Source organism: Pseudomonas petroselini (genome assembly GCF_045037875.1).
Lineage (GTDB): Bacteria > Pseudomonadota > Gammaproteobacteria > Pseudomonadales > Pseudomonadaceae > Aquipseudomonas > Aquipseudomonas petroselini.
Map to the genome: position 1 here is coordinate 6,432,465 of NZ_CP173614.1, position 54,539 is coordinate 6,487,003.

Here is a 54,539-nt window from a genome sequence, read left to right on the forward strand (position 1 = left end):
ACTTCTTGCACCTCACGGCGAGTCACAAGATCAGCCAAGCTGATACCACTCAAAAACTCATGGATCTGCAGGCTCAGGTCACACCACAAGTGGTGCGTCAGGCAGGTGTCGCCGGCGTGGCAGTCACCCAGGCCCTGGCATTTGGTCGCGTCGACGGATTCGTTGACTGCGTCGATCACCTGGGCTACCTGGATGCCCTGCATGTCGCGGGACAGTTGATAGCCGCCGCCTGGCCCACGAACGCTGGAAACCAGATTGCTGCGGCGCAACTTGGCGAACAGCTGCTCAAGGTAGGACAGGGAAATGCCTTGGCGCTCGGAGATATCGGCCAGGGACACCGGCCCAGTTTGCGCGTGCAAAGCCAGGTCAAGCATGGCGGTCACCGCGTATCGGCCTTTTGTAGTCAGTCTCATGGACAAGTACCAAGGTGTTTCAGAATGGGAGCGAGTATGCGATTCCCGAGTATTTAAGTCAACTATAAGACCTAGTGCTTTAGTCGGGATTACCCGTAAAAAGGGCGCGCGAATCATAGCAGGATGGGGTGGGGACGAACAGCGGGGATAAGGCCAAGCAGGAATCTCAACCCCTATGGAGATCGTCATGTGGGAGGGAGCTTGCCCCCGATGACAGTGCAGCAGCCAATAAATCTGCGGCTGACACACCGCTATCGGGGGCAAGCCCCCTCCCACAGGTTTCCTGTGGTGGTGACGAGACCTCAGCCTGCCTTGGTAGCCGCGTCGTCCTTGATTTCGGCGAAGTCTTCTTCGCGCAACTCAGGCAGATCTTTCGCACAGTACGAACTGCCCAGGTCCTTCAGCGCGCCGCACATGCCGTCCAGCTTGCCGTCCACCGCCTGCAGATGGTCGAGCAACTGGCCGATGGCGCGGGCCACCGGGTCGGGCATGTCTTCGCTGACACCATAGGCATCGAAGCCGATTTTCTCGGCCATGGCCTTGCGCTTGGCTTCTTGCTCGTCGCCGACTTCCGGCTTGACGATGATGCGACCCGGAATACCCACCACGGTTGCGCCAGGCGGCACAGCCTTGGTCACCACCGCATTCGAGCCCACCTTGGCACCGGCGCCGACGGTGAATGGGCCGAGCACCTTGGCGCCCGCCCCTACCACTACGCCATTTTCCAGCGTTGGGTGACGCTTGCCTTTATTCCAGCTGGTGCCGCCCAGGGTCACACCCTGATAAAGCGTCACGTCATCGCCAATCTCGGCAGTCTCGCCGATCACGATGCCCATGCCATGGTCGATAAAAAAGCGACGACCGACCTTGGCCCCTGGATGAATCTCGATCCCGGTCAACCAGCGACCAAAGTTCGACACCACGCGCGCCAGCCACTTCCAACCCATGCCCCACAGGGCGCCGGACAGGCGATGGATCCAAATCGCATGCATGCCCGGGTAGCAGGTCAGCACTTCAAAGGCATTGCGCGCCGCCGGGTCACGGTGGAAAACACTTTGGATATCTTCTCGCAAACGCTCGAACATTTTTAATCCTTCCGCTTAAGAAGCTCGCCACGGGCCGCTTTCTGGGTTTCCGTGAGGATGCCACGCAATATATTCATTTCTGCCCGGCTGACCGAGCTGCGCCCGTACAGGCGGCGCAGGCGCGCCATCAAGTGCCGTGGTTTTTCCGGGTCGAGGAATTCGATGGCCACCAGGGTTTGTTCCAGGTGCTCATAAAACCGCTCCAGCTCGTCCATCGTGGCCAACTCGCCACTTTTGATCGACGCCACTTCATCCTTCTCGACCTTGCTCGGCTGCCCTTCAGCGGCCAGCCAGGCCATGCGCACTTCGTAACTCAACACCTGCACCGCTGCCCCGAGGTTCAGCGAACTGAAGTCAGGGTCTGATGGAATGTGCACGTGGTAATGACATCGCTGGAGCTCTTCATTGGTGAGGCCGGAATCTTCACGGCCAAACACCAGAGCGATTTCAGCGCCGCTGGCCGCCTCTTCCACCACTTTGGTGCCGCATTCGCGCGGATCCAGCAGCGGCCAGGGGATACGCCGGTCGCGCGCACTGGTGCCGAGTACCAGGTTGCAGCCGACCAGGGCGTCTTCCAGGGTGGCGACAACCTGGGCTTTTTCCAGGATGTCATTGGCGCCGGACGCACGGGCATCAGCCTCGTGGTGCGGGAACAGACGCGGTTCGACCAGCACCAGGCGCGTCAGCCCCATGTTCTTCATGGCTCGCGCCACCCCGCCGATGTTGCCGGGATGACTGGTATTGACCAAGACGACACGAATGTTTTGCAGCAAGGGAGGCGCTCTCGGACACGGGAAAGGGGAGCAAATCTTACAGAACAGCCTAAGGTTATGCCATGAAAGCTAACGTCGTCCTTCACCTGAAGAAAGTTTCTGCTAGAATGCTCGGCTTTCTTTAACAACCTTAGGTGACACATCCATGCAGCCCATGCTGAATATCGCGCTGCGCGCCGCCCGCAGCGCCAGTGAATTGATCTTCCGCTCCATCGAGCGCCTGGATACCATCAAGGTCGACGAAAAAGACGCCAAGGATTACGTATCCGAGGTGGATCGCGCCGCCGAACAGAAAATCATCGACGCTCTGCGCAAGGCCTACCCTACCCACGGCATCCTCGGTGAAGAAACCGGTATGCACAAAGGCAGCGGCGAAGGCGAAGACTACCTGTGGATCATCGACCCACTGGATGGCACCACCAACTTCCTGCGCGGCATCCCGCACTTTGCCGTGAGCATCGCGTGCAAATACCGTGGCCGCCTGGAACACGCCGTTGTGCTGGACCCGGTCCGCCAGGAAGAATTCACCGCCAGCCGTGGCCGTGGCGCCCAACTCAATGGTCGCCGCCTGCGCGTCAGCGGCCGTACCAGCCTGGACGGCGCCCTGCTGGGTACCGGCTTCCCGTTCCGTGACGACCAGATGGACAACCTGGAAAACTACCTGGGCATGTTCCGCGCCCTGGTTGGCCAGACCGCCGGCATCCGTCGCGCTGGCGCGGCAAGCCTGGACCTGGCGTACGTGGCCGCCGGTCGTTTTGATGCGTTCTGGGAGTCAGGCCTGTCCGAGTGGGACATGGCTGCAGGCGCGCTGCTGATCCAGGAAGCAGGCGGTTTGGTGAGCGACTTCACCGGCGGTCACGACTTCCTTGAAAAAGGCCACGTCGTTGCCGGTAACACCAAATGCTTCAAGGCAGTACTGACGGCGATCCAGTCGCACCTGCCGGCTTCGCTGAAGCGCTAAGCGAGCAGGCACAAAAAAGCACCCCGAGGGGTGCTTTTTTTATGCCTGGGATTTGAGGTTTGCCGCGACTCCAGCAACAACACAAATCAACTGTGGGAGGAGGCAAGCCCCCTCCCACATTTTGAACTCACACAATTTTTTGCATCTGTACCAGACTTGGAATTACTGCTGGTTCTGGCCCAGCACCAAGCGGCCTTCCTTGTCGACCGGAATCTGGCCGCCTGGATCACGGTCCATACGCACCGAACCTTCCTTGCCATCCAAGGTGTAACGCACGTCATAACCGACAACCTTGTCGCTGATGTCGTTGACGGTGTTACAACGGGTTTGCGTGGTGGTGTAGGTATCGCGGTTCTGCATACCTTCCTGAACCTTGTTACCGGCATAACCGCCACCGACCGCACCAGCTACGGTAGCCAGCTTCTTACCATTACCGCCACCGACCTGGTTACCCAATAGGCCACCGGCCAGTGCACCGACCACCGTACCGACGATCTGGTGCTGATCCTGCACGGGCTTCTGCCGAGTCACAGCGACGTCCTTGCAGACCTCACGCGGCGTTTTAATCTGGGTTTTCACCGGCTGCACCGCCAGCACTTGCGCATACTCAGGGCCGCTTTTTACCAGGCTGTAGGTGGCAACAGCACCCCCGGCAGTCACACCGACAGCACCCAATACCGCACCAACCAGTAACGACTTGTTCACGTTGAACCTCCTGACCATCACAAACGGACCGAACGATCCGCGCTATACCCAGCCTTGGAGCAAAAAAAAAGGCACGAGTTCAATCCTCGTGCCTTCTTTGTAACAGCAAGTCAACGACACCCCATCAAGGGCGGTCGTCGACCTCCTTGCCGGTAGCGGCAGGAGGGATCAAGTCTTCGCTGCTGAGGTTCAGCCAGATCAGCACCACGTTGGCGATGTAGATCGACGAGTAGGTACCCGCCAGCACGCCGATAAACAGCGCCAGGGAGAAGCCCCACAGGTTGTCGCCACCGAAGATCATCAGTGCCGCAATCGCCAGCAAGGTGGAGATTGACGTCGCCATGGTCCGCAGCAGGGTCTGGGTGGTGGAGATGTTGATGTTCTCGACCAACGTTGCCTTGCGCAGTACCCGGAAGTTCTCACGAACCCGGTCGAATACCACGATGGTGTCGTTGAGGGAGTAACCAATGATCGCCAGCACCGCCGCCAGTACGGTCAGGTCGAAGGTAATCTGGAAATACGCCAGGATACCCACGGTCACGATCACGTCGTGGATCAGCGACACAATGGCGCCGACACCGAACTTCCACTGAAAGCGGAACGCCAGGTAGATCATGATGCCGACCAGCGCCATCAGCATGCCGAGGCCGCCCTGGTCGCGCAGCTCTTCACCGACTTGCGGGCCCACGAACTCGACGCGCTTGACCGACGCCGGGTTGTCGCCGCCGACCTTCTGCAAGGCCTCGGCAACCTGGTGACCCAGTTGCGGGTCTTCGCCAGGCATACGCACCAGCAGGTCGGTGGTGGCACCGAAGCTCTGCACCACGGCCTCGTGGTAGCCGGCCTTGACCAGCTCGCTGCGCACCAGGGTAACGTCGGCCGGTTTCTCGTAGGTCAGCTCGATGAGCGTACCGCCGGTGAAGTCCAGCCCGTAGTTCAGGCCCTTATGGAACCAGCTGAACAACGCCAGAACGGTAAGGAGCACGGTGACGCCGAACGCAATGTTGCGAACGCCCATGAAGTTGATTGTACGTAACATGGCAGCCCCTTAAATCCACAACTTCTTGAAGTCACGCCCGCCAAAGATCAGGTTGACCATTGCGCGGGTCACCATGATGGCCGTGAACATCGAGGTAAAGATACCGAGGGACATGGTTACCGCAAAACCTTTGACCGGGCCGGTGCCCATGGCAAAGAGAATCCCGCCGACCAGCAATGTGGTCAGGTTGGAGTCGAGAATCGCGGTAAATGCCCGGCCGAAGCCTTCGTTGATTGCGCGCTGTACGGTCATGCCCGCGGCGATCTCTTCACGGATCCGCGAGAAGATCAGTACGTTGGCGTCCACCGCCATACCCATGGTGAGTACGATACCGGCGATGCCTGGCAGGGTCAGCGTAGCGCCCAGCAGCGACATCAAGGCCAGCAGCATCACCATGTTGCCCGCCAGGGCCACGGTGGCGATGATGCCGAAGAAGCGGTAGATGGCGATGATGAACAGCGACACAAACAGCATGCCCCACAAGGCGGCATCGACACCCTTGGTGATGTTGTCCGCACCCAGGCTCGGGCCGATGGTACGTTCTTCAGCGAAGTACATCGGCGCAGCCAGGCCGCCAGCACGCAGCAGCAAGGCCAGTTCCGAGGACTCGCCCTGGCCGTTCAGGCCAGTGATACGGAATTGAGCACCCAGCGGCGACTGGATGGTCGCCAGGCTGATGATCTTCTTCTCTTCCTTGAAGGTCTGTACCGGCACGTCTTTCTCTACGCCGTTGACCATTTGCTTGGTGTAGGTGGTCACCGGGCGTTGCTCGATGAAGATCACCGCCATGCTGCGACCGACGTTGCTGCGCGTGGCGCGGCTCATCAGTTCGCCGCCATGGCCATCCAGGCGGATGTTCACTTCAGGTGTACCGTGCTCGCCGAAACCGGCCTTGGCGTCAGTTACCTGGTCACCGGTGATGATCAAGCCACGCTCGATCAACGCGGGAGGACGGTTGCCTTCACGGAACTCAAACTCTTCGGAAGTGGCGCGGGTAGCACCCGGCTCAGCCGCCAAGCGGAATTCCAGGTTGGCGGTTTTACCGAGGATACGCTTGGCTTCAGCGGTGTCCTGTACGCCCGGCAGCTCAACCACGATGCGGTTGGCGCCCTGGCGCTGAACGATCGGCTCGGCCACACCCAGCTCGTTGACGCGGTTACGGACCGTGGTCAAGTTCTGCTTGATCGAGTATTCACGGATTTCCGCGATCTTCGCCGGGCTCATCGCCAGACGCAGTACAGCCTGGCCATTGAGGTCAGCCGGTACGATGTCGAAATCGTTGAAGTTCTTGCGGATCAGCGCACGGGCCTGTTCGCGGGAACCTTCGTCAGCGAAGCCCAACTGGATGGCACCGTTGAGCTGCGGCAGGCTGCGATAACGCAGCTTTTCTTTACGCAGCAGGCTCTTCACGTCGCCTTCGTAGACTTTCAGGCGCGCGTCGAGGGCTTTGTCCATGTCGACTTCCAGCAGGAAGTGCACACCACCGGACAAGTCCAGACCCAGCTTCATCGGGTGCGCGCCAATGCTGCGCAGCCAGGCGGGTGTGGTCTGTGCCAGGTTGAGCGCGACCACATAGTCGTCGCCCATGGCCTTGCGCACGACATCTTTGGCCGGCAATTGGTCTTCTTGCTTGGTCAGGCGCAACAAGCCGCCCTTCGCATCAGCTGCCAATGTTGCCGCTTTAACCTGGATACCGGCATCGGTCAGCGCTTTGCTCGCGCGTTCCAGGTCAGCCTGATTGACTTGCAGCGAAGTGCTGGCGCCCGTGATCTGGATCGCAGGGTCATCAGGATAGAGATTGGGAGCGGAATAAATAAAACCGATCGCCAGCACCGCCAGGATCAGTACGTATTTCCACAGAGGGTATTTGTTCAGCATCACGCCGCCCGCTTATAACGCGGGGCGCCTTGCGCGCCCCGTCGATTGGTAAAGGTTGTTACTTAGATCGCTTTCAGCGTGCCTTTAGGCAGCGTGGCGGCGATGGCGCCTTTCTGGAACTTCATTTCGACGGTGTCAGAGACTTCCAGCACCACGAAAGCATCGGAAACCTTGGTGATCTTGCCGGCGATGCCGCCGGTGGTCACAACTTCGTCACCTTTCTGCAGGCTGCCCAGCAGGTTTTTCTGCTCTTTGGCGCGCTTGGCCTGTGGACGCCAGATCATCAGGTAGAAGATGACCAGGAAACCGACCAGGAAAATCCACTCGAAACCACCGCCCATAGGGCCGGCAGCAGCAGGCGCAGCGGCATCAGCCATGGCGTTAGAGATAAAAAAGCTCATTTAGCACTCCAGTTGCAAATAGTGAATCTTAGGGTCGGAAAACTCAGTCCAAGGGCGGCACAGGGAGCCCGCGCTTGGCATAGAAGGCATCGACGAAGGCGGCCAATGTACCCTGTTGAATAGCCTCGCGCAAACCAGCCATCAGGACTTGGTAGTGACGCAAATTGTGGATGGTATTCAACATGCTACCCAGCATTTCCCCGCACTTGTCCAGATGGTGCAGATAAGCACGGGAGAAGTTCTGGCAGGTGTAGCAGTCACAGGTGGGATCCAGCGGCGAATCATCATGGCGATGGAACGCGTTACGGATCTTCAGCACGCCTGTATCGATGAACAGATGCCCATTGCGGGCATTACGGGTTGGCATCACGCAATCGAACATGTCCACACCGCGGCGCACACCCTCTACGAGATCTTCCGGTTTGCCAACGCCCATAAGGTAACGAGGTTTGTCAGCAGGCATCAGGCCCGGCAGGTAATCCAGCACCTTGATCATCTCGTGCTTGGGCTCGCCCACCGACAGACCGCCGATGGCCAGGCCGTCAAAACCGATTTTGTCGAGGCCTTCCAACGAGCGTTTACGCAAGCTTTCGTGCATGCCGCCCTGGACGATGCCGAACAGCGCCGCCGTGTTGTCGCCATGGGCATTCTTCGAACGCTGGGCCCAACGCAGGGACAACTCCATGGAAATCCGCGCGACGTCTTCGTCAGCCGGGTACGGCGTGCATTCGTCGAAAATCATCACGATGTCGGAGCCCAGGTCGCGCTGCACCTGCATCGACTCTTCCGGGCCCATGAACACCTTGGAACCGTCCACCGGCGAGGCGAAGGTCACGCCCTCCTCCTTGATCTTGCGCATGGCACCCAGGCTGAACACCTGAAAACCACCCGAGTCGGTCAGGATCGGGCCTTGCCACTTCATGAAGTCATGCAGGTCGCCATGCTTCTTGATCACTTCCGTGCCCGGGCGCAGCCACAGGTGGAAGGTGTTGCCGAGGATGATCTCGGCGCCGGTGGCGACGATGTCACGTGGCAGCATGCCTTTGACAGTGCCGTAAGTGCCCACGGGCATGAACGCCGGGGTCTCGACGGTGCCGCGCGGGAACGTCAGGCGACCACGACGGGCTTTGCCGTCAGTGGCGAGCAATTCAAACGACATACGACTCATAGTTGTTCCTCTGGGCCGCGTGGCGCCGGATTACGGGTGATAAACATCGCATCACCGTAGCTGAAAAAACGGTACCCATTGTCGATGGCGGCTTGATAAGCGGCCATGGTCTCGGGATAACCGGCAAATGCCGACACCAGCATCAACAGCGTGGATTCCGGCAAATGGAAGTTGGTGACCAGGCAATCGACCACATGGAACGGCCGGCCTGGGTAGATAAAGATATCGGTGTCGCCACTGAACGGCTTGAGCACGCCATCACGCGCCGCACTTTCCAGCGAGCGCACGCTGGTGGTACCCACCGCAACCACCCGCCCGCCGCGCGCCTTGCACGCCTCAACCGCGTCCACGACGTCCTGGCTGACTTCCAGCCACTCGCTGTGCATATGGTGGTCTTCGATGTTATCCACACGCACCGGCTGAAACGTGCCGGCCCCCACGTGCAGGGTCACATAGGCGGTCTCGACGCCCTTGGCTGCAATCGCATCCAGCAGCGGCTGGTCGAAATGCAGCCCGGCAGTCGGTGCGGCGACGGCACCCAGACGCTGGGAGTACACCGTCTGATAGCGCTCGCGGTCCGAGTCTTCGTCGGGGCGGTCTATATAAGGAGGCAACGGCATATGGCCGACGCGCTCCAGCAACGGCAACACCTCTTCGGCGAACTTGAGCTCGAACAGCGCATCATGCCGCGCCACCATCTCGGCTTCGCCACCGCCATCGATCAAGATCGAAGAGCCCGGTTTCGGCGACTTGCTGGAGCGCACATGGGCCAGCACACGATGGCTGTCCAGCACCCGCTCCACCAGAATTTCCAGCTTGCCGCCGGAAGCTTTCTGGCCAAACAGCCGCGCCGGAATCACCCGGGTATTGTTGAACACCATCAAGTCGCCTGGGCGCAAATGCTCAAGCAAATCAGTGAATTGACGGTGTGCGAGGGCACCGCTTACCCCGTCCAGGGTCAGCAGTCGACTGGCGCGACGCTCGGCCAAAGGGTGGCGAGCGATCAGCGAATCAGGGAGCTCAAAAGTAAAGTCAGCAACGCGCATGATGGGGTTCGTCTAGCAGGGCCGGGAAGTCTAGCGGAAATAGTCAAAATTGACCATGAAACGTGATTGACCAACGGTAATCTCATCTCTATACTTCGCCGCCATTGAGCCCTGATGGCGGAATTGGTAGACGCGGCGGATTCAAAATCCGTTTTCGAAAGGAGTGGGAGTTCGAGTCTCCCTCGGGGCACCATCTTAAAAAAAGACCTTGAAATTCAAGGTCTTTTTTTTCGCCTGTCAAAAAGTGGGTGGTCAGAGGACTCACTGCTTAGCGCGCACTATCAAGCTCAAACATAATCCCCTGTGGGAGCTGGCTTGCCTGCGAAGACGCCAGCCCAAACACCCTCAAACTACCTGCCTACTCCCCCCCAGCGTCAACCTCTGCCACCACCCCATTCGGCAACATCCCATTCGCCCAATCATCCACCACCGCCTTCGCCATCTCCCCCAAATAATGCGCCGCCTCGGCATAGCGATCCGCGCTTGTGCCCATTGCTGCATGCAATGCATACATTTTTGAGCAGTGGAGACGTTCGGAGGCCGCCGCATCGGTGCGTCTGCATGCGTGGCTGGCTGAACGCGGCGGCGCCGGTAACTTCGAGGGCGATGCGATTTTGGCGCGGTTGCGCCAGGTCATCGAGCGTTTTGGGGAAAGCCGCTTTACCCGCAGGGAATCTGCCGCCGCCAAGATTGATGAACACGGTCCACGCACGATTGATCGGTTGGGCTTTCAAGACGATGGAGCACGGCATGGGCGATGCCCTGCACACCACCAACACCTACTACGTGCTGCCGGAAGCCTGAGGGCCGAGATCTTCAAGGGCATGAATATCAGCGCGGTGAAGACGGTTCTAGGAACGGATGAAGGCGAGGCCAAGGCCGCCTGACGGCATGCCTGCTGATAGAGGTAGTGCCGGCTCATTACCGGCCTCGCCAGCCGTTCGACAACCATTCCTCTCAACCGCAATCCCCAGAGACAAGACAGATGAACACTATCTAGGAACTGAAAGACCGCCGCGACACACTGCCCCTCGAAATGGAGAGCAGTCAGCGGGACCTGGCGCCCTTCGAAGAAGCGCCGGAAAGCCCGGAGGTTATCCAGCAAGGCCGTCAACGGGCAAGAGCGGACTGTCCGGACAAGGTATCGTTCATGGATGTGATTTGCTAGAAGGGATCATCGACAGGTTTCAATCAAAAAACTCAACAAACCACTCTCGGGAACGGTAGAAACTGTGGAAAAAATTAAGTTGATCAAAGCGATGATGAAAGCGGGCCGGGCTAAAGATCTACTGACATTCGTCGAAGATGAGTCCCCCTACCTGACTGATGCGTCGGAGGGCGTACCAAATGCGCTAGAGCTGAGGCGCAATTGGATTCTGGTCGTTCATCACCTGCGATTCGTATCTATATTTGGGCATGAAAAATCTCCTCAGCAATGGAGCGGAAAAATTTTGGCGTCATATCCTTCTGACTTTGAGTTTTGGCTTGACGCCGGAGCCCCAGGCATTGCGGAAGTGGATCTGCAGGCTTATCTGGCAGATTACCCTTTGTGAAGTCATCCAGAGGGCTGACGGTCTAGAGGCGGTGTCACGCTTTATATTGAGTATAGTCCGGGTGTTCGCTGAGGGTGAGAGGCTGTCCGTCGTGGAGTCAGCGCTGCGACTCTTCGGCAACTGGTGGTACAAAACTGAGCCTATGACGACATGGATAGAGGCGAAATGAATCAGCTGAGTGCCGATCTGCGTGAAGACCTCCTCGAAGTGCTGGATGAGGTCTCTACACTGATGTCCGCAGCATATGCGCAGCTTGGCCCCTTGCCTCATGATCATCCACTGGCGCAGTCGGGTCTTGAGAATGGGGCAGAGATCGTTCTGGACTACATCGCGCACGGCGAGGCATGTGTCGCACTCGATCATCTGTTCTACATGATCAAAGAGCCTCCTCTCGCTATCTCTGCCAGATCTGCCGAGAAGCTGGCTCGGCTTGCAAAAGTGTTCGAAATGCCTTTGAACTGGAGGGCATGAGGTCTGATCGGACAGGAGAACAGGACGCGCTATTGTCGGAGCGGAAGACGGCTATTGGCCGATTGAGACGCTGCTTTCGACCTGAAGAGGTTTCAACGAAGTTTCGCCGACGTATTACGGTGTTCTTTTAGGTGGCAATTCAGGTGTAATCGGCAAGCCCGCTCTGAGGATTTAAGCCCTATGACTGACCGCTTGGTGTCAAGCTATCCTGACGTACACCGTGCTTTCGATGCTCTAGAACCCGCCGAGAAAACGCGGGTGGCTACTCGTATCGTTCTCTGGGCGGTTGATGAGGTAGGGGGTGACTGTAATGAGGTCGCTGAACTGTTGTCGTGTGGAGGTCGAGCCCGACTTGAGACTATATGCGCTCAAATGGAGGAACAATGCTTCTATCTGCTGGAGCGCGATGACGACGGATCTTTTGCTTGGTTTTGCAAGGCCCGCGCATATGGTGCTAGCGTGTTCCTTGCCGGTGACGAATTTGACGACGCGGTCTATGAATCGATTTTCGCGACTGATAAACCGTTCCAGATCAGTGATTTCTTGTGAATGCGTTGTGCAGTGTGAGCAACGAAAAGCTGTCGATGACCACTTTCGGCCCGAAGCGGACAATCTTGCACAAGTGAAAAATGGTCCAAAACGAGCAATAGAACCGTCTAGCAAATGAAGTTGTCATGCATCGTGCATCATCTGTTCGAACTGGCGAGTGAGCTTTTCAAATCGCGGTGCATCACACGCTGGACAAAGGAAAGGCATTCGTCGTCCCGTAAACATAGACGTCAGACTACTGCACTTCATACAACGCAGATGTGTTTTTATGTATGCAGTTAGAGGCTCGGCGAGCTGCTTGTTCAATCGGCTTGCGAGAAAAGCGACCTGAGATCGATCGAACTGGTTCGTCAAGCTTAAGTGGCGTAGATGCGTACAGCGAACGAGGCTAGTGATGTCATCGACCTCGAACTTCGCATTGGCCAGTGAAAGTCTGGTGAGCTTGGAGATACGAGTAACAGGCTCAATGGATTCAAGGCGGAGAGGCGAGCCTCCACCCTGGCTACCGGACAGACGCAGCTCTGTCAGCTCGCTTAGCTTCTCAAGCCCGTCGAGTTGCCGCAGCCTTGGAAAGTCTCCAATTGCCAGATACGTCAAACCACTCAGTCCGAAAACGGGTTCCAGTGTTTCAATTTTTTTCGCCCATTCCAGCGTCAAACGCCGTGTATTAGTTAACCTATCAATTCCCTCAAGTGAAGTAAGCTTAAGATTGTAAAGGCGTAGTTCATTTGCTTTACACCGAGAGAGCACCGTCGGCCATATATTTGCTGAAACGTTCCTTAGATCGAGTTCGTCCCTTTCGGAAAGTTCTTGTTCACAAAACTGGCCATCCAAACATAGCATCATGTCTCACATCCTTATAAGTTGGTCCGTGAGGCGAAACGGGAAGGCTCCCCCAGGCTTAGGGCGCCGAAGCTATCGAGTGGCAGCAAGGCTGTCCAGCGGCTCCTATTGGCCCAGAGTGTGTAAAAACGCTCATAACCTGATCGTCTTGGGTCATTGACGTTCGTTGGTTGAGCTATCGCACGGTCAATGCTTCGAGTCGCATCGGTCGCGACCTGGAACATGTCAATCCGTTTTACAGCCTCTGGGATGGGCCAAAACCAGCCTTTTTTAGGCCGACAGCGCCTTCATTAAACCGTTAGCGCCAAAGAGAATTGGGGTCAGACCACGCTTTCAATAATGGTGGTCTGACCCCTATTTCGCCTTCGCCCAATCATCCACCACCGCCTTCGCCATCTCCCCCAAATAACGCGCCGCCCAGGCATAGCGATCTGCGTTTGTGTCCATTGCTGCATGCAATTCCAGCATTTTTGAGCAGTGGAGAAGTTCGGAGGCCGCCGCATCGGTGCGTCTGCATGCGTGGCTGGCTGAACGCGGCGGCGCCGGTAACTTCGAGGGCGATGCGATTTTGGCGCGGTTGCGCCAGGTCATCGAGCGTTTTTGGGAAAGCCGCGTTACCCGTAGGCAATCTGCCGCCGCCAAGATTGATGAACACGGTCCACGCACGATTGATCGGTTGGGCTTTCAAGACGATGGAGCACGGCATGGGCAATGCCCTGCACACCACCAACACCCAATACGTGCTGCCTGAAGTCTGGAGGGTCGAGATCTTCAGGGGGCATGAACATCAGTGCGGTGAACAAGGGGTTGCTGCAACGGGGCGTGCTTGAACCGGGAAGCGATGGCAAGGCGTACAGCTTGATTCGCCCGCCCGGATTAGGACCTCAACGCTGTTATGTGTGGTGAAGAACGTTTCAGGAACGGATGGAGGCGAGGCCAAGGCCGCCTGACGGCATGCCTGCTGTACGTCCTAGACGGCTTTTACATACACTCATCACCCTCACTATCGCAGCCGCATTGAATAGCTACTATTGGCCTACAACAAAACCCAAAGCCGGATCTAGTTCTACTTTTTTTACACCTTTCGCCTTGGGACCTTTCGGAGCTTTTTCAATAATGAACGTGACTCGATCTCCTACATTGATGTCGCGCCCTTCATCCTCAATATCATCATAGAAAAAAAATACATCTTTACCTTCCGCTCTACGGATAAAACCATATCCTTTAAACGCATCAAATGTCGTAACGACCCCCGAATTTATCGCCTGATCATCTTTCGACATATTATCCCCACATTTCAGATTTGGTAGGAGCGTTAATAAACCTAAGCCTGAGCATTTTCTTATAGTGCCTAGCCAAAGGCTTATCCGTCCGAGTCAGAATACCGAGAGAATACAAAGTCTTATTCAAAGAGTTTATGACACCAGGCCTAACATGATGAGCAACAGGTTTTTTTAGTAACTTATCAGCCTCAAATATGATGCTCGCCTTCATCTGACTATCATATTCGGGAAAAATCCCTGACATCCGCAATCTTAGATCTTCCGCTTGCGTGTGCTCTAAGCGTGTTAGCTTAGCAACTTGCCCGGAAACCCTATTCCACAGAGCGTGGTACTCTTCAGAAAATCGACACTTCAAATATTCTTTTTCACAAATATAAACTAGATGCCTAATGTGCCGTCGCTCAGCTTTTCTGAGCTTCGGTATCCCATGGCCAACCCATACTCCAGTGACCTTATACTCGGCTTTGACGTCGCTTGACGACTCTTGCTTAGTTTTTTTATTATTAAGTCTAAGATTATGTTTTTTGAAGATCGCCGCCACCTCCTTAATTAACTCTGTGCTTTCCTCTTTAGCAATGGGCCGCGTCGAACTCAAAGTGACATCATCTAGCAGACGCGTATAAGAAAAACCTCGCGCCCTTACTCTACTAACAAGTGAATATTCTGAATTAAAAAAAACCAAATTGGCGACATAGCTCGAAGTGCATGCGCCCTGCGGCACCCTGCCATCTCTCGTCACCAACTTTGTTAAAATACTAGCCACGTCATCTGGAAAGTTAAAAAGCCGAGTAAAAATAGGCTTTACACTTTCCTCTTTGATATTGTTGTAAAAATCCTTTATATCAATACCGATCAAATTTTTTGATCCGGCATGTATGGTACCATTTACAATATAATCTCTTGGATTCTTCTCATCTCTTATCCCACCCTGCAAGTAAGACGGGTAGAAAACCTCCTCGAAGAGCCTAGAGTTTATTCTCTTTTGCAAACGCTTAAGTTCAAACTTAGGATCATAGACAATGCGCTCCTTGCCTGACTTAGACGTAATACTAAATTCGGTATAAGAGCTAGAGGTGTCTTCTGATAAGTCTTTTAAAAGTTTCGGCGGCAGCCCTAAACATTTCGCAAGGGCTTCAACGCTTCCGATCGGAAGGTGAGGATAGTAAGGCTTGTCCTTTGCCACGACCGCTCCTTAGTAAGCAAAAAAGATGAGAGTCAGTTAGCTATTATCACTTCCAATAAAAATTGAAAATATCCAACGGATAACCCAACCAAAAACAGCTGAAACAGTCAGTTTTTTTATGGTTGCTCTTAAGTCAATTCCTTTCGTTGCGAGCCTGTCTCCAAGCTTCGTACGAATGCTCTTATTTTTTCTAGTCACGTAGATTACAACATGTAGTTTATACATCGCTTTTCTCCTCGAATGAACAACGCAAAAGCGCGATGTCCGGCCAGACCAAAGAGAGAAACAGCAAGGAATATTTATATTGACTTAAGAGGACTCTCAGCTTTTACGCCAGACAACCCTCGCAAGCGCAAATCGATTTCGCGCATGCCGCGCTATGCGATTCGCGCAGGGGTACCGAGGGGCCGGTCATGATCTCTTACGAGATCGCCAAAGAAGGCTTCGATTTCCTTGCAAACGTGACTTTTAAAGAGCGGAACAGGCGTGATACACCTGCAAGGTCGATCCTAGGATAGGACGTATGACCTGTCAATATCAGCATTACTATTTTTATGAACTTTCACTAAAAAAAGCTGCCCTGACGCTTGTCTGAATTTTATTGCAAAGAAAAAAACCCATAAATTCATTTATATATATTGCTCGCACACTATTCAAACGCAATCTAACCAACTGTTTTTTAAGCATATATGCGTTCCTGCTTGGTAGCATGTATCCCCTCGTCCACACCATTTTTATACGTCAAGGCGCCAATTGGCAGGCTTTGTCGTTTCTGACTTCTGATAAAAACCACGGCCCTTGTGAGTTTTCAAAAATCGTTTTCGCAGCTGCCTGAGTAAACGCTGTGCGTGCACACCCACCGCGTCCCCCTCCTCCACCACCCCATCCGGCAAATATCGAAAACGGCCACGCTCCTTTCTCCTGCGAATGGACAGCAGCTCTGCGCGTGTTGAGAAACCGGGACAATACGACACCGACAGACCCAAAGCGCTCCCACGCACAGCAACAGACCACAGACATGCGCGCACAAAAAGCGCCAACCATCGAATACCTGTGGCGAGCAATGTCCGGTGTACCGCCCGGCGCGTTACGAGCGTTCGGAGGAAGAAAATCGTCACCTCAGCCCAACATCCATCCTCACTTATGCAAGATCGCCAGATAAATATCCTCCAGCGCCATGATGCGCTGAGCAGCGTTGAGCTTGATGGCTTCCTTGGGCATGCCGAACACCACGCAACTGGCTTCATCCTGGGCGACTGTCGCGGCCCCGGCTTCAAGCATTTCTTTGAGCCCGCGCGCGCCATCGTCGCCCATGCCCGTCATGATGATGCCGGTGGCATTCCTGCCGGCGAACCGGGCCACCGAGCGAAATAGTACATCCACGGAAGGCCGATGCCGGTTGACCAGCGGTCCATCGATAACTTGAGCGTGATAATAGGCGCCGCTGCGGGTGACCATCAGGTGCTTGCCGCCAGGTGCGATCAGGGCCAGGCCGGGCAGGATACGGTCGTTGTTGCGCGCTTCGCGCACCTCGATCGCGCAGACGCTGTTGAGGCGCTCGGCGAACGAAGCGGTGAATTTTTCGGGCATGTGCTGCACGATAACCATACCTGGACACACGCGCGGCAGTGCCGTCAGCACGGCTTCCAGCGCTTGGGTGCCGCCGGTGGAGGTGCCGATGGCGACGATACGCTCGGTGGTCTGGGCCATGGCGTGGCCATTGGCGGCTGGCAGGATCGCATCGGCACTGAGCTTGCTGGCCGGGGTCAATGGCGGGCTGACGCTGCGCTTTCCCAGGTTCTTGACGTTGGAGTTCGCTGCGGCCCGGATCGCTGCCACCAACTCGGCCGCCGATTCAATCAGGAAACTCTTTAAACCGGTTGAGGGCTTGGTGATGATTTCCACTGCGCCCGCCGACAGCGCCTGCAGGGAGGTTTCCGCGCCTTTCTGGGTCAGCGAGGAACAGATCACCACCGGCGTCGGCCGCTCGCTCATGATTTTCTTGAGAAACGTGATGCCGTCCATGCGCGGCATTTCGACGTCCAGCACGATCACATCCGGCCATTCCCGAGCGAGTTTGTCCATGGCGAAAATCGGGTCGGACGCGGCACCCATGACGTGGATATCCGGCGTATCGCTGAGAATCGCCAGCAGTACCTGGCGCACCACGGCCGAATCATCGACCACCAGCACACTGATTTTTTTGGTAGGCATCTTCTTGAAGTAATCCCATTGGTTGGTGCCGAACCCAGACGTTGCCGTTCCACAGGTCGAACATGATCGTGCGGTAACCGGTACTGCCCATGTCCTGGGCTGTCAGGTGCAGGTGATAGCGCTCGGCCAGGGCCAGCGCTGCGCGAATATTCAGGCTGGCCACGTCCTGCGTCGGCAGGCGGCGGTGCAGATCAGGAAACATCTCGCCGCCGCCGAACAACTTGACCTGGTAATCCCGTGCATGCGTGCCATTGACTTGCGCGTGGCGCAGCAGCAGTTCCAGGGCTTCGTCGGCATACCTGCCATCCAGGGGCTGATGCTTGCGCAGGCGCCCCGGCAGCATGAAGTGACACATGCCGCCGATCAGCCGTTGCGGATGCCAAAAGGTGATCGCCACGCAGGAGCCGAGCAAGGTACGCAGGCGCGTCGGCCGCGTCGCAAAGCTGACTTGGCCAGGCGCCAATATCACTTCGGTCGTACCCACAGGCTTTTTCATGGCTTGCGGTAGATCGACGGCGCCACCAGCTTCAAGGTGTCATTGACACCGTGGAGGCTTTCCGAGTGGCTGATGATCAAGTAACCACCGGGTTTGAGCAGCGGCAACAGACGCGCGACCACCTGGCTCTTGGTCTGCTGATCGAAATAAATCATCACGTTGCGCAGGAAGATCACCTCGAATTCCCCCAGAACCGGCAGCGCTTCGTTAAGGTTGACCTGGACAAAATTGACGCGGCTGCGCAAGGCCTTGTCGATCAGGACGGTGCCTTCCTGGCGACCAATGCCCTTGAGGCAATACTTGACCAGCAGCGGCTGGGGCAATGTCTCGATGCGTTCCATTGAGTAATGCCCTGTGCGCGCCTTGGCCAGCACTTGGGAGCTGATGTCCGAGCCGATCACTTCCCAGGGTGTGGTGCCGAGGCTTTCGGCCAGGGTCATCGCCAGGCTGTAGGGTTCTTCACCCGTGGAACTGGCCGCGCTCCACACGCGAAACATCCGGCCCGGCGCAGCCTTGGGCAACACGTGCTGACGCAGAAAATCGAAGTGCTTGGGCTCGCGAAAAAAATAGGTTTCGTTGGTGGTCAGCAAATCCAGCGCAACCTGCAGTTCACCCTTGCGCTGGTCATTCATGATCAGCTTGAAATACTCACCATAGCTCTGCAGCTCATAGTGCTTGAGGCGCTTGAACAGGCGCCCGGCCACCAAGGCTTTCTTGGCCGGCGACAGGTTGATGCCGGCCGCGCGGTACAGCCAGGCCTGGAACTGACCGAATTCACGATCGTCGATGGAGACGGTGTCTGACATGATCGAGCCTCAACGCGGGTCGAGGTCAGGGGCTGGCGCCTGGCCGGCCTCGGCCAGGCTGGACATCTCGTCGATGGACAGCACCTTGTCCACTTCCAGCACGATCACGAATTTACCGTCGACCTTGGCCATGCCACTGATGAAATCGGCGCGAATGCGCGCACCGAAGCTGGGTGGCGGTTCGATCTGCGTGGCCGGGATCTCCTGCACCGCAGACACCGTATCGACCAGCAGCCCGATGTCCTGTGGCTGACCGTCCTCGGTACTCGCCTCGATGATGATCACGCAGGAGCGCCGGGTGATCGCTGAGTTGGCCCGACCAAAGCGTGCCGACAAGTCCACCACCGGCACCACCGCGCCGCGCAGGTTGATCACCCCGCGCACAAAAGACGGCATCATCGGCACCACGGTCAGGCTGCCGTATTCGATAATTTCCTTGATCCCCAGGATGCCGATGGCGAACATTTCGCCGCCCAGCATGAAGGTCAGGTACTGCGCATCCTCATCGACCGCCACCGCGGTCTGCCGAGTCGTCATTACTGCACCCATGTCACTACTCTCCCTTGTAGGCGCGCATCGATCGTGCGATCAGAAGCGGGTGAAATCCGATTCGTCCGGGGCACTGGCCATGGTGTAGGCGAACGCCTTGCGCGGCGCCGTTGGTTTAGGGCGTGGCGGCTGACGGTTGGGCGTGCTGCCTGGGCTGTCCGCGCCGGCGCTTTGACCCGCAACCTTGGACGCGGAATCCAGCACGAAGAAACTCATGGCCTGTTGCAGTTGCTCGGCCTGGCTGCTCATTTCTTCGGCCGTGGCCGCCAGTTCCTCGCTGCTCGAGGCGTTTTGCTGGGTCACTTGGTTGAGCTGGGTCATCGCCGTATTGATCTGCGCGACACCGGCGGCCTGTTCTTCGGATGCAGCGCTGATTTCCTGCACAAGGTCGGACGTCTTGTTGATGGAAGGCACCATTTCATCGAGCAACTTGCCGGCTTTCTCGGCCATTTCCACGCTGCTGGAAGACAGTTCGCCGATTTCCTGGGCGGCTACCTGACTGCGTTCGGCCAGCTTGCGCACTTCGGCGGCCACCACGGCGAAACCCTTGCCGTGTTCGCCGGCCCGAGCGGCCTCGATGGCGGCATTGAGCGCGAGCAGATTGGTCTGGTAGGCGATGTCATCGATGATGCTGATGCGCTGGGCGATCTTCTTCATCGCCACCACCGTCTGCTGTACCGATTCGCCCCCCTCGGTGGCTTCCTTGGCCGCTTTGCTGGCCATGCCATCAGTGACCTTGGCGTTTTCGGTGTTTTGGTTGATGCTGGCGCTCATCTGCTCGACCGACGCACTGGTTTCCTCGACACTGGCGGCCTGCTCACTGGTGGCCTGGCTCATCGATTGCGCGGTGGCGCTGACCTGTTCGGAGGCGCTGGCGAGGTTATCGGCGGCGTTACGCACTTCGCCGATGATATGTGCCAGCTTGCCGACCATGTTACGCATGGCGTTGAGCACCAGGCCGGTTTCATCTTTGCCACCTGGCTCGATGTGTGCGTTAAGGTTGCCTTCGGCCAATTGCTCGGCGGCGCTGGCAGCTTGGCGCAACGGTCGGGAAATGATCCGCGCGATGAATATCGCCAGGCCCAGACCGATCAACAGGGACGCGACCAGTACCGCGATGATCGACATGCGTGAGCTTTCATACAGCACCGAGCCCTTGTCACCCGCAGCAGTCGCACCGGCGTCATTGAGCTCGACCATTTTCTGCAGGCGGCTGGTCACCTCATCGAAATGCCCTTTGGATTCCCCCCTGAGCAAACTGCGCGCTTGGGCTTCCTGGTTCTGACGGGAAAACTCCAGTACCTGCTTGCTGCTCGCAATGTAGGCGTCCCATGCGCTTTTCACGCTGAGCATGAGTTGACGGTCTTCATCGTTCGACAACAATTGCTCGTAGGTCTGCATGCGGGTTTCGAACTGCTGGCGCGCCTCGATGGCTTCGCGTTCGGCCTGGACCTTTTCTTCGGCAATCTCGGTGCTGATGTGGCGGTTTTCTTTCAAGCGATAATTGGCGGCAAAAAAACGCATGCCAGCCGCTGCGCGCATGGAGGGCATCCAGTTGCCCTTGATGTCCTGGGCGGCCTGGTTGACGGCACCGAGCTGAAGGATCGCGAAGGCGCCCATGGCCCCGGTGAGCGCCAGGACCACCAGGAACGAGCTGATCAGCTTGGTGGAAATTTTAAGATCGTAGAACCATTTCATCGGGGAACCTCCATGGAATTGCAAAGACGTCAGCGGGCGACGAACGTTGGCGATTGAGGCGCCTGAGCCGTGCGGGCTTCCAGTTGTACGATTTGATTGAGCAGTGCAGGTACATCCAGGATCAGGGCCACCGCGCCGCTGCCCAGGATGGTCGAGCCACTGATACCGCGCAGTGCGCCGAACAGCTTGCCCAGGGGTTTGATCACGGTCTGGAACTCGCCGTGCAGGTCATCGACCACCAGCCCGGCCTTGTGCTCGGCATAGCGCACCACCACCACGTTCTGACGGCGCGCGGCCGGGCCTTCGTGGCTGAAGTGGTCGCGCAGGTCCACCAGTGGCAGCACCTCGCCACGCAGGTCCAGATAGCCCTGATCGCGGCTGGACTGGCGCTGGCGTTCATCCAGTTCGATGCATTCCTGGACCATGTCCAGCGGAATCACGTAGGTGGATTGGTCGATGCCGACCAAGAAGCCGTTGATGATCGCCAGGGTCAGCGGCAAACGAATGCGTACCATCGTGCCCTGGCCGGGGCGGCTGTCGAGGTCCACGGTGCCGCGCAACAGTGTGATATTGCGCTTGACCACGTCCATGCCGACGCCACGCCCGGACAGGTTGGTGACGGCCTCGGCGGTCGAGAACCCCGCTTCGAAGATCAGGTTGTACACCTCCTGATCGGTGAGCACCGCGCCGCTGGCCACCAGCCCGCGTTCCTCGGCTTTTTCCAGAATACGGTCGCGGTTGAGCCCGGCGCCGTCATCGGCGATTTCGATGACGATGCTCCCGGAGTCGTGATAAGCATTGAGGCTCAGATGCCCCTTGCTCGACTTGCCCGCCGAACGTCGCGCATCGGCGCTTTCGATACCGTGGTCCATGGCGTTGCGCAGCAAGTGCATCAGCGGGTCGCCGATCTTCTCAACCACGGTCTTGTCCAGCTCGGTTTCGGCGCCGCTGATGATCAGCTCGATGTCCTTGCCCAGTTCCTGGCTGACATCGCGCACCACGCGGCGGAAGCGGTTGAACGTGTCGCCAATCGGGATCATGCGCAGGTGCAGGGCGCCATCAAGGATCTCTTCCACCAGCCCCGACACCGTCGAGGTGGCCTCCTGCAGCGGGTCGTTGTTACAGGAGCGCGCCAACAGGCTTGCGCCAGCGCTGGCGATCACCAGTTCGCCGACCAGGTTGATCAACTCGTCGAGCTTGTCGGCGTTGACCCGCACATAACTGCCGTCGCGGGTTTTTGCCTCGCTGTTCGCCGGCAGGCGCTGGAGCGAGGCGGGGGCCGGACCTGGCTCGGCTTGCGCGATCAGGTCACTGCCGAGGGCGACGCTGCTTTCGGGCGTTTCGTCGACCGCGCTGATGTGCACGTCACAGTCGTCGCGCACGAAGTCGAACACTTCGTTGAGCGTGGCATGGCTGGCCGTCGAACGCAGGTCGATCTCGAAGCCCAGGTAGCAGCTTTCCGGGTCCCAGTTCTCCAGGGCGGGGATGCTGTCGGTCAGGGTGGTGACCTGCACCATTTGCCCCAGCGTATCGAGGTAGCGCAGGAACGACAGCGGGTCCATGCCATTACGGAACACGTCCACGCCGAAACGCAGAGAAATATGCCAAAGCACTTCGGCCCCCGTGTCGTCGTCCACCGCAGCGGGTACGACGTCGGCAGTGGCGGTGTGCAGCGGCTGATAGGCGCTCAGCGCCTCGCGCAAGGTCTCACCGCGCTCCAGCGCGGCCGGGGTTGGCACCTCACCGCGGCTGGCGACCACGTCGATCAGTTCAAGCATGTGGTCGCCGCACTTGAGCAGCAGCGCGATCAAGGCGGCGTCCACCGCCACACTGCCGTCGCGCAGGCGGTCGAGAACGTCTTCGACGATATGCGTGAACCCCACGATCGACGCGAGGCCGAACAGTCCGGCGGAACCCTTGATGGTGTGCGCGGCGCGGAAAATCGCGCCGATGGCATCCTGGTCGCCGGGCTCGCTTTCCAGCTGCAGCAGGGATTGCTCCATGGCATGCAGCAGCTCGCGCGCCTCGACGATGAAGGTCTGCAGTGCCTGATCGAGATTGATGCTCACCTGGACTTTCCTTGTCGATCAATGGACGGGACAGTGCCGATTAAAGCGCGGCGCTGCGACACAGTTGAAGCGCCTGCATGACCGCCTGGCTATGGCCGGTCACACTCAAGGCGGTGCCGGCAATGCCGGCTTCACGCTGGATGACTGCCAACAACTGCAGGCCGGCGCCATCCATTTCCGTCACCTGGGACAGGTCCAGTTCCAGGCGCGGCGCCGCGCCCATCTGCGACAACAACGCGCCCGCCAGTTCAGCGACGGTGTAGATCGTGAGTTCGCCGTCGATGCCCACATGGGCGGTGTCGTCGATGGTTTCGTGAGTGATCGGCATGTTGGCCTCCCTGGCGCCGGGTGTCAGGGCAGGATCAATTTGGAGACCGCCGCCAGCATCTGCGCCGGCTGGAACGGCTTGACCACCCACGCCTTGGCGCCCGCGGCCTGGCCTTCGGCCTTCTTCGATTCCTGAGATTCGGTGGTCAGCATGATGATCGGTGTGAACTTGTAGTTGGCCAGCTTCTTGACCTCCTTGACGAAGGTGATGCCATCCATGTTGGGCATGTTCACGTCGCTGATGATCAAGTGCACTTTTTGCCCGGTCAGCTTGTTCAGGGCGTCCTTGCCGTCACTGGCCTCGATCACGTCGTAACCGGCGCTTTTCAAGGCTATGCCGACGACTTGCCGCACACTGATGGAGTCGTCGACCACTAATACACTCTTCGCCATGATGTACTCCTAAAAGAAAGTGATGTCTTGAGCGTTCTGCTGCACCGCCGCCTCTCCATGATGGAGGCGCCGTTGCTCGTCGGTGGCATAGGTGGTTTCCATGCGCGCCAGCCATTGGCGGGCGTCGATGGCCATCGGCTGGTCCGGGGTCTGGTTGGCCTGCAGGAGATGGTCATGCAGGGCGTGCATGTTGTCGCGCACGTGACTGAGGATCTGGCTGACCCGGTCCTGGAATTGCAGGTTGACCAACACCTCGGTCATCTCATCCCGGATGCCATAGCTTTCCTGCTTGAGCAGGTCGGCAGATTCGGCCAGACGCCCGGTGATGTTCTGGAAGCGTGTGAGCACCATCTGAATACTGTTTTCGGACTCGGCCACCGAATGGCTGTCCTGGTCGGCACTGCTGGACGCGGCCTGCACCAATTGAGTAATGGCGTTATTGATGATGTCGACCTTGGCCGACATCTGCTGGCCCGTTTCACTGGATTTACTCGACAGGCTGCGCACCGCATCGGCTACCACCGCGAAGCCGCGACCGGCCTCACCGGCACGCGCCGCTTCGATGGCCGCGTTGAGGGCCAGCAGGTTGGTTTGTGCGGCAATCGCCGCCACATCAGCGGCCATGGTGCGCAGTTCGCCCGTGTAGGCGGTCAGGCTGCGCACCTGGGCCAGGGTCTGGTCACGGCTGATTTGAGTGGCCTTGAGTGAATTGATCACCTGGCTCAACTCGCTGTCACTGCGCGCCAGCACCTCAAGCGCACCGTCGGCGGCCTGCCCGTCCAGTTCGCCGGCCGCGTGCTGCGACGCTTGTACCGTTTCCTGCAAGCGTGTGGCGATCCCGGTGAAACGGTTCGCCAGGCTCACAATCGCTTCTTCGGTCTGATGGCGCGAGCTTTCCACCTGTTTGGCCCAGATGGGCATGGCGCCCAGCAATACCTCGTCAAGCTGTGCACGAGAGGCCATGCCGTTATGCACATCCGCACTTGACTGGTCCGCCTGCGCCTGCGCAATCGCTCGCTGCAGTACGTTGCGCTGTGAAACCGCGCTCCAGGCACAGGCACCGAGGCCGATCATCACCAGTGCCGTGCAAGCCACCAGATTGGCTGGCGAGGTTGATTGCACGAGTATCCACAAAACGGCCGGCACGACCGGGACCAAGGCGAACCAACGGAAACGGGGATAAACGGGAAGGGGCAGGCGGCTGGATGAGCGTTGGGGCATGGGTTCGGTCCTTGAACAGTGCTGCGGATGTAATCAACATAGAGTTTATCCGCCCCTAGCGCCTCAACTTTAGGACTCCTGAGTGCCTTCCGTCTGGTTTATGACCAGTGTGTGACTGAGCAGGGCGTTAAGTGTAGGTGACGCCAGCCGACACGCTCAGGCTGCTTGCAGGATCGTACAAGCGCCCTCGATACCTCGTTCGCTAACCTGACGACTCTTAACCAGCAGAGTCTGCGACATGTCTCAGTCACAGCCCCCGACAAAACCCATAAATCTCATCCAAAAAGCCGACCTGATCGACCAACCATGGAGCCCACGCGTCTTCCCGTGTCAGCCTTGAGCGGGTCGAGACGCGGCCGCCCTGGGCGAGCGGCCGGTAGGGTTATTTCAGCAAGGCAATCAGCAGGCAGGTCACCGTGATCACCAGCGCCGGCCACTGCATCGGCATGAAAAAGAAGTGGTGGCGGACGCCATCGGCGTGCGGTTGTCGGTTCAGTACAAAGCCCAGCACGGTGTTGATCGCTGATCCCGCCCCGAAGCCGAGCAACACCTGCATCAGCGATGTGTTGCCGGGTTTGACGCTGGGGTCGGGCCACAGCCACATCAATAGCAGCACCATCGCCACCGGTGTAAACAACGTCAGCCAGCCTGCGCCGCGATAGATCATCGTTTAATCCTCAGTTGTGACGCAGCAGGCTCAAGCCAGCTCGCGTGCTTGTTGTTGCGCCGCAAACACGGCATCGAGGGTATTGAGGAACAGGTCGTGGCTCAGAATGCCGGTGGCGATGGTCGACAACACGGGTTTGCCGCTTTCATCCTTGATCACCACTTTTTCTGTCCAGGCGTTGAGGTCGACGGTGCGCAGCGACGACATTGGCACTATGCGGCCCTGGTACTCCAGGCATGCGCGGCTGACGACGATGGGCGAGGTGGTGATTTTCAGGAAGTTGCCACTCATGCGCTTGCCCCAGACCTGCCCCGAGCTGATGCAGTTGAACGTCACCGCCCCGCCCATCTCCAGCGTCGCGATCACTGCCGGCATGCGTGCGCGAACGTGCAGCTCACGCACCCGTTGCTGGAATTCGTAAAAGCCCTTGAGGCTCTCAATCACACGATGAAACGGCTCTGACGCGTTACGGCGATAGGCCAGGTTGGTGATCATGCCGGTCATCACGGTTTGCCCGGAGCCGAATAAGTACAGGTCTTCGATATCGGCAAACGCCGTGTACTCACGTTGCTCGTTGATGATGCGTTCGATACCGAACTCAAACACGTTGTAACGTGGGGCGCGCAGTTTTTTGTGCCAGACGTAGGCTGCAAAAACGCCCACGGCGAGTACGGCCAGCAAGGCGCTGGTGGCGTAGATCAGGGTATGCGGGTTGGCAAAGTTCAAGGCCATGCCACGGGATGTCTGGAGGTTGACCGGGCCATCGTTGCCCGGTGGTAGGATCGTGCCCAGGTACAGCACAAAACCGGCGAGGGCTAGCAACACAACCCCGAATATCAAACTGAAAATCAGGAAGCCTTTGCCGTGGCGGAAACTCGCGATCAGCTCGCCAGTGGCCGAAGGTGCTTGGGTGGGGGATGACTGCATGAATGCTTGCGTCCTTGTAATGGGTTAAGCCTTGCACCCTATCCGTCTGGTGGCCGGGTGCACTTGGCACGGCGAGTTGGAACATGGCTAATTAATATCGTTCCTTGGGCACATGACTTCACAGGGGCGTGAGCCTGACCGCTTGCGGTATTGGGGTCTTTTTTTTCCTGCGCAGAACAGTGATCATCGCCCTCCCCCAAGCCCTAGGAACCAAGACCATGGAGTTGACGCTGGAAGCGGTTGCGCTTTTTGCACTGAAGCTGGTGCACGAGACGGACGGCGGCAGCCCGGTTTTGCGGGACGATCCGGTGATGGATGGGTATGAGCGAGAGGTATTCGGGCTGCTGGTGCGGCAGGGAGACTTGGCGGTCATTCAATCCAAAGTCGCGGAATGTGTTGATCAAGCGCTTGAGGCATTGGGCGGGGCCGATACTGTGATGGGTCGCGAGTTGCAGCGCTTGGCGCTGGGCGTGCGCCAAGCGTCGACATTGGATGAACTCAATGCCCCGCTCAACGCACTCAAGGATTACCTGAAGGCGATCCTGTAACGCTTGGTTTAGCGTCGTCCTTCCACTGCCATCCGCACCGCCAACCCCATCAGCACCGACCCCATCAGCCAGCGCTGCACCACCTGCCAACCCGGCCGGGTGACGAAAAACACCGCGATCGACCCCGCCATGGTGGCAATGACCGCGTTGACGCTCACGCTGATAAAAATCTGCGTAAAGCCCAGCACCAGGGATTGCGTCAACACGCTGCCATGGCCGTTCGGGTCGATGAACTGCGGCAGCAACGACAAATACATCACTGCCACCTTGGGGTTGAGCAGGTTGGTCACCAGGCCCATGGTGAACAGCTTGCGCGGGCTGTCCTTGGGCAGATCCCGCACCTGGAACGGCGAACGCCCGCCCGGCCGTATGGCCTGCCAAGCCATGTAGGCCAGGTACAACGCACCGCCGAAACGCAGCGCGTCATAGGCAAACGGCACCGCCATGACCAAGGCCGTGATCCCCAAGGCCGCGCACAGCATGTAAACCAAAAAACCCAACGCCACGCCGCCCAGGGAAATCAGCCCGGCCGTACGGCCCTGGCAGATCGAACGGGAGATGAGGTAAATCATGTTCGGCCCGGGCGTGAGCACCATGCCGAGCGAGATCAGCGCATAGGCAAGCCAGCTGGACACTTCAGGCATTGTTTGGCTCCTTGATCGTTATTCTGTCGACGTGAAACATTTGGCCAATGTTGTAGGCTTGGACGCCATGGTAGGGCGTTCAAAATGCGCGCGTTAGATACAGATCCGCGAGCAAAACGTCATACACCCACCGCACCACTCACCCAAGGGCAGGCCCATGATCGACTTCAACAACAAAGGCTTCTTCAAGCTCAAGCAAAACAACGAATACGCCGAGCGCGTATCGGCCCTGCTGCTCGACGGCGAGGAAGTGGTCGACGCCTACAAGGCCATGCGCGACGGCGTAGTGTTTACCACCAAGCGGATTATTGCGGTGAACGTGCAGGGGATTACCGGCAGCAAAAAGGACTTTACGTCGCTGCCGTATAAAAACATCGTCGCGTATTCGGTGGAGACGTCCGGGACGTTTGATCTGGATTCGGAGTTGGAAATTTACTTTTCGTCGTTGGGCAAGGTGAAATTCGAATTCACCGGCCAGACTTCCATCGTCGAAATCTCGCGATTGATCTCCAAGCACCTGCTGACCTGATCGGCAGGCAATTGCTTATTGTCTACAAGGCTGAGACGGCTGTACCTCGATCAAAAGGTGGGAGGGGGCTTGCCCCCGATAGGGCCCTCTCCCACACCATCAAACCACAGCCCTACACACCAATCCCTTCCCCTTCCTCCACTACCCCATTCGGCAACATCCCATTCGCCAAATCATCCACCACCGCCTTCGCCATCTCCCCCAAATAATGCGCCGCCCATGCAAAACGATCCGCGCCCGTGTCCATGGCTGCGTCCAACGCCAGCATCTTGGAGCAGTGCAGCAGCTCGGAGGCATGCTCCAGGGCATCGCGAATGGGTACACCGGAATTGACGCGGAATAGACGGTGGAGGTTGGGCTGCTTGCCGCAGGTGGAGAAGGTGATGATGCCGAGGGTTTTGTTGAGCGGTGGGTTGATCATTGGGCACCTCCGGAATGCGTGGAGGTGTTGAGGATGGTGTTGTGAGGGTATGGCCTTTCAGAAATGCTCATTGGCTTGACTCCTAATGTAGAAAAGAGCCGCCACGTTCGTTTCCAGGCGAATGGGTGGCAGCTATGCGCAGGCTGGAAAACCGGGACAATAGGAACCCGGCAGACCCGAAGGTCTCCCGCGCACAGCCGCCATAACACGGATATGCTGGCACAAAAACACCAGCAGTCGTGATAAAAATAGTGGCACCTGTGCGCTATTGTTCCACGGGTTTCCAGGCCCGACCGTCGAATGTCGACGACACGCCAAAAGTAGCCTAGAGATTGATTAGCAGGAAATCGGCTTTGTGGCTAAACGTGTCTGATGTGGTAGAGAAAATAAAATGAAACACCAAAAACTCTTTATTCAAAAAACATAAAAGCAGCTGACGAGACCAGTACATACATGAAACCCCAACCAAAGATATTAAACTTAGATTCCTTTTACTCGGACATACTAAAAGAAGACGAATTAGGGGCAACCATCCGTACGCACATTTATATAGAGTCGGCTCTTGAGCAGCTGATTGAAATACTAGTCTCAGATTATGAACACATCAAAAAAATGCAGCTCGACTTTTCTCAAAAGGTAAACCTAGCAGTTGCGATCGGGATGCCAAAAGAGTTCGCCCCCGCACTTTTAGCAGTTGGGACGATTCGAAATAAATTTGCGCACAGGATTGACACAAAAATTGACAAGGAGAAAATAAACAACCTTTACAAACAGTTTTCACCTGATCAAAAAAGTGCGATACATACATCATTCAATAATACTCAAAAAAATACTCCACTAGGTCAAGTGAGGAATTTTTCCGAAATCACACCCAAAGAGCAATTTGCAATTTTGTCGGTAGCATTAGTAATGCAAATCCTCACCCTAATACAGACACACAGCACATAAAAACAAAAAAGAGCCGCATTGATTAGAATCTAACAATACTGCATTAAAGGCGTGAACCTCAGCGAGAACTGCGCCACTAGTATGAAGTTTACAGCATCAACTCATAAGGCCCCAGCGCCTTACTAGTCTGCACCAACCCCTGCCTCATCAACATCTCAAGATAATTTCCCGCCGCCATTGGAGGCCGCTTCAACGCCCGCCTTTGCTTCTGCGCCGCTCCCAACACCGCCGCCTGATCCAGATCCCAAAGATCCGAAATAAAGTCATCCGGATGCATCGGCTCAATGTCGTAGGCAGCCAGTATATGCGGCGGGAAGTCTTTCAAATTGAAGGTCACGATAACCTCAGCTTTACTCCGAATCGCCGCCGCCAGCACGTGACGATCATCAGGATCGGGCAGATCCAAGCTCGAACACAGATCCTCATATCCCGTAACCAAAGCGTCAGGTATCGCCTTGTCCATCATCGCTGACGTGCAATTCACTTGCTCAGCCGTGAGATCGGGTCGGTTCTTGAGTACGTTGCGCTTCCACTCCTCATGAATCTGGCTAGTCCATCTAGCTCGATACAACCCTGACAAGCCAAGCCACATCAGCAAATCCCTGAGGGCCGCCGGGTAGAGAACGCAGGCATCATATACAGCGGTAAAAGGCGAACACCTCATCCGTCATACCCCATTCCCAACTCCTGGGCCTGTTGCGCCAGCGCTTCCATTGCTTCCTGGCTTTCCTCATCCCGCCGCTGCTTGAACGCCATCAAATCCGAAAACCGGATGCGCCGATGCCGACCGGTTTTTGTAAAGGGAATGGCGCCTTCCTCCAGCATCTTGACCAAGTGCGGTCGTGAAACGTTAAGCAGGTCGGCGGCCTCCTGCGAGGTGAGTTCGGCATGCACCGGGACGACCTTGACGGCATTGCCGATCGCCAACTCGCCCAGGATATCGACCAATAAGCGCAGTGCTGAGGTTGGGAGTACGAGCGTGTGGGGTTTGTCTTCTTTGTCGAAAATGTCGATGCGCTGGGTTTCAAACTTGGTCGACAGCAGCGAGGCCAGTTCGCGTTGGCCTTGCACGGCGGCTTCGACTTCCTTTTCCAGCGGAAGGATCGTTTTGGGAAGGTGGTTGGTGATCATGATGCAACTCCGGCGACGCTTAATTCAGTTGCAATCAAAGCTAAACGAAACAAACGAAAATCGCAATATTCGAAACGGAATTACCGACTGAAGCCCTGTCCACTTTTCCCACACCAACCGCCGAATTAAGCCGACATCAGATTCTGATTACCCCTCGTAGGCTCACTCCCTCGCACAAGGAAGTGAGCCGTCATGTCAGAGCGCTTGTACCCACCCACCGAAGAAGACTTACGCAAACGACGGATCCTGACCCCGCAGCCGTCGCGTGTGCCGTATTCGCCGTCTGTTGATTTTTTCGAGCCATCCCCTGGCCCGACACCCACGCTAACAAAACCTCCCGGCTGCGTTTTCATCAAGCCCTGCCAACTGCCTGACGGCATCACCCATTACTTCAACCCGGCCGGGTATGTCCCGCTGGAGCTGATTAAGGAGTACGGCCATTTAAGCTTGCTGGGTGGGCGTGAGGTGGACGGCCGGGGCGCGGTTGCCCTGCGCAAGATCGGCGGTAGCGCATTGCCCGCAGGTTTGGGGCAGTTGGCATTGCGTTCGGCGGTTTGGGAGTCGGCGGCCACTGCCGTCGGGTCCGTCGCCGGTGGCCTGTTGACGGGTTTGGTGGCGCTGGCTTGGCCGTCGGAGCTGGGCGATAGCGCGCTCTACAGCGAGGAGCAGTTGCGTTCGATGCAACGGGCGCGCTCGCAGATGCGGTTGCATATCGAGCAACGCGAGGACGGCACGCTCAAGGGGTATGGTTTTTACACGGGCAACCATGCCGACTGGCAGATGATTGATGTGGTGCAGTTTCAAAGCCGTGGCGATCAGTTTGTGGCGGATTTGGATGAGGGCGTGGAGCTGATCTGGACGCCCGCCGTTGATCCCAGTGACACGCTGGGTATTCCGGCCTTGGAGGCCGCGCCGCAGGCGCCGGTGATCTGGATTTATCCGCCGACGGAGAAGGCCGCGCAGATTCTGGTGAACCCGATTTATCCGCCGGAGTATCGGGATTTTATTCTGGTGTTCCCGGTGGAGTCGGGGGTTCGGCCGCTGTATGTGGTGGTAAACCAGCCAAGGAAAGGGCTTAGAAACCCAGACTATGATTACTTTTCTCCACCCGAAACCGAAGACATAACAGGCTTCCCGGGTCTGATTCCCCAAAAGCCTGTGACACCAAGAAAAGGCGGAGCCGGCTTACGTGAACGTTGGATAGACGCAAAAGGAAGAAAAATATTTGAGTGGGACTCCAAAAAAGGCGAGCTGGAAGTCTATCGAAACAGCGATTTGGCACACCTCGGCGCATTTGATCCTTATACCGCCGAGCGTCGAGGACCGGCGGACCCGAAACGTCGTATTTACAGATAAAAAGGAACTCGGAAAATGCTGATGAAAATCAGACTGCGATGGTACGAAAAACACAGTAATGACTTGAAGGCGGATGAGTACTCAGCCGATATCGCAGATCCAGACAATGTTTTTGAAGCATTGGGTTTAGGCGAAGAAACCGCGATATACGCCGACGTATTCAACGTTCAGCCTAACTGGATTACGATTATTCAGCCGTACTTCCAGCACATGATCGAACCCGACCATCACGACTACCAACTGTCCTTCCGCTACCAAGGCGCCTGGCCACCGCCCCCAAAGCAACCCAAAAAGGCGTCCTAATGCAATGAAACCCGCACTGCAAAAGCCACTCCTCTACCGCTCAGTCAACACCCGAACCCATGGCGTGCGCCACGGCAGTTGCCGCGCCTACCGGTATGAGCGGCACACCAAAAGCGAAAAAGACAAACAATCAAATCGCGGTTCGATGCATAGCCATCAACGGCATGGCTTTGATTACACCCCGCTGTTCAGGTTTCTCCTGTCCAAAGTCGGCCACCCATGGGATCAGGTGTTCAGCGAAGCCAAGGCCCGCCTGGATCGTCCGGATCCGGTATTCTGGATGGTCGCGCAACATGAAAGCGACAAGCAGGATTGCGTGAGAACGGATGAAAACAGCTACTACAGCGGCTTGTATGTCGACGAAGGCGGCCTGCTGCAAAAGGTCAACCCACAGCTGACGCCCGAGCAGATAAAACCCTGCTGCAACTGCTGCACCCACACCTTCAACGGTGTGGTATGCCCACAGGGTCTACCCCACGATGGCTAACCCTCAACCCGACTTAACCCCACTGCCCGCCTCCGCAACCGGTACGCGATTCGCCGGGTCCGTCACGTCATACACATGCTGCTCACACCCCGAACCCTTGAATTGGAATTCCACCAGGTACACTTTTGCCCTCTCCGGGCGGAACGTATTCATCGCCGGCCCGCAGGTGTAGTAGTAACCCGTGCGGGTGTCGTTCGCGTAACCCGATACCGTGAGTTTCTTGCCGGGGTCGGCCTGGATTTCCAGTTGTGGAAAACGCTTGAACGTGGCGCTGGCAACGGTTTGGTTGAGCTTGGCGATCCAGTTGAAGACCTTGCCTTCGCCGGTGTCCATCACCGTGCCGAGGGCTTCCATGCGTGGGTCGGGGTCGCCTTCGCGGCTGATCGAGAAGTCGACGGCAGGAGTGCCGCCACTGGACTTCATGATGACCTTGGCGTGTTCCGCATCCACAGCCACGGTTTTCTGGCGAAACTGAATGCCGTCCTTGAGCAGGCTGGGCGATGAGTCACGTTGGTTGGATTGACAGGCGCCCAGGGCCAGGACGAGGGAGAGCAGCACGATTCGCTTCACGGGGATGTCCTTATCGGAGAAGAGTGTGATGACTGGACCCGAATTTAAACGGATTGTTCCGTTTTAGGAGGGGATTAACAGTGCGGCCGTTTCAAGCGCGGTCAAACACCAACCGCGCGCACAACCCACCCCGCTCCCGGTTATGCAGCGCCAACCGGCAGCCGATCTTGCCCACGATCATTTGCACAATGGCCAACCCCAACCCCGCGCCATTGGCATTGCCCCGGCTGTAGAACCGTTCGAACAGGCGCTCCATTTGCGCCTCATCAATCCCGGGCCCCTGGTCTTTCACGCTCAGGCAATGCGCACCAATCACCACCTTCACTTCACTGCCTGCCGGGGAAAAGTTAAGGGCATTGGTCACCAGGTTCTGCAATGCAATCGCCAACGCCGCCGGTTCGGTTTTCACCCAACATTGCTCCTCCCCTTCAAGCACCAGCTCCACACCTTTTTCCATGGCCAAGGGGGTCAACTCGGCAAGTTCTTCGCGCACCAGTTCGGTCAATTGCACACGTTCACACACGGGGTTGTTCAACTGCGGCTCGATGCGGGCCATGGTCAGCAGTTGGCTGCCGATGCGGGTGGCACGGTCGACGCCGTTGACCAAAAAGTCCAACGCCTCACGTCGCTGCTCCTCAGTGATGGCACTCTGCGCGTTCTGGGCGTGAATTCGCAGGATCGCCAGCGGTGTACGCAGTTCGTGGGCGGCGTCGGCGATGAAGCGGCGTTCGCGCTCCAGCAGCTCATCCACTTGCACCAACAGCCGGTTAAGCGCGGTTTGCATGGGTTCAAGATCGCTGGGCAAAGGCTTGAGGTGCAAGGGTTGCAAGGTCTCGGCAGTTCGCCCACGGATGGACAGGGCCATGGCGCGCAAAGGTTTGAAGCCCCAGCCGATTACCCACCAGATCAACAGCGTCAGCAGCGGCACGCCAATCAGCGTCGGCCAGAGGGTGTGGCGCATGATGCGCTGGATCACGTCCTGGCGAATGTCATCGCGCTCGCCCACCCAGATCAGCAATCCTTGTTGCGGATCGGCAAGGAGGAAGGCGCACCAGTCATTGCCGTTGTCCATCAGGTCGTGGGAACCGAGGATCGTCGGCGGTGACGCCAGCACGGGCGCTTCGGCGGAGCGCACGAGCAATTGACCCGCGCTGTTCCATACTTGGAAGGTCAGGCGGGTTTCATAGGGGTGGGCCACGCCATCTTTACCCACGCGACTCATGGCCTGGTCGAACGCCTGGTACAACCGCCCCCAATCCGCTTCCCCTGGATCCCGTTGGCGCAGCACGCCTTGCAGCAGGCGCGCGCTCTGGGCGAGTTGGGCGTCGTAGACTTCTTCGATTTCATGGTGGCTGTCGCGCAGCACCAGCCAGCTGATCAGGGCGTCACCCGCCAATATCAGCAGCAAGACCGGGATGAGGATACGTGCACGAACCGAGGTCATGGTTTTAGCGCCAGTACATAGCCGACACCGCGCACGGTGCGGATCAGCTCGGTGGATAACTTCTTGCGCAGGTTGTGGATCAGCACTTCCAAGGTATTGCTCTCGACCCGATCCTGCCAGCCATACAACGCGCGGGACAACCGCTCGCGGGTCACGACTTTGCCGGGGCGCACCATCAGTTGGTGCAGCAGTTGGTACTCCATGGGGGTGACGATGATGTCGGCGTCCTGGTAGCGCACTTGCTGGGTGGCCGGGTCGAGGCTGATGCCGGCGTGTTCCAACATCGGTTGTGCGCGGCCCTGGCTGCGGCGCAACAGGGCGCGCACGCGGGCTTTGAGTTCTTCGACGTCGAAGGGTTTGACCAGGTAGTCGTCGGCCCCCGCGTCCAAGCCGGCGATGCGCTCGGCGGTACCGTCGCGGGCGGTGAGGATCAGCACCGGCACGTCATGTTGCTCGGCGCGCAGTTGCTGCAACAGGTCGAGGCCGTCGAGGCGCGGCAGGCCGAGGTCGAGCAGCAACAGGTCGAAGCTTTCCGTGCGCAAGGCATGCAGGGCCGCAACGCCATCCTGCAACCAATCGAGGGTGTAGCCTTCGGCGCCCAATGCCACGCGAATGCCTTGGCCGAGGGCACGATCATCTTCGACAAGGAGTAGGCGCATAGCAGAATCTCTGTAGGAATCGGCGGCATCATGCCGGGTTCTGGCATGGGTTATTTCGGCAAAGATGTTACGGCGCGTTGCCAACTAAGGTTGCGCTAAGGTTGGTTTTGCACTGTGAAACCTCCCACCTCTGCTGAGAGCCTTTCCATGCGCAAAATTCTCCTGCTGTCCCTGATTCTCGCCAGTCCCCTGGCCGTCGCCGGCCCGCAGTGCACCACCGCCGAGCGTTCGCAATGGCAAGACGAAAAAGCCTTCCAGGAGAAGCTCAAGGCTGAAGGCTACACAATCAGCAAGTTCAAAGTCACCGATGGCAACTGCTACGAGATCTACGGCTTCGACAAGGACAAGCGCAAGGTCGAGATCTACCACGACCCCGTCACCGGCAAAGCCGTGAAGACTGAGATCAAGGGCTGATGCCAGGCGAATCCCTGCGCCTGTGGGACCCGCTGGTGAGACTGTTTCATCTGTCGATCGCCGGGGTCTTTGTCGCCAATTACTTCTTTAACGAAGCAGGCGATGACTGGCATGTCTGGCTGGGCTACTACGCCATGGCCTGGCTGCTGGTGCGGTGGGTGTGGGGATTTGTCGGACCGCGCAGTGCGCGTTGGTCGGACTTCTGGCCGACGCCAAAGCGCCTGACGGCCCACATGCGCTCGTTGCTCAAAGGCCGGCCCCAGCATCGCCTGGGCCATTCGCCGATTGGCGCGCTGGTGATGCTGTTGATGTTACTGGCGCTGCTGAGCATCGGCATTAGCGGTTTCCTGATGCAGGAAGTCGACGCCTTGTGGGGAGCCGATTGGCCGCTGCAAATCCACGAAACCGCTGCCAACGTGCTGCTCGGCCTGGTCTGCGTGCATGTGCTGGCGGCGGTGTTCGAAAGTATCCAGGTGCGGGACAACCTGCCGTTATCCATGCTCACCGGTCGCAGGAAGCGCCTGCCGGATGAACCTGCGCAGTAATCCTTTATCCACAGGTCCCCTATGCGCTCCGCCTTATTGATTTGTAGCCTGCTGGCGGTGTTTTTCGCCGCCTGGCAGAGCCATCCGCCCCATGTATTGGCGCCGTTTGCCCAGGCCAGCCCGAACACCGCAAAAGTCGCGGCGCCGGCGCAGTACAGCAGCCGGTTCGTGTCCACCCAGCTCACCGACTTTGTGCACTCGTCGTCCGTCACCGCCCTGCCCGGCGGCGACTTGATGGCGGTGTGGTTCGCCGGCTCCCGTGAAGGCGCGGCCGATGTGCAGGTGCGCACCGCACGCTTTGATGCACGCAGCGGCGAATGGGGCGCCGAACAGGTGCTGGCCACACGCGAAAGCACCCGCGACGGCACCCAGCGCTACATCCGCAAGTTGGGCAACCCGGTGATCGCCCTGGGCCCGGATAAACGCCTGTGGATGTTTTACGTGTCGGTGTCAGTCGGCGGCTGGGCCACCAGTGCGATCAACCTGATGGTGTCGGACGACCTCGGCGCCAGTTGGTCGGCGCCAAGGCAACTGGTGACTTCGCCGTTCTTCAATATCAGCACCCTGGTGCGCGCCGCGCCGGTGTTCCATGCCGACGGTTCCATCGGCCTGCCGGTGTACCACGAGTTCATGGGCAAGTTTGCCGAATACCTGTACCTGAGCGCCGATGGGGCGGTGATCGATAAATTCCGCATCAGCCGCGGCAAAAATTCCCTGCAACCGACCATCGTGCCGCTGGATGGCCAGCGCGCCGTAGCGATGTTGCGCTATGCCGGTGACACCCATCACCGCGTGCTCGCCAGCCGCACCGAAGACGCTGGGCAAACCTGGAGCGAGCCGTATCCGTTGGAGCCGGCCAACCCCAATTCATCGCTGGCGGCAGTGGCCACGCAGGACGACGGCTTACTGGTGGCCCTCAACGATCTGCAGGACGGCCGCTTCAAACTCAGCCTCTATGGCACCGACGCCCAGCTCAGCCAATGGCGCACGGTGGTACAGCTGGATGAGTCTCCCGACCCGCTCGGCCAGCCATTCTCACCCGAGGCCTATAAAGAAATCATCGGCGAAGGTTTCCGTGCTTCCAGCGGCGCCCGGCGTCTGCCGTTGGAGCAGCGCTTCCTCAGCAACCTCGACTACCGCGTGTGCAAACCCCGTGGCTGCGATTTCGAATACGAGTACCCGTATTTCAGCCGCAGCCCGGACGGCATGTACCACTTGGTCTACTCGTGGAATAACACCTTTATCAAACATGTCAGCTTCAACGAAGCCTGGCTGGCGGAGCGGCTGTGATGGTTAATTTGTGGCAGGCGCATTTGAGTTTTGTGCTGTTGGGTTTTGTGCTCCTGAGCCTGTTTCGATTCACCGCGCCGTGGCGGCCGTGGTTGTTGCCGCTGTTGGCGGCGGTCAGTTTTATCCCGGTCAATGAATTGCCGCTGGCGGCGTATGTGCGCAGTTTTACCGATGACCTGGCGATCAGCACGTTGGTGTTGCTGGCGTGGGTTGCACTCAGTCGACTGGGCGTGGTGCAGCCGCTTAATCGACGGCACCACATGCAGACGCTGATGATGTTTGGGCTGTTGAGCCTGGCTCTGTACCCGGCCACGTTGGGCCTGACCTATTTCGATCCGTACCGCTGGGGCTTCAACCCCCGGCCGATGATTGTGCTGGTGGGCGCGGCCGCATTGCTGATGCTGTGGCTGCGCAATGCCCTGGCAGTGTGGATGCTGGCGATTGGCACGCTGGCCTTCGCGCTGCGGCTCAAGGCGTCGGAAAACTATTGGGATTATCTGGTCGATCCGCTGTTGGCGGGCTACTGCATCGTCGCTGGACTGATGCAATTCAGACTGTGGGAGGGGGCTTGCTCCCGATGGCGGCGTGTCAGCCAGCACCTGCGGCACTGAACCACCGCCATCGGGAGCCCCCCCTCTCCCACATTGGATTTGTGTTGATTTAGAGAATGGGAAAAATGATGAGTGCGTTGCAATCACGCCGCCTGCGCTACGGCGTGGGCGCGATCGGGTTGGTGTTTGCCTTGCTGGCCGCGTTGCGGCTGGTGTTTGTGCTGGGGTTTTCCGGCCTTGATTTGAATACCCCGGCACTGCCGGAAACCCTGGGCATCGGCCTGCGTTTCGACCTGCGCCTGGCGGTGCTGCTCCTGCTGCCGCTGGCGCTGCTGGCCTGGATTCCTCGCTGGAACCTGACCACCCTCCCGGCCCTGCGCTGGCTGGCCCGCGCCTATCTGGTGGTGGCGCTGTCCGTGGTCGGCCTGGTGTACATCGTCGACTTCGGCCACTACGCCTACCTCGGCGTGCGCATCAACGCGACCGTGCTGCGTTACCTGCAAGACGCGCAGATTTCACAACAGATGGTGTGGGAAACCTACCCGGTGCTGTGGATAACCGCGTGCTGGCTGGCGGCGGTGGCCTTGTGGGTGTGGGCGCTGGTCTGCCTTGAGCGGTTGACCCTGGACCGCGCACCCAGCACCCGCGGCAAACTGTCATTGGTGGCTGTTTCCGTCATCGGCGTGATCGGCGTACTGCTGGCCCTGCTCGGCCGTGTCGCCCATCTCAACCTGGAGAACCCGGTGCCGCTGCGCTGGAGCGACGCGTTCTTTTCCGGCAACCCGCAGGTGGCCGCCGTGGGGCTGAACCCGGTGCTGTTTCTGTACGACACGCTCAAGGTCGGCCAATCGCAATTCGACGAGGTCCAGGTGCGCGAGCATTACCCACAGGTCGCCCACTACCTGGGCGTCGACCGCCCCGATGCCCAGCAGCTGAACTTCATCCGCGAACAAGGCGTGCAGCCCTATCGACTGGCCGGCGAGCGAGCGCCCAACGTGATCTTCGTGATGCTCGAATCCCTCGGCACCAGTGCTGTCGGCGCCTACGGCAACCCACTCAACCCCACGCCGAACCTGGACAAACTGGCCACGCAAAGCTGGTTTTTCAAACACTTCTACGTGCCTGTCACCGGCACCGCCAAGACCGTATGGGCGAGCATCACCGGCGTGCCCGACGTCACCCGCCAGGAGACCGCCACGCGCAACCCGCTGATTACGCGGCAACACACGCTGATCAACGCGTTCGAGGGTTACCAGAAGTTCTACATGATCGGTGGCAACGCCGGCTGGGCCAATATCAATGCCTTGATCCGCCAGAGCATCGACGGCGTGCAGCTGTTTGAAGAAAGCCATTGGCGCTCGCCACGGGTAGACGTGTGGGGCATTTCCGACCTGGATCTGTTCAAGGAAGGTGACGAACTACTGCGCGCGGTCCCGAAGAACCAACCCTTCTTTGCCTACGTGCAAACCTCCGGCAATCACCGTCCGTTCACCATTCCCAAGCACAACGATGGCTTCCAGGCCCGCGACGTGACGCTGGAGCAGGCCCAAGCTGCCGGTTCACGCAGTGTCGAGCAATACAACGCCGTGCGCCTGCTGGACTACAACATCGGCCGGCTGATGGAAATCGCCAAGGCGGGCGGTTACTACGACAACAGCATCTTTGTGTTCTTCGGCGACCACAACACCCGCATCAGCCAGATTCCGCACATGGCGCCGGCTTTCGAACAACTGGGGCTGGAGAGTAATAACGTGCCGTTGCTGATCCACGCGCCCGGCCTGCAACCCCGGGTGATCGAAGAAGCAGTCGGCCTGGCTGACTTGCTGCCCACCGTGGCCGGCTTGGCGGGTGTGCCGTTTAGTCACGGCACGATGGGGCGGGATATCCAGCAACCGGCACCGGAAGGTGAACGCATGGTGCCACTGGTGTTGCGCGAGGGAACCTTCCCGGTGATCGGCGGCGTGACCCGCCACTTCCTGTTGCAGATGCAGCATGACGGCAGCTCACCGACCCTGCATGACCTGGCATCGCCCACCCCGCGTGACGACGTGGCCGCGCTGCATCCCGATGAGTTTAAGCGTTTGCAGGGGCTGACCCGAGGCCTGCATGAAAGCGCGCGGTTGATGCTGTTCAGGAATGTGCGGGAGTGATTATTTGTCCTGGAACGTTTCGAGGTACGCCAGGATGTTTTCAATCTTCTCCTGGTCACTGATGCCCCAGAAGATCATCCGCGTGCCACTCACCACTTTCTTCGGGGCTTCGATGTAGGCCGCGAGTTTGTCGCGGGTCCAGACCACACCGGAATTCTTCATCGCATCGGAGTACTGATAGTCAGCGGTCGTCCCCGCAGGGCGTCCGATGATGCCGTTGAGTTCCGGGCCAAAGCCGCCGCGCGCGCCTTCGCCGATACTGTGGCAACCGCCGCAGGTCTTGGCGAAGAGCTTGCCGCCCGCCTCGGCATCGCCCGCAGCAAACGCCGAGTGGGTATTGAGTAACAGGACGAGGGAGAGTAACGCGTACTTCATGATGGCTCCGCATCGGGCAAGGAGGGAGCGATTATGCCTGTATCCGCTGCGCTGCGCCGTTCGAGGAAACAGTCTCTAAACCGCTCTAAAACGACCACCCATCGCCCCACAGACATCCAATCGAACCTATTCCAACCCATTCCACTCCACCTTACTGAACCCATGATGGAGGAGTAAGGATCATGGCTCAGCCATCGATTTTGGTACTGGAAGACGACGAAATCATTCGCGCGTTAATGGTGGATGTGCTGGAAGATTTCGGTGCAGTCGTCACGTCTTTTCCTTCGGCGGATGAGGGAATGATTTACCTGGAGCGGGCCGATGATCCGGTCGACCTGATTGTCAGCGATATCCAGATGCCTGGGTTACTCAATGGCTACGATTTGAGCCGCGTGGTTGCACACCGCTGGCCCTCGGTGCCCGTGCTGCTGACCTCCGGTAACGCGAAGATTGCGTCGCAGTTGGGCGGGTCTGTGCGGTTTCTGCCCAAGCCGTGGAGCACTGAGCACTTGATTGAGTATGTGCAAACAGCATTGACACAACAGGGCATGTCCATGCATTGATAGCGTCGCGATATCACGCTTACCGAACTTCGTTGCAGGCTCGGTGGTCATTATTGATGCAAGGAGCGACTTTTCTGATCCGTCGGTCAGCCTTTTCGCCTTGTGCGCTCAGTGGCCAACGACGAGTTGTGTAGAATTGTCGCCCACTTCCATGCGTCATTCATGGCCGCAAGGCCCACAGTTCGAGCTCATTGAATGCATTCACAGGCCCCTGATGTCGGTGCGCCCTCAACGCTGGAAGCGCTGCGCACCGGTACGGCCCTGCTGCACGTGGCGCTGGAAAAGCGCTTGCCGTTTTTTTCCGAGCGTTTGGACGCCGGCTGGTATCAGCGCTTAATCCAGGCGTACTACGGCTTTTATGCGCCGATGGAAGCGGTACTGTACGACGGTGAGATGATCCCCGAAGGCTTCGACCCGGTGATGCGGGTGAAAACGCCTACGCTGGTGAACGACCTTCAAGCCCTTGGCCTGAATGACCGCGCTATCAACGCCCTGCCCCGCTGCGCCAACCTGCCGCCCCTGGATACTCCCGCCGCCTGCCTGGGTGCCCTGTACGTGCTGGAAGGCGCGACCTTGGGTGGCCAGGTACTGCGCCGGGAAATGGCCGAGCGCCTGAACGTGAGCGGCGACACCGGCGGCGCGTTCCTCAACGTATACGGCGCCGAGACCGGCCGTCGCTGGAAAGAATTCCTTGATTACCTGGGCCGCCTGCCGCTGGACGCTCTCGCCAGACAGCACGCTGTGGACGCCGCCCGTTCGACATTCAGCTGTTTTGAGCAATGGCTCGACAGCCAGGAGGTACTGCTATGAAACCCGACGATTTTGAAGAGCTGCTTGCCAACTGTGCCGACGAGCCCATCCGCTTTCCGGGGGCGATCCAGCCCCACGGCGTGTTGCTGACGTTGTCGGAGCCGGACCTGAAGGTCATTCAGGTCAGCGCCAACATCGGTACTTTGTTCGGGCACGCGCCCGAAGCGCTGCTGAATCAGCCGCTGCACACCCTGGTGGGCATCGAGCACGCCAAGGCCGTCGCCGCCATGGCCGAAAACAACACGTTTTTCGACGCCCCGCCGCTGCACGTCAGTTTTAACGGCGCCGAGTTCGAAGGCCTGCTGCACCGCCATCAAAACGTGCTGGTGCTCGAGTTCGAACCCCTGCTCAAGGATTTCCGCCCACGGGCCCTCAACGGTCGCACCAGCGACCTGGGCAAGATGCTGCAACGCCTGCAGTCGGCAAAAACCCTGCAAGCGCTGTACGAAATCAGCGTGAATGAAATCCAGGCCATGACCGGCTACGACCGTGTGCTGATCTATCGCTTCGAAGAAGAAGGCCACGGCCAGGTGATCGCCGAGGCGTCCGCGCCGTCCATGGAGCTGTTCAACGGACTCTTCTTCCCTGCGTCCGACATCCCGGAGCAAGCCCGCGAGCTGTATCGCACCAACTGGCTGCGCATCATCCCGAATGCGGCCTACGAGCCGGTCCCCCTGCTGCCCAAGCTGCGCCCGGACACCGGCCAGCCGCTGGACTTGAGTTTTGCCACCCTGCGCAGTGTGTCGCCGATTCACTGCCAGTACATGCAGAACATGGGCGTGCTGTCGTCCATGAGTATCTCGCTGATGAAGGGCGACACACTCTGGGGCCTGATCAGCTGCGGCAACCGCCAGCCACTGTTGGTGCCTAACGACCTGCGCACCGCCTGCCAGACCATCGGCCAGGTACTGTCGTTGCAGATCAGCGCCATGGAAGCCCTGGACCTGAGCCGCCAGCGCGAGGAGAAAGTCGAGGCTTTGGCCCTGCTGGATCGGGCGATGAAGGCCTCGGAAGTGAATGTATTCGACGGCCTGGCACAGCAAGGTCAGTTGCTGATGGACCTGACGCTGTCCGGCGGCGTGGCGATCATCGAAGACAAGCAACTGCACCGCTACGGCAACTGCCCGGAACCGGCGCAGATCCGCGCGTTGCACAGGTGGCTGCAGGAGAGCGGCGAGCCGGTGTTTTCCAGCCATAACCTGGCGTCGGTCTACGCGCCGGCGGTGGAGTTCCAACAGATGGCCAGTGGTGTATTGGCCATGAGTTTGCCCAAGCCCGTGGATAACGGCGTGCTGTGGTTCCGCCCGGAAGTGAAAGAGAACATCAACTGGAGCGGTGACCCGACAAAGCCGCTGGACCTGGAAAATTCCGACGCAGGCCTGCGCCTTCGCCCACGCACCTCGTTTGAAATCTGGAAGGTAGAAATGGCCGGCATCTCCACCAAGTGGAGCCATGGCGACCTGTTTGCGGCCAACGACCTGCGCCGCTCCGCGCTGGAAAACGACCTGGCGCGCCAGGTGCAACGTGAGCAACAAGCCGTGCGTGCGCGTGATGAGCTGGTGGCGGTGGTGTCCCATGACCTGCGCAACCCGATGACCGTGATTTCCATGCTCTGCGGCATGATGCAAAAAGCCTTCAGTTCCGATGGCCCACATACTTCGCGGCGGATTTCCTCGGCCATCGACACCATGCAACAGGCCGCCGCGCGCATGAACGTGCTGCTGGAAGACTTGCTCGACACTTCGAAAATCGAGGCCGGACGCTATGTGGTCAAGCCGGTGGCGCTGGACGTGAGCCAGATGTTCGAAGAGGCCTACTCGTTGCTCGCACCGCTGGCGATGGAGAAAGGCATCGACCTGTCGTTCAACGCCGAGCCTGGGTTGCAGATCAATGGCGACCCCGAGCGCCTGTTCCAGGTGCTGTCGAACCTGATCGGCAACGCCATCAAGTTCACGCCGCGTCAGGGCAATATCGGTATCAGCGCCATGAGCAATGGCGAAGAAATTGTCTTCTCGGTACGCGATTCCGGCGAAGGGATTGCGCCGGAACAACTGCCGCATGTGTTTGATCGCTACTGGACCCAGACGGAAAACAACCCGACCGGCAGTGGGCTGGGGCTGTACATCACGCAAGGTATCGTCCAGGCCCATGGCGGCAGGATCGTTGCCGAGAGTGAAGTGGGTCGGGGGAGTGAGTTTCGGTTTACGGTGCCGAGGGTCATCGAAGACTCGTATACCTGACGCGGTAAGAATGTGAGGTGTGGGCGCAGGGTTTGCCCGCGATGGGGATAGGTATCTACACCACTCCGGGTACGGCGCTGGGCCTGTGGCGAGGGAGCTTGCTCCCGCTGGCGGCCTCGCAGACGACTTGGATGTTGGATCAGACTGGGTACATATCCGTTATTTAGGTAACGGCCACTATGGGTTCCGCTTTTACAGCGGCTCACTTTTGAAGAGCGCAAAAGTAAGCAAAACGCTCTTGCCCCAACACTCGGCACCTCGCTCACGCTCGGTGTGCCCGTAATCCGACAGGTATTTGGGGGGCCGCCGCCACGCGCCATCCATGGCGCGGGGCGGCTAAACCGGCATCCCTGCCGGTTTACCCCCCAAATCCCTGTCGAATTCCGGCCAGCGTGTTTGACGGGGCGCCTGAGATCAAAAGCTAGATCAAGATCACGATCAAGAGCGGCTCGCTTCGCATCGTGGTTACGTGGTTACGTGGTTGCTACAACGTTGTGTAGTTACTTATGCCTATCGCAACGTGTTTTGCATTGCCAGGTAAACCTCATACGGGCAACACCACCACTGCCTCCAACCCTCCGCCCTGGCGTTCTGTCAGGGTCAGCGTTCCGCCGTGCTCCAGCACAATCGCCCGTGCGGTCGATAACCCCAGCCCGACACCGCCCGTGCTTTTGTTGCGCGAGCCTTCAAGGCGATAAAACGGCAGGAACACCTGTTCCCGATATTCAGCCGCGATGCCGGGGCCTCGGTCCAGCACCCGAATTACCACTTCTTCCGGCCTTTGCTGCAACTCGATCTCCGACGCCACGCCGTAGTGGATCGCGTTGTCCATCAGGTTGGTCATCACCCGTTTGAGGCCCAGGGGCCGGCCGAAGTACACCAGGCGCGGGGGGCCACGAAAGGTGAGGTCGATGGACTGGTCACGGTAGTCATCGATCAGGGTTTGCAGCAATTCCGCCAGGTCCAGTTGGGTGGCCTGCTCCAGGCGGGCGTCGTCGCGGAAGAATTCCAGGGCGGTGTTGATCATGGCTTGCATTTCATCGACGTCGCGGAACAGTCGTTGTTGTTGGTCGGCATCTTCGATGAACTCACCGCGCAGGCGCAGGCGGGTCAAGGGTGCGCGCAGGTCATGGGAGATGGCCGCAAGCATTTGGGTACGGTCCTGGATGAAGTGTCGCAACTGCGCCTGCATGCTGTTGAAGGCAAGAATCGCCTGGCGCAGTTCAAGAGGGCCCATCGGTTCGATGGGCGGCGCACGGAAGTCGGCACCGAAACGTCGCGCGCCCTGGGCAAAGTGTTGCAGGGGCCGAGCCAGTCGACGGGTCGCGACCAGGGTGACCAGCGCGGTGGAGATCAGCACCAACAGCGCCACGATCAGATGGCGCGCGCCATCGTCCAGCCCCCAACTGCGCGACGACGCGCTGAACATCAGCCAGGACCGGTCAGCCAATTGCACCAGCAGCGCGTAGTGGCCGTTGCCCTCCGGCCAATCGGAGGGTTCATAGGCCTCCATCGGACGAGGCGGCCCCTGGAGCAGGTGCTTGAAGACCTGCTCGCCCGAGTGGAAATCAGGATCGTTCAGAACGGGTAAAACCAACGCCTGCCGCTGGGCCGCCCACGTCACCTTGAACCCCTCATCCCCCACCGCCTGGGCCAGACGTGCCCGTTGTGGCGGCTCCGAGGCCTCGACTACGCGCACCACCACGGCGATTTTTTCCAGCAATCCGGTTTCGGCCAGCGGCGGTCGTGCCCACACCCCTGCCAGCTGCACAAACAAGGCGTTGAACGCCAGGGCGGTAAGCATCGCGACCAGGATGGTCAGGGCAATCCAACGGGCCACCGTATCGCGCGGTAGTCGGCTCATGAGCGGGTCACACTGGCGGTGAACTGATAACCGCCATTGCGCACCGTACGGATCATCGCCGGGCGCTTGGTATCGAATTCCAGCTTGCGGCGCAGGCGGCTCACTTGCACGTCGATGCTGCGATCGAACGCGTCATGACTATGGCCCCGCGCCAGGTTCAGCAGTTGCTCGCGGGTCAGCACGCGCTGGGGGTGTTCGGCGAACACCAGCAGCAGGTCGAATTCACCGGACGACAGCGGGATCATCACGTGGTCGGGCGAACGCAGCTCGCGGCGCATGAGGTCCAGCTGCCAGCCGGCAAAATGGATCAACGGGCGCGCGACTTCGCCCACGGGCGCCCGGTGTTCACCCGCCCGGCGCAATACCGCCCGCACCCGCGCCAGTAATTCGCGGGCGTCGAAGGGTTTGCTCAGGTAGTCGTCGGCCCCCATTTCCAGGCCCACCACGCGGTCGCTGAGTTCGCCCATGGCCGTGAGCATGATCACCGGCGTGGCGTATTGCTGGCGCAGGCGTTGGCAGAGCAGCAACCCGTTATCGCCGGGGAGCATCAGGTCGAGAATGATCAGGTCGGTGGGCTGGCGCTCCATGGCCGCCCACAGCTCGGTACCACTGGCCACGGTCTCGACCGCATAGCCGTGTTGCAGGAAAAATTTCTTCAGCAGGGCGAGGACTTCAAGGTCATCGTCCACGATTAACAGGTTGCTCACCGGCAGGCTTCACTGGGCTGGGTCGAGGTGCCATCTAAAACCATTCGACGCGGCCCGTCATATATTTCAATCGTGCAATAAAGCGTCAACGGCGCAATAAACCAGACATCTTTGCGCAAGACCGCAATGCCAGGATCGGCCTCCTTTTTGCGGAGACTGTGCCCATGCGTTCGCTGACCTACCCCCAGCATCTGGCCCGCCAGGCCATGCTGTTACTGACTGTGTCTTACCTGACGGGCTGTGCGAGCCCGGCCCCCGTAACACCCACCACCGGCTGCGCGCAGGTGAACTCGCCCGTCTATGACCCGGGCGAGCCGGTCAACCGCAGCGTGTTTGCATTCAACCGCGCGGTGGATCACTACGCCCTGGCACCTGTAGCTCGCGGTTACCGTGACCTGCCGGATTTTTTTCAACAGGGTGTGCATAACTTCGCGAGCAACTTCAGCGAGCCGAAGGTGTTTATCAACGACGTGCTGCAAGGCAACCCGCGCCGCTCAGTCAATACCCTGGGGCGTTTTGCTGTGAATACCACGGTGGGCGTGGTGGGGCTGTTCGATGTGTCAGACCGCTTGGGCATCCCGCGCCATACAGCCGACTTCGGCCAGACGTTCGGCGTGTGGGGTGTCGGCAATGGACCGATTGTGGAATTGCCATTGCTGGGCACCAGCAACAGCCGGGATGCGGCAGGCAAAGTGTTGAGCTTCCTGGTTTCGCCACTGGGGGATAGCGATACGGTGCAGACGCTGGGCACCATCAGCCTGGTAGGCGGCACTGTCGATACACGGGCCTCGCTGTTACCGCTCACCGACAGCCTGCAAAAGCTACCGGATTACTACAGCGCTTTACGCAATGTGGTGGCGGAAAATCGGCTGGCCTTTGTGCAGGAGGGTAAAGAAGGCGCGACCTCTCCCGGGCTGGACGGCTGCGCGAAGGGCCGCGCGGATGACTTCTGATTCGAATCCCGCAGGGCTGTCATATCTTGCAGCAGCGTGCTTATAGCCGGCACGCTTTGGCCTCTATAAGTTTGGCCTCACTTCGCTCCGACAGGCGAAGTAACCCTCTGCTCAATAGAAGGAAACATCCATGCTTAGCGCTATCAACCACTCACTGGGCAATATTCAATACACTCCCCTGCAGCAGGATGATGCAGAGCCCCAGCGCAAGAAGCGCAGCACTGATGCAATGCACACGCAACCGCACACTGCCGACTCCACCCACACGGCAGCCAACGACCGACCCCGCAAGAACGGCGGCGGGCTAGACAGCCTGGGTCAGGGCAACATCCTTTAAACCGCCTTATACGAAGGGCAGTGCACGGCCCTTCGTACTCGCCCTTAACAAAACCATGACATTCACTGGATTAATCTTGCCGGTTCTATCCAGTCTGGAATCCATAACTGCATGCCGCACACCGATACACTGCCCGCCGTACTGGCCGGCCCACTGCTGCGACGCCTCGAACCTCGGCGCCTGGTTATGTGGCTGGTGGGAAGTCGAGCACTGGCGTTGACGCTGAAGCTGCACCTGCCCGCGCAGACGGTGGAGATACGCCTCGACCAGTGCCAGGTCATCCCCGTGGGGTGCCATGCCTTTATCCACCTGATCGATGTGCCGTTGAGCGATGCCCTGCCCCTCGACGTGGTCATCAGCTACGACCTGTTGTTCGACAACACCGGCATCGCCGACTGGGCACCGCACCTGCTGTACGCCGACGCCCAACTGCCCGGTTTCGTTTTGCACAGCCGTATCCATCAGTTGGTGCATGGCTCCTGCCGCAAACCCCATCACAGCGCCGACGAAGGCCTGCTGTGCGTCGACCGCCTGCTGGCCGACGCCCGTACCCCGGCCGACCGCCCAGCCCTGCTGATGATGAGTGGCGACCAAGTCTACGCCGACGATGTCGCCGGCCCGATGCTACGGGCGATACATGCGTTGATCACACGCTTGGGCCTCTTCGACGAATACCTGGAGGGCGCCGTGGTGGATGACAGCGCCAGCCTCTATGGGCATCGCGCCAGTTATTACCATCGCGCTGACTTGCTGCCCGCACTGGACAGCAACGAAACCCTGCGCGAGCGTTTTTTTGGTGGTGTGAAAAAGCCGATCTTCACCAGCAGCACCGCCGACAATCACCTGGTGACCTTCGCTGAAGTCATCGCGATGTACTTGCTGGTGTGGTCGCCCACGCCCTGGACGTTGATCGCACCGCAAACGCCGCAACTGAACACAGAAGAACAGCAGCGCTATGCCCGCGAACAGGTGCAGGTCGATACATTCCGCGACGGCCTGCCGGGCGTTGCGCGGGTCTTCGCCCACCTGTCCACCTTGATGATCTTTGACGATCACGACATCACCGACGACTGGAACCTCAGCGCACAGTGGGAAGAAACCGCCTACGGTCACCCGTTCTCCAAACGCATCATCGGCAACGCCCTGCTGGCCTATCTGCTGTGCCAGGGTTGGGGCAACCAGCCGGATGTGTTTGACGGGCTGATAAAGCAAAGCCAGGCGCTCACCCACCAGCCCCAGGCCAACCACCTGGATGCCGCCGCGCAGAATGAATTGCTCGAAGCGCTGCTCACGTTCCAGCACTGGCACTACGTACTGCCCACCACCCCTGCGCTGGTGGTGCTCGACACTCGCACCCGCCGCTGGCGCAGCGAGTTCACCTTCAAGCAACCTTCCGGCCTGCTCGACTGGGAAGCCTTGAGCGAACTGCAACAGGAACTGCTCGACCACCCTTCGGCCATCATCGTCTCGCCCGCGCCGATCTTTGGCGTCAAGTTGATCGAGACGGTGCAGAAAATCTTCAGCTGGTGCGGCCACCCCTTGCTGGTGGACGCAGAAAACTGGATGGCCCATCGCGGCGCAGCCCAGGTGATCCTCAATATATTCCGCCACTCGCGAACGCCGGGTAACTACGTGATCCTGTCAGGTGACGTGCATTACTCGTTCGTCTACGAAGTGCTGATCCGTCATCGCAACGCCGGCCCCCGGATCTGGCAGATCACCAGCAGCGGCATCAAGAACGAATTCCCTCCACGCTTGCTGGAATGGTTCGACCGCCTCAACCGCTGGCTCTACTCACCGCGCTCGCCCCTCAACTGGTTCACCCGCCGACGCACCATGCAGGTGGTGCCGCATATTCCGGAACATGCCGAAGCGGGCGAACGATTATGGAATTCGGCGGGGATTGGCCAGGTGTTTTTCAACCAACAAGGCCAGCCTGAAGCGATCTACCAGCACAACGCGGATGGCAAGGCGCCGACGAGGATGGTGGCGCCGAAGTAACCCTTTCCAGGCTCTGACTTCTCCTCGCGATAAGCCGTAAAAAGAGCCAGAAAACGCCTGTGGTAGAGCGGGATACCGCGCAGCGTCGTAAAAACAAGCTATGAGGAAAACCACATGAACAAACATATCGGTTCCAACTTCGACGATTTTCTCAACGACGACGGGCTCATTGAGGAAGTATCCGCCGGAGCGTTGAAACGTGTTATCGCCTGGCAGTTGGCTGAAGCGATGAAGGCGCAGAAAATCAGCAAAAAAGCGCTGGCTGAACGTATGCATACCAGCCGCACCGCCGTAGATCGCGCACTCGATCAGAACGATGCAGGCATGACATTGGCCACTCTGGCAAGTGCAGCACGGGCACTGGGCCAACGGGTAGAAGTTCGGCTTGTACCTGATTCAGACGCAAGGCTCTCGATAAACTGAAACACAGCGTGACCCTTGGATACCGGGAAACACATCTACAAAAATGCAGCAATAGCCAAAAGCCATCAACCTTTAGCCGTACATCTGCCCTATTCAAAGCATCCAAGCCCCGTTGTACAGTAGCGCCAGCCACGGAGTATCGGCGTCAACAATGGCAGGCCTTGACGCCTGCCCCCGCAAGGAATGCGCAGATGGACGATACCTCCGACAACACTCCGTTGAGGCAAGATTTCTCTCACTTCAACGCCGACATGCTGCACACCGTCCTGGAGTTGGTCAGCGATGGAATCTGGGATTGGAACGCCAATACCGGGTTCGTCTACCGCAACCCAGGGTGGTACGAAATGCTCGGCTATCCCCGCCATGCGCTGGAGAACAGCGTGTTCACTTGGGAAAACGTGATTCACCCGGAGGACTATCCTCAGGTGATGAAGCTGTTTGACGATTACATTCACCGTCGGGCGCCCCACTATCAAGCCGAGTACCGTTGCCGCAAAAAAGATGGCAGCTACCTGTGGATCGAAGACCGGGGCTACGTGATTGCCCGTAATGCTGACGGCTCCGTGGCGCGCATGGTGGGCGCCCACCGCGATATTCATCTCAGAAAATGTTCCGTCGAACAGTTGGAACGACGCAATCAATCCCTCGAAGCGCTGGTGGCAGAACGCACGCACGAGCTGTCGCGGGTCAATCAGCAGTTGCAACTTCAGTTGGACGAGAACCGCTCAATGGCCGAGCGGGATGCACTGACCCTGGTCGCCAATCGCTATCGCCTGGAAAAAGTGCTGCTGGAAGAATGTGACCGTGCCCAGCGCTTTCGCCTGCCGCTTTCACTGATTGCGATGGATATCGATGATTTCAAGCCGATCAATGACCGTTACGGTCATGGCGTGGGCGACCAGACGCTGGTACGGGTGGTGGAATGCCTGGAACACGCTATTCGCCCCGATGACCTGCTGGCCCGCTGGGGTGGCGATGAGTTTGTGCTGGTCCTGCCAAAGACCTCGCTGGAGGTTGCAACGGCATTGGCAGAGAGCATTCGGCAAACGTTGAAGAACCTCCCGAGTGGTGACTTCAAGGTCACCCTGAGCCTGGGCGTGGCCCAGCGAAAAACGCATGAAGCCCCCGCCGCCCTGATGATGCGCGCCGACCAGGCGCTGTATCGCGCAAAGGCTGCGGGAAAGGACGGGGTGTCGGTGTAACACCCCGCAAGGCTATCGAACCGGCGGCGCGTACTGGATGCCGCCGTTGTTCCACAGCGCATTGAGCCCGCGCTTGATCTTCAGCACGCTGCCCTGGCCGATATTGCGCTCGAACACTTCGCCGTAGTTGCCCACTTGCTTGACGATCTGCACCACCCAGTCCTTGCGCAGTTTCAGGTCTTTACCGTATTCGCCGTCGGCACCCAGCAAGCGTGCAATGTCAGGGTTCTTGGTGGTCTTGGCCTGCTCTTCGACGTTCTGCGAGGTGATGCCCATTTCCTCGGCATTGAGCATGGCGAACAGGGTCCACTTGACGATGCTGAACCACTCGTCATCGCCTTTACGCACCAGCGGCCCCAACGGCTCCTTGGAGATCACTTCCGGCAGCACCACGAACTCGTCCGGATGGGCCATCTTGATGCGCTGCGCGTACAGGCCCGACTGGTCGGTGGTCAGCACGTCACACCGCCCGGCCTCCAGGCCCTTGGCGCTTTCGTCGGCCGTGTCGAAGGTGATCGGCGTGTACTTCATGCCATTGGTACGAAAGTAATCGGAGACATTGAGTTCGGTGGTGGTACCCGCCTGGATGCACACCGTCGCGCCGTCCAATTGCTTGGCACCGGTGACGCCCAACTTGTTGTTCACCAGAAAGCCGATGCCGTCGTAGTAAGTCACACCGGTAAACACCAGGCCCATGCCCGAGTCACGGGAGCTGGTCCACGTGGTGTTGCGTGAGATCACGTCGATCTCACCGGACTGCAGCGCGGTGAAGCGCTCCTTGGCGGTCAACTGGGTAAACTTCACTTTCGATGCATCGCCGAAGACCGCCGCCGCCACCGCGTGGCACACGTCCACATCGATGCCGGTCATCTTGCCATTGCTGTCCGGTACGCCGAAGCCCGGCAGCCCGTCACTGACGCCGCATTGGATGAAGCCTTTTTTCTGGATGGCGTCCAAGGTCACGCCTGCCTGAGCGGTGCTCGCCAGGCCAAGGGCGGCGGTGGCGCCGATCGCGGCCAACGTCGTTTTGAATGGGTTCATGCAAGGCTCTCCCTGTCATTCCTTATTATTCGGCGCCCCACAGCCCGCGCCGGTTTATAGTGCTGCCGGGCAGTATCAACGGCTTATACCGCTGCCACAAACGACCTTTAGGCAAAGGCTCCTTCCGATTTGGAATGAACTGCATGATTTCAAAACGCTTGACCCCTTCGTTTTGCGGCGAAACATCCGAACATTCACTTGGATGTGCGCAACGAGCTGGAGCCTTTTGACGTGTTGCAGGCCAAGGCCGATATCGCGTTTTTCTTCGGCCAGGGCTCATGGCCGGGGGCGACTTGCATCGAGCTGTTCCGTGAGGCGGTGGTGCCGGTGTGTGCACCGGGTTTCGTCGCCGAGCGCAGCGATGCTTTCGGCGCGCACTTTATTGCGCATGCCGAACATGCCGGTGAGATTCCCAAGGTGAACGCTTTCCTGAACTGGATGGTGGAATACACCCGAGCACATCCCGACTTTTAATAATGACCCGGCGATTTTATTTCGTTTGCGACAAGGGCGGGCACCCGGCTTAGATAAAAACAAACCCGTCACAGCCGAGTCCCCGATTCATGAGCCGCGAAACCATCAGCCAGTCGATTTCCATCGTTCACCCCATCAGCCTCAGCCACGGTAAAAACGCCGAGGTCTGGGACACTTCGGGCAAACGCTATATCGATTTTGTCGGCGGTATCGGCGTGCTCAACCTCGGCCATTGTCACCCTGGCGTGGTCGAGGCAATTCGTGAACAGGCGACCCGGCTGACCCATTACGCGTTCAACGCCGCGCCTCACACGCCCTACCTCGAGCTGATGGATCGCCTGACGGCGTTCATCCCGGTGGACTACGCGGTCAGCGGCATGCTCACCAACAGCGGCGCGGAAGCGGCGGAAAACGCGCTGAAAATTGTGCGCGGCGCCACCGGCCGTACGGCGGTGATCGCTTTTGACGGCGCCTTCCATGGCCGCACCCTGGCCACGCTCAACCTCAACGGCAAGGTGGCGCCCTACAAACAAAAGGTCGGTGTACTGCCGGGCCCGGTGTATCACCTGCCCTACCCCAGCGCCGACAACGGCGTGACCTGCGCCGAAGCGCTGAAGGCCATGGACCGTTTGTTCTGCGTGGAAATCGACGTCAACGACGTAGCGTGTTTCATCATCGAGCCGGTGCAGGGCGAAGGGGGTTTCCTTGCGCTGGACATCGCGTTCGCCCAGGCCCTGCGGCGCTTTTGCGATGCGCACGACATCCTGCTGATTGCCGATGAAATCCAGTCGGGTTTTGGTCGTACCGGCCAACGTTTCGCGTTCTCGCGCCTGGGTATCGA

The 54,539-nt window shown here is 58.6% G+C and carries 58 protein-coding genes, 1 tRNA gene and 5 pseudogenes (2 of these 64 cut by a window edge); 28 read left to right on the top strand and 36 right to left on the bottom strand.

Translation table 11 applies throughout. From position 1 onward, the window contains the following. The 3 genes from iscR to trmJ form a co-directional block, all read right to left on the bottom strand. Positions 1–413: the 5' portion of a Fe-S cluster assembly transcriptional regulator IscR gene (gene iscR, locus ACI512_RS29690; protein ID WP_003194020.1), read on the bottom strand. Its footprint begins 79 nt before the window's first position; only the first 413 of its 492 coding nucleotides appear in the window; its start codon is at positions 411–413; its stop codon lies beyond the left edge, outside the window. Between the two features lie 302 nt (positions 414–715). After that, positions 716–1,498 (bottom strand): serine O-acetyltransferase, encoded by a 783-nt coding sequence (gene cysE / locus ACI512_RS29695; protein WP_064053764.1) that lies wholly within the window; start codon positions 1,496–1,498, stop codon positions 716–718. Between the two features lie 2 nt (positions 1,499–1,500). Beyond that, positions 1,501–2,271, bottom strand: coding sequence for a tRNA (cytosine(32)/uridine(32)-2'-O)-methyltransferase TrmJ (trmJ, locus tag ACI512_RS29700; RefSeq protein ID WP_405121463.1), 771 nt, complete (start codon positions 2,269–2,271; stop codon positions 1,501–1,503). A gap of 145 nt (positions 2,272–2,416) precedes the next feature. Between trmJ and suhB the strand changes: the two genes are divergently transcribed. Next, positions 2,417–3,232 carry an inositol-phosphate phosphatase gene (gene suhB / locus ACI512_RS29705; RefSeq protein ID WP_405121464.1) on the top strand — a complete coding sequence of 272 codons (816 nt, stop codon included), beginning with the start codon at positions 2,417–2,419 and terminating at the stop codon, positions 3,230–3,232. Between the two features lie 162 nt (positions 3,233–3,394). On the opposite strand, the gene ACI512_RS29710 is transcribed toward suhB, so the two are convergent. The 6 genes from ACI512_RS29710 to queA all read right to left on the bottom strand — a co-directional run bounded on the left by ACI512_RS29710 (position 3,395) and on the right by queA (position 9,469). Next, positions 3,395–3,937, bottom strand: a complete 543-nt coding sequence (locus ACI512_RS29710; protein ID WP_015885750.1) for a glycine zipper 2TM domain-containing protein — start codon at positions 3,935–3,937, stop codon at positions 3,395–3,397. A 124-nt stretch (positions 3,938–4,061) separates the two neighbouring features. Beyond that, positions 4,062–4,976 carry a protein translocase subunit SecF gene (gene secF / locus ACI512_RS29715; protein ID WP_064053767.1) on the bottom strand — a complete coding sequence of 305 codons (915 nt, stop codon included), beginning with the start codon at positions 4,974–4,976 and terminating at the stop codon, positions 4,062–4,064. A gap of 9 nt (positions 4,977–4,985) precedes the next feature. After that, a complete protein-coding gene (secD, locus tag ACI512_RS29720; RefSeq protein WP_405121465.1) occupies positions 4,986–6,854 on the bottom strand; it encodes a protein translocase subunit SecD in 1,869 nt (622 codons plus the stop codon). Positions 6,855–6,916: 62 nt separating this feature from the next. Then, positions 6,917–7,255 (bottom strand): preprotein translocase subunit YajC, encoded by a 339-nt coding sequence (gene yajC, locus ACI512_RS29725; protein WP_003175975.1) that lies wholly within the window; start codon positions 7,253–7,255, stop codon positions 6,917–6,919. 43 nt (positions 7,256–7,298) lie between these two features. Next, positions 7,299–8,414 carry a tRNA guanosine(34) transglycosylase Tgt gene (gene tgt / locus ACI512_RS29730; protein ID WP_003175976.1) on the bottom strand — a complete coding sequence of 372 codons (1,116 nt, stop codon included), beginning with the start codon at positions 8,412–8,414 and terminating at the stop codon, positions 7,299–7,301. A 5-nt stretch (positions 8,415–8,419) separates the two neighbouring features. Further along, complete coding sequence (gene queA / locus ACI512_RS29735) at positions 8,420–9,469, bottom strand: tRNA preQ1(34) S-adenosylmethionine ribosyltransferase-isomerase QueA (RefSeq protein ID WP_064053768.1); 1,050 nt, start codon at positions 9,467–9,469, stop codon at positions 8,420–8,422. Between the two features lie 108 nt (positions 9,470–9,577). Between queA and ACI512_RS29740 the strand changes: the two genes are divergently transcribed. Beyond that, a tRNA-Leu gene (locus tag ACI512_RS29740) sits at positions 9,578–9,662 on the top strand. Between the two features lie 165 nt (positions 9,663–9,827). Here ACI512_RS29740 and ACI512_RS29745 read toward each other — a convergent pair. Then, positions 9,828–10,010, bottom strand: a pseudogene (locus ACI512_RS29745) (DUF3077 domain-containing protein); the annotation flags it as partial. 1 nt (position 10,011) lies between these two features. Between ACI512_RS29745 and ACI512_RS29750 the strand changes: the two are divergent. The 4 genes and pseudogenes from ACI512_RS29750 to ACI512_RS29765 all read left to right on the top strand — a co-directional run. Then, positions 10,012–10,356: pseudogene (locus ACI512_RS29750) on the top strand (DNA/RNA helicase, superfamily II protein); the annotation flags it as partial. A 345-nt stretch (positions 10,357–10,701) separates the two neighbouring features. Then, positions 10,702–11,022, top strand: a complete 321-nt coding sequence (locus ACI512_RS29755) for a hypothetical protein (RefSeq protein ID WP_405121466.1) — start codon at positions 10,702–10,704, stop codon at positions 11,020–11,022. A gap of 165 nt (positions 11,023–11,187) precedes the next feature. Beyond that, positions 11,188–11,493 (top strand): hypothetical protein, encoded by a 306-nt coding sequence (locus ACI512_RS29760; RefSeq protein WP_405121467.1) that lies wholly within the window; start codon positions 11,188–11,190, stop codon positions 11,491–11,493. A gap of 180 nt (positions 11,494–11,673) precedes the next feature. Continuing rightward, complete coding sequence (locus ACI512_RS29765; RefSeq protein ID WP_405121468.1) at positions 11,674–12,042, top strand: hypothetical protein; 369 nt, start codon at positions 11,674–11,676, stop codon at positions 12,040–12,042. Positions 12,043–12,165: 123 nt separating this feature from the next. On the opposite strand, the gene ACI512_RS29770 is transcribed toward ACI512_RS29765, so the two are convergent. After that, on the bottom strand, positions 12,166–12,888 hold the full coding sequence (locus tag ACI512_RS29770) for a leucine-rich repeat domain-containing protein (RefSeq protein WP_405121469.1): 723 nt from the start codon (positions 12,886–12,888) through the stop codon (positions 12,166–12,168). Positions 12,889–13,239: 351 nt separating this feature from the next. Next, positions 13,240–13,380: pseudogene (locus ACI512_RS29775) on the bottom strand (DUF3077 domain-containing protein); the annotation flags it as partial. A 1-nt stretch (position 13,381) separates the two neighbouring features. Here ACI512_RS29775 and ACI512_RS29780 point away from each other — a divergent pair. Next, positions 13,382–13,835 (top strand): annotated as a pseudogene (locus tag ACI512_RS29780) (DNA/RNA helicase, superfamily II protein); the annotation flags it as partial. A gap of 78 nt (positions 13,836–13,913) precedes the next feature. Here ACI512_RS29780 and ACI512_RS29785 read toward each other — a convergent pair. The 13 genes from ACI512_RS29785 to ACI512_RS29845 all read right to left on the bottom strand — a co-directional run bounded on the left by ACI512_RS29785 (position 13,914) and on the right by ACI512_RS29845 (position 26,718). After that, positions 13,914–14,168: a retron Se72 family effector protein gene (locus tag ACI512_RS29785; protein WP_405121470.1), complete on the bottom strand. Its 255-nt coding sequence runs from the start codon at positions 14,166–14,168 to the stop codon at positions 13,914–13,916. 1 nt (position 14,169) lies between these two features. Then, the gene (locus ACI512_RS29790) at positions 14,170–15,351 is read right to left on the bottom strand and encodes a reverse transcriptase family protein (RefSeq protein ID WP_405121471.1); all 1,182 of its coding nucleotides are present in this window, start codon (positions 15,349–15,351) and stop codon (positions 14,170–14,172) included. A 1,137-nt stretch (positions 15,352–16,488) separates the two neighbouring features. Further along, the gene (locus ACI512_RS29795) at positions 16,489–17,565 is read right to left on the bottom strand and encodes a chemotaxis response regulator protein-glutamate methylesterase (protein WP_405121472.1); all 1,077 of its coding nucleotides are present in this window, start codon (positions 17,563–17,565) and stop codon (positions 16,489–16,491) included. Beyond that, a complete protein-coding gene (cheD, locus tag ACI512_RS29800; RefSeq protein ID WP_015885767.1) occupies positions 17,528–18,061 on the bottom strand; it encodes a chemoreceptor glutamine deamidase CheD in 534 nt (177 codons plus the stop codon). Before cheD ends, ACI512_RS29795 begins: the two co-directional genes overlap by 38 nt. Further along, complete coding sequence (locus ACI512_RS29805; protein ID WP_093543311.1) at positions 18,058–18,867, bottom strand: protein-glutamate O-methyltransferase CheR; 810 nt, start codon at positions 18,865–18,867, stop codon at positions 18,058–18,060. Before ACI512_RS29805 ends, cheD begins: the two co-directional genes overlap by 4 nt. Before the next feature lie 9 nt (positions 18,868–18,876). Beyond that, entirely contained in the window at positions 18,877–19,416 is a 540-nt protein-coding gene (locus ACI512_RS29810; RefSeq protein WP_046035226.1) for a chemotaxis protein CheW, read from the bottom strand. Between the two features lie 39 nt (positions 19,417–19,455). Continuing rightward, on the bottom strand, positions 19,456–21,114 hold the full coding sequence (locus ACI512_RS29815; RefSeq protein WP_122811874.1) for a methyl-accepting chemotaxis protein: 1,659 nt from the start codon (positions 21,112–21,114) through the stop codon (positions 19,456–19,458). A 29-nt stretch (positions 21,115–21,143) separates the two neighbouring features. Next, on the bottom strand, positions 21,144–23,183 hold the full coding sequence (locus tag ACI512_RS29820; protein WP_405121473.1) for a chemotaxis protein CheA: 2,040 nt from the start codon (positions 23,181–23,183) through the stop codon (positions 21,144–21,146). Between the two features lie 40 nt (positions 23,184–23,223). Then, a complete protein-coding gene (locus ACI512_RS29825) occupies positions 23,224–23,511 on the bottom strand; it encodes a lipid asymmetry maintenance protein MlaB (RefSeq protein WP_046035222.1) in 288 nt (95 codons plus the stop codon). 23 nt (positions 23,512–23,534) lie between these two features. Beyond that, entirely contained in the window at positions 23,535–23,903 is a 369-nt protein-coding gene (locus ACI512_RS29830; RefSeq protein ID WP_015885773.1) for a response regulator, read from the bottom strand. Between the two features lie 9 nt (positions 23,904–23,912). Continuing rightward, the gene (locus tag ACI512_RS29835; RefSeq protein ID WP_236382500.1) at positions 23,913–25,124 is read right to left on the bottom strand and encodes a methyl-accepting chemotaxis protein; all 1,212 of its coding nucleotides are present in this window, start codon (positions 25,122–25,124) and stop codon (positions 23,913–23,915) included. A gap of 382 nt (positions 25,125–25,506) precedes the next feature. Beyond that, positions 25,507–25,791 carry a hypothetical protein gene (locus ACI512_RS29840; protein WP_064052069.1) on the bottom strand — a complete coding sequence of 95 codons (285 nt, stop codon included), beginning with the start codon at positions 25,789–25,791 and terminating at the stop codon, positions 25,507–25,509. A gap of 30 nt (positions 25,792–25,821) precedes the next feature. Continuing rightward, complete coding sequence (locus ACI512_RS29845; protein ID WP_236382491.1) at positions 25,822–26,718, bottom strand: hypothetical protein; 897 nt, start codon at positions 26,716–26,718, stop codon at positions 25,822–25,824. 218 nt (positions 26,719–26,936) lie between these two features. Here ACI512_RS29845 and ACI512_RS29850 point away from each other — a divergent pair, with 218 nt between their 5' ends. Continuing rightward, the gene (locus ACI512_RS29850) at positions 26,937–27,266 is read left to right on the top strand and encodes a hypothetical protein (protein WP_236382509.1); all 330 of its coding nucleotides are present in this window, start codon (positions 26,937–26,939) and stop codon (positions 27,264–27,266) included. An 8-nt stretch (positions 27,267–27,274) separates the two neighbouring features. Here ACI512_RS29850 and ACI512_RS29855 read toward each other — a convergent pair whose 3' ends face one another. After that, positions 27,275–27,910 carry a LysE family translocator gene (locus tag ACI512_RS29855; protein ID WP_236382489.1) on the bottom strand — a complete coding sequence of 212 codons (636 nt, stop codon included), beginning with the start codon at positions 27,908–27,910 and terminating at the stop codon, positions 27,275–27,277. Positions 27,911–28,067: 157 nt separating this feature from the next. Between ACI512_RS29855 and ACI512_RS29860 the strand changes: the two genes are divergently transcribed. After that, on the top strand, positions 28,068–28,439 hold the full coding sequence (locus ACI512_RS29860) for a PH domain-containing protein (RefSeq protein WP_236382488.1): 372 nt from the start codon (positions 28,068–28,070) through the stop codon (positions 28,437–28,439). Positions 28,440–28,551: 112 nt separating this feature from the next. Here ACI512_RS29860 and ACI512_RS29865 read toward each other — a convergent pair whose 3' ends face one another. Further along, positions 28,552–28,860 carry a DUF3077 domain-containing protein gene (locus ACI512_RS29865; RefSeq protein WP_236382486.1) on the bottom strand — a complete coding sequence of 103 codons (309 nt, stop codon included), beginning with the start codon at positions 28,858–28,860 and terminating at the stop codon, positions 28,552–28,554. 453 nt (positions 28,861–29,313) lie between these two features. Here ACI512_RS29865 and ACI512_RS29870 point away from each other — a divergent pair, with 453 nt between their 5' ends. Continuing rightward, the gene (locus ACI512_RS29870; RefSeq protein WP_236382484.1) at positions 29,314–29,808 is read left to right on the top strand and encodes a hypothetical protein; all 495 of its coding nucleotides are present in this window, start codon (positions 29,314–29,316) and stop codon (positions 29,806–29,808) included. An 88-nt stretch (positions 29,809–29,896) separates the two neighbouring features. Here ACI512_RS29870 and ACI512_RS29875 read toward each other — a convergent pair whose 3' ends face one another. Next, positions 29,897–30,472 (bottom strand): PIN domain-containing protein, encoded by a 576-nt coding sequence (locus ACI512_RS29875; protein WP_015885782.1) that lies wholly within the window; start codon positions 30,470–30,472, stop codon positions 29,897–29,899. Next, a complete protein-coding gene (locus ACI512_RS29880) occupies positions 30,469–30,939 on the bottom strand; it encodes a helix-turn-helix domain-containing protein (protein WP_015885783.1) in 471 nt (156 codons plus the stop codon). Before ACI512_RS29880 ends, ACI512_RS29875 begins: the two co-directional genes overlap by 4 nt. A gap of 192 nt (positions 30,940–31,131) precedes the next feature. Between ACI512_RS29880 and ACI512_RS29885 the strand changes: the two genes are divergently transcribed. The 3 genes from ACI512_RS29885 to ACI512_RS29895 are packed head-to-tail and all read left to right on the top strand — an operon-like array spanning position 31,132 to position 33,085. Beyond that, complete coding sequence (locus ACI512_RS29885) at positions 31,132–32,295, top strand: S-type pyocin domain-containing protein (RefSeq protein ID WP_236382440.1); 1,164 nt, start codon at positions 31,132–31,134, stop codon at positions 32,293–32,295. A gap of 15 nt (positions 32,296–32,310) precedes the next feature. Continuing rightward, positions 32,311–32,598, top strand: coding sequence for a colicin E3-like toxin immunity protein (locus tag ACI512_RS29890; RefSeq protein ID WP_093543331.1), 288 nt, complete (start codon positions 32,311–32,313; stop codon positions 32,596–32,598). 4 nt (positions 32,599–32,602) lie between these two features. Then, complete coding sequence (locus ACI512_RS29895) at positions 32,603–33,085, top strand: hypothetical protein (RefSeq protein ID WP_236382438.1); 483 nt, start codon at positions 32,603–32,605, stop codon at positions 33,083–33,085. Between the two features lie 3 nt (positions 33,086–33,088). On the opposite strand, the gene ACI512_RS29900 is transcribed toward ACI512_RS29895, so the two are convergent. The 3 genes from ACI512_RS29900 to ACI512_RS29910 form a co-directional block, all read right to left on the bottom strand. Continuing rightward, a complete protein-coding gene (locus ACI512_RS29900) occupies positions 33,089–33,655 on the bottom strand; it encodes a hypothetical protein (protein WP_231808720.1) in 567 nt (188 codons plus the stop codon). A gap of 91 nt (positions 33,656–33,746) precedes the next feature. Continuing rightward, positions 33,747–35,099 carry an ATP-binding protein gene (locus tag ACI512_RS29905; RefSeq protein ID WP_236382436.1) on the bottom strand — a complete coding sequence of 451 codons (1,353 nt, stop codon included), beginning with the start codon at positions 35,097–35,099 and terminating at the stop codon, positions 33,747–33,749. Then, positions 35,096–35,758: a response regulator gene (locus ACI512_RS29910; protein WP_015885789.1), complete on the bottom strand. Its 663-nt coding sequence runs from the start codon at positions 35,756–35,758 to the stop codon at positions 35,096–35,098. Before ACI512_RS29910 ends, ACI512_RS29905 begins: the two co-directional genes overlap by 4 nt. Before the next feature lie 147 nt (positions 35,759–35,905). Between ACI512_RS29910 and ACI512_RS29915 the strand changes: the two genes are divergently transcribed. From ACI512_RS29915 to ACI512_RS29935, 5 genes are all read left to right on the top strand, one after another. Next, entirely contained in the window at positions 35,906–36,172 is a 267-nt protein-coding gene (locus ACI512_RS29915; RefSeq protein ID WP_236382427.1) for a PepSY domain-containing protein, read from the top strand. After that, positions 36,172–36,717, top strand: a complete 546-nt coding sequence (locus ACI512_RS29920) for a cytochrome b/b6 domain-containing protein (protein ID WP_236382426.1) — start codon at positions 36,172–36,174, stop codon at positions 36,715–36,717. The genes ACI512_RS29915 and ACI512_RS29920 overlap by 1 nt, the downstream gene beginning before the upstream one ends. A 21-nt stretch (positions 36,718–36,738) precedes the next feature. Then, positions 36,739–38,007, top strand: a complete 1,269-nt coding sequence (locus tag ACI512_RS29925) for an exo-alpha-sialidase (RefSeq protein WP_064052057.1) — start codon at positions 36,739–36,741, stop codon at positions 38,005–38,007. After that, positions 38,007–38,618, top strand: a complete 612-nt coding sequence (locus ACI512_RS29930) for a hypothetical protein (RefSeq protein ID WP_236382424.1) — start codon at positions 38,007–38,009, stop codon at positions 38,616–38,618. The genes ACI512_RS29925 and ACI512_RS29930 overlap by 1 nt, the downstream gene beginning before the upstream one ends. A 68-nt stretch (positions 38,619–38,686) precedes the next feature. After that, the gene (locus ACI512_RS29935; protein WP_405121474.1) at positions 38,687–40,708 is read left to right on the top strand and encodes an LTA synthase family protein; all 2,022 of its coding nucleotides are present in this window, start codon (positions 38,687–38,689) and stop codon (positions 40,706–40,708) included. Here the strand turns inward: ACI512_RS29935 and ACI512_RS29940 are convergent, their stop codons facing one another. Next, on the bottom strand, positions 40,709–41,083 hold the full coding sequence (locus ACI512_RS29940) for a cytochrome c family protein (RefSeq protein WP_015885795.1): 375 nt from the start codon (positions 41,081–41,083) through the stop codon (positions 40,709–40,711). It lies immediately after the preceding gene. A 182-nt stretch (positions 41,084–41,265) separates the two neighbouring features. On the opposite strand from ACI512_RS29940, the gene ACI512_RS29945 reads away from it, so the two are divergent. The 3 genes from ACI512_RS29945 to ACI512_RS29955 all read left to right on the top strand — a co-directional run bounded on the left by ACI512_RS29945 (position 41,266) and on the right by ACI512_RS29955 (position 44,696). Continuing rightward, positions 41,266–41,646 (top strand): response regulator, encoded by a 381-nt coding sequence (locus ACI512_RS29945; protein WP_064052054.1) that lies wholly within the window; start codon positions 41,266–41,268, stop codon positions 41,644–41,646. Positions 41,647–41,841: 195 nt separating this feature from the next. Then, a complete protein-coding gene (locus tag ACI512_RS29950; RefSeq protein ID WP_236382422.1) occupies positions 41,842–42,456 on the top strand; it encodes a biliverdin-producing heme oxygenase in 615 nt (204 codons plus the stop codon). Continuing rightward, positions 42,453–44,696: an ATP-binding protein gene (locus ACI512_RS29955; protein ID WP_236382420.1), complete on the top strand. Its 2,244-nt coding sequence runs from the start codon at positions 42,453–42,455 to the stop codon at positions 44,694–44,696. The genes ACI512_RS29950 and ACI512_RS29955 overlap by 4 nt, the downstream gene beginning before the upstream one ends. Before the next feature lie 544 nt (positions 44,697–45,240). On the opposite strand, the gene ACI512_RS29960 is transcribed toward ACI512_RS29955, so the two are convergent. Both ACI512_RS29960 and ACI512_RS29965 read right to left on the bottom strand, forming a co-directional pair. Next, positions 45,241–46,560, bottom strand: coding sequence for a cell wall metabolism sensor histidine kinase WalK (locus ACI512_RS29960; RefSeq protein WP_236379704.1), 1,320 nt, complete (start codon positions 46,558–46,560; stop codon positions 45,241–45,243). Further along, positions 46,557–47,267, bottom strand: a complete 711-nt coding sequence (locus ACI512_RS29965) for a response regulator (RefSeq protein WP_122811860.1) — start codon at positions 47,265–47,267, stop codon at positions 46,557–46,559. The genes ACI512_RS29960 and ACI512_RS29965 overlap by 4 nt, the downstream gene beginning before the upstream one ends. A gap of 164 nt (positions 47,268–47,431) precedes the next feature. Here ACI512_RS29965 and ACI512_RS29970 point away from each other — a divergent pair, with 164 nt between their 5' ends. The 5 genes from ACI512_RS29970 (at position 47,432) to ACI512_RS29990 (ending at position 52,183) form a co-directional block, all read left to right on the top strand. Further along, positions 47,432–48,220, top strand: a complete 789-nt coding sequence (locus ACI512_RS29970; RefSeq protein ID WP_236379703.1) for a VacJ family lipoprotein — start codon at positions 47,432–47,434, stop codon at positions 48,218–48,220. A 130-nt stretch (positions 48,221–48,350) separates the two neighbouring features. Further along, positions 48,351–48,557 (top strand): hypothetical protein, encoded by a 207-nt coding sequence (locus ACI512_RS29975; protein ID WP_064055162.1) that lies wholly within the window; start codon positions 48,351–48,353, stop codon positions 48,555–48,557. Between the two features lie 111 nt (positions 48,558–48,668). Next, positions 48,669–50,558 carry an alkaline phosphatase D family protein gene (locus tag ACI512_RS29980; protein WP_236379702.1) on the top strand — a complete coding sequence of 630 codons (1,890 nt, stop codon included), beginning with the start codon at positions 48,669–48,671 and terminating at the stop codon, positions 50,556–50,558. Between the two features lie 114 nt (positions 50,559–50,672). Continuing rightward, positions 50,673–50,981 (top strand): helix-turn-helix domain-containing protein, encoded by a 309-nt coding sequence (locus ACI512_RS29985; protein WP_236379701.1) that lies wholly within the window; start codon positions 50,673–50,675, stop codon positions 50,979–50,981. Between the two features lie 191 nt (positions 50,982–51,172). Continuing rightward, complete coding sequence (locus ACI512_RS29990; RefSeq protein ID WP_236379700.1) at positions 51,173–52,183, top strand: sensor domain-containing diguanylate cyclase; 1,011 nt, start codon at positions 51,173–51,175, stop codon at positions 52,181–52,183. Positions 52,184–52,195: 12 nt separating this feature from the next. Here the strand turns inward: ACI512_RS29990 and ACI512_RS29995 are convergent, their stop codons facing one another. Continuing rightward, positions 52,196–53,224, bottom strand: a complete 1,029-nt coding sequence (locus ACI512_RS29995; RefSeq protein WP_046035205.1) for an amino acid ABC transporter substrate-binding protein — start codon at positions 53,222–53,224, stop codon at positions 52,196–52,198. Positions 53,225–53,395: 171 nt separating this feature from the next. Here ACI512_RS29995 and ACI512_RS30000 point away from each other — a divergent pair. Continuing rightward, a pseudogene (locus ACI512_RS30000) lies at positions 53,396–53,698 on the top strand (LysR substrate-binding domain-containing protein); the annotation flags it as partial. A gap of 89 nt (positions 53,699–53,787) precedes the next feature. After that, positions 53,788–54,539 carry the 5' portion of an aspartate aminotransferase family protein gene (locus tag ACI512_RS30005; RefSeq protein ID WP_405121475.1) on the top strand. The gene runs 502 nt beyond the window's last position, so only the first 752 of its 1,254 coding nucleotides appear in the window; it begins with the start codon at positions 53,788–53,790; its stop codon lies off the right edge, out of view.

Bases quoted from the DNA above. Each gene is read 5' to 3' on its own strand.
- cysE (WP_064053764.1), bottom strand. From the start codon at position 1,498: ATGTTCGAGCGTTTGCGAGAAGATATCCAAAGTGTTTTCCACCGTGAC.
- suhB (WP_405121464.1), top strand. From the start codon at position 2,417: ATGCAGCCCATGCTGAATATCGCGCTGCGCGCCGCCCGCAGCGCCAGT.
- secF (WP_064053767.1), bottom strand. From the start codon at position 4,976: ATGTTACGTACAATCAACTTCATGGGCGTTCGCAACATTGCGTTCGGC.
- secD (WP_405121465.1), bottom strand. From the start codon at position 6,854: ATGCTGAACAAATACCCTCTGTGGAAATACGTACTGATCCTGGCGGTG.
- yajC (WP_003175975.1), bottom strand. From the start codon at position 7,255: ATGAGCTTTTTTATCTCTAACGCCATGGCTGATGCCGCTGCGCCTGCT.
- tgt (WP_003175976.1), bottom strand. From the start codon at position 8,414: ATGTCGTTTGAATTGCTCGCCACTGACGGCAAAGCCCGTCGTGGTCGC.
- queA (WP_064053768.1), bottom strand. From the start codon at position 9,469: ATGCGCGTTGCTGACTTTACTTTTGAGCTCCCTGATTCGCTGATCGCT.
- ACI512_RS29760 (WP_405121467.1), top strand. From the start codon at position 11,188: ATGAATCAGCTGAGTGCCGATCTGCGTGAAGACCTCCTCGAAGTGCTG.
- ACI512_RS29765 (WP_405121468.1), top strand. From the start codon at position 11,674: ATGACTGACCGCTTGGTGTCAAGCTATCCTGACGTACACCGTGCTTTC.
- ACI512_RS29770 (WP_405121469.1), bottom strand. From the start codon at position 12,888: ATGATGCTATGTTTGGATGGCCAGTTTTGTGAACAAGAACTTTCCGAA.
- ACI512_RS29785 (WP_405121470.1), bottom strand. From the start codon at position 14,168: ATGTCGAAAGATGATCAGGCGATAAATTCGGGGGTCGTTACGACATTT.
- ACI512_RS29795 (WP_405121472.1), bottom strand. From the start codon at position 17,565: ATGCCTACCAAAAAAATCAGTGTGCTGGTGGTCGATGATTCGGCCGTG.
- cheD (WP_015885767.1), bottom strand. From the start codon at position 18,061: ATGAAAAAGCCTGTGGGTACGACCGAAGTGATATTGGCGCCTGGCCAA.
- ACI512_RS29805 (WP_093543311.1), bottom strand. From the start codon at position 18,867: ATGTCAGACACCGTCTCCATCGACGATCGTGAATTCGGTCAGTTCCAG.
- ACI512_RS29810 (WP_046035226.1), bottom strand. From the start codon at position 19,416: ATGGGTGCAGTAATGACGACTCGGCAGACCGCGGTGGCGGTCGATGAG.
- ACI512_RS29815 (WP_122811874.1), bottom strand. From the start codon at position 21,114: ATGAAATGGTTCTACGATCTTAAAATTTCCACCAAGCTGATCAGCTCG.
- ACI512_RS29825 (WP_046035222.1), bottom strand. From the start codon at position 23,511: ATGCCGATCACTCACGAAACCATCGACGACACCGCCCATGTGGGCATC.
- ACI512_RS29830 (WP_015885773.1), bottom strand. From the start codon at position 23,903: ATGGCGAAGAGTGTATTAGTGGTCGACGACTCCATCAGTGTGCGGCAA.
- ACI512_RS29835 (WP_236382500.1), bottom strand. From the start codon at position 25,124: ATGCCCCAACGCTCATCCAGCCGCCTGCCCCTTCCCGTTTATCCCCGT.
- ACI512_RS29840 (WP_064052069.1), bottom strand. From the start codon at position 25,791: ATGATCTATCGCGGCGCAGGCTGGCTGACGTTGTTTACACCGGTGGCG.
- ACI512_RS29845 (WP_236382491.1), bottom strand. From the start codon at position 26,718: ATGCAGTCATCCCCCACCCAAGCACCTTCGGCCACTGGCGAGCTGATC.
- ACI512_RS29850 (WP_236382509.1), top strand. From the start codon at position 26,937: ATGGAGTTGACGCTGGAAGCGGTTGCGCTTTTTGCACTGAAGCTGGTG.
- ACI512_RS29855 (WP_236382489.1), bottom strand. From the start codon at position 27,910: ATGCCTGAAGTGTCCAGCTGGCTTGCCTATGCGCTGATCTCGCTCGGC.
- ACI512_RS29860 (WP_236382488.1), top strand. From the start codon at position 28,068: ATGATCGACTTCAACAACAAAGGCTTCTTCAAGCTCAAGCAAAACAAC.
- ACI512_RS29865 (WP_236382486.1), bottom strand. From the start codon at position 28,860: ATGATCAACCCACCGCTCAACAAAACCCTCGGCATCATCACCTTCTCC.
- ACI512_RS29870 (WP_236382484.1), top strand. From the start codon at position 29,314: ATGAAACCCCAACCAAAGATATTAAACTTAGATTCCTTTTACTCGGAC.
- ACI512_RS29875 (WP_015885782.1), bottom strand. From the start codon at position 30,472: ATGAGGTGTTCGCCTTTTACCGCTGTATATGATGCCTGCGTTCTCTAC.
- ACI512_RS29880 (WP_015885783.1), bottom strand. From the start codon at position 30,939: ATGATCACCAACCACCTTCCCAAAACGATCCTTCCGCTGGAAAAGGAA.
- ACI512_RS29885 (WP_236382440.1), top strand. From the start codon at position 31,132: ATGTCAGAGCGCTTGTACCCACCCACCGAAGAAGACTTACGCAAACGA.
- ACI512_RS29890 (WP_093543331.1), top strand. From the start codon at position 32,311: ATGCTGATGAAAATCAGACTGCGATGGTACGAAAAACACAGTAATGAC.
- ACI512_RS29895 (WP_236382438.1), top strand. From the start codon at position 32,603: ATGAAACCCGCACTGCAAAAGCCACTCCTCTACCGCTCAGTCAACACC.
- ACI512_RS29905 (WP_236382436.1), bottom strand. From the start codon at position 35,099: ATGACCTCGGTTCGTGCACGTATCCTCATCCCGGTCTTGCTGCTGATA.
- ACI512_RS29910 (WP_015885789.1), bottom strand. From the start codon at position 35,758: ATGCGCCTACTCCTTGTCGAAGATGATCGTGCCCTCGGCCAAGGCATT.
- ACI512_RS29915 (WP_236382427.1), top strand. From the start codon at position 35,906: ATGCGCAAAATTCTCCTGCTGTCCCTGATTCTCGCCAGTCCCCTGGCC.
- ACI512_RS29920 (WP_236382426.1), top strand. From the start codon at position 36,172: ATGCCAGGCGAATCCCTGCGCCTGTGGGACCCGCTGGTGAGACTGTTT.
- ACI512_RS29925 (WP_064052057.1), top strand. From the start codon at position 36,739: ATGCGCTCCGCCTTATTGATTTGTAGCCTGCTGGCGGTGTTTTTCGCC.
- ACI512_RS29930 (WP_236382424.1), top strand. From the start codon at position 38,007: ATGGTTAATTTGTGGCAGGCGCATTTGAGTTTTGTGCTGTTGGGTTTT.
- ACI512_RS29935 (WP_405121474.1), top strand. From the start codon at position 38,687: ATGAGTGCGTTGCAATCACGCCGCCTGCGCTACGGCGTGGGCGCGATC.
- ACI512_RS29940 (WP_015885795.1), bottom strand. From the start codon at position 41,083: ATGAAGTACGCGTTACTCTCCCTCGTCCTGTTACTCAATACCCACTCG.
- ACI512_RS29945 (WP_064052054.1), top strand. From the start codon at position 41,266: ATGGCTCAGCCATCGATTTTGGTACTGGAAGACGACGAAATCATTCGC.
- ACI512_RS29950 (WP_236382422.1), top strand. From the start codon at position 41,842: ATGCATTCACAGGCCCCTGATGTCGGTGCGCCCTCAACGCTGGAAGCG.
- ACI512_RS29955 (WP_236382420.1), top strand. From the start codon at position 42,453: ATGAAACCCGACGATTTTGAAGAGCTGCTTGCCAACTGTGCCGACGAG.
- ACI512_RS29960 (WP_236379704.1), bottom strand. From the start codon at position 46,560: ATGAGCCGACTACCGCGCGATACGGTGGCCCGTTGGATTGCCCTGACC.
- ACI512_RS29970 (WP_236379703.1), top strand. From the start codon at position 47,432: ATGCGTTCGCTGACCTACCCCCAGCATCTGGCCCGCCAGGCCATGCTG.
- ACI512_RS29975 (WP_064055162.1), top strand. From the start codon at position 48,351: ATGCTTAGCGCTATCAACCACTCACTGGGCAATATTCAATACACTCCC.
- ACI512_RS29980 (WP_236379702.1), top strand. From the start codon at position 48,669: ATGCCGCACACCGATACACTGCCCGCCGTACTGGCCGGCCCACTGCTG.
- ACI512_RS29985 (WP_236379701.1), top strand. From the start codon at position 50,673: ATGAACAAACATATCGGTTCCAACTTCGACGATTTTCTCAACGACGAC.
- ACI512_RS29990 (WP_236379700.1), top strand. From the start codon at position 51,173: ATGGACGATACCTCCGACAACACTCCGTTGAGGCAAGATTTCTCTCAC.
- ACI512_RS29995 (WP_046035205.1), bottom strand. From the start codon at position 53,224: ATGAACCCATTCAAAACGACGTTGGCCGCGATCGGCGCCACCGCCGCC.